General features: G+C 67.7%; 58 protein-coding genes and 1 pseudogene (1 of these 59 only partly in view). 39 read left to right on the plus strand and 20 right to left on the minus strand.

Features of this window, described 5'->3' with window-relative positions; all coding sequences use genetic code 11:
- The coding region (locus VB777_RS09250; RefSeq protein WP_323248537.1) for a transposase at positions 1–349 on the minus strand (349 nt) is incomplete at its 3' end.
- Positions 350–440: 91 nt separating this feature from the next.
- Here VB777_RS09250 and VB777_RS09255 point away from each other — a divergent pair.
- Positions 441–1,040 (plus strand): HdeD family acid-resistance protein, encoded by a 600-nt coding sequence (locus VB777_RS09255; RefSeq protein ID WP_197169631.1) that lies wholly within the window; start codon positions 441–443, stop codon positions 1,038–1,040.
- Positions 1,041–1,048: 8 nt separating this feature from the next.
- On the opposite strand, the gene VB777_RS09260 is transcribed toward VB777_RS09255, so the two are convergent.
- The 4 genes from VB777_RS09260 to VB777_RS09275 all read right to left on the minus strand — a co-directional run bounded on the left by VB777_RS09260 (position 1,049) and on the right by VB777_RS09275 (position 5,045).
- Positions 1,049–1,483 carry an AbrB family transcriptional regulator gene (locus VB777_RS09260; RefSeq protein WP_197159113.1) on the minus strand — a complete coding sequence of 145 codons (435 nt, stop codon included), beginning with the start codon at positions 1,481–1,483 and terminating at the stop codon, positions 1,049–1,051.
- 152 nt (positions 1,484–1,635) lie between these two features.
- Entirely contained in the window at positions 1,636–2,253 is a 618-nt protein-coding gene (locus VB777_RS09265; RefSeq protein WP_197153815.1) for a cytochrome c oxidase subunit 3, read from the minus strand.
- Positions 2,254–2,358: 105 nt separating this feature from the next.
- Positions 2,359–4,023 carry a cytochrome c oxidase subunit I gene (gene ctaD, locus VB777_RS09270; RefSeq protein ID WP_197153816.1) on the minus strand — a complete coding sequence of 555 codons (1,665 nt, stop codon included), beginning with the start codon at positions 4,021–4,023 and terminating at the stop codon, positions 2,359–2,361.
- A 77-nt stretch (positions 4,024–4,100) separates the two neighbouring features.
- Complete coding sequence (locus VB777_RS09275; protein WP_323248540.1) at positions 4,101–5,045, minus strand: cytochrome c oxidase subunit II; 945 nt, start codon at positions 5,043–5,045, stop codon at positions 4,101–4,103.
- A gap of 217 nt (positions 5,046–5,262) precedes the next feature.
- On the opposite strand from VB777_RS09275, the gene VB777_RS09280 reads away from it, so the two are divergent.
- The 5 genes from VB777_RS09280 to VB777_RS09300 all read left to right on the plus strand — a co-directional run bounded on the left by VB777_RS09280 (position 5,263) and on the right by VB777_RS09300 (position 9,949).
- Complete coding sequence (locus VB777_RS09280) at positions 5,263–6,177, plus strand: COX15/CtaA family protein (protein WP_323248542.1); 915 nt, start codon at positions 5,263–5,265, stop codon at positions 6,175–6,177.
- Positions 6,170–7,147, plus strand: a complete 978-nt coding sequence (locus tag VB777_RS09285) for a heme o synthase (RefSeq protein ID WP_323248544.1) — start codon at positions 6,170–6,172, stop codon at positions 7,145–7,147. Before VB777_RS09280 ends, VB777_RS09285 begins: the two co-directional genes overlap by 8 nt.
- Before the next feature lie 67 nt (positions 7,148–7,214).
- Entirely contained in the window at positions 7,215–8,246 is a 1,032-nt protein-coding gene (locus VB777_RS09290) for an ABC transporter ATP-binding protein (protein ID WP_370594740.1), read from the plus strand.
- A gap of 101 nt (positions 8,247–8,347) precedes the next feature.
- Positions 8,348–9,214, plus strand: coding sequence for an ABC transporter permease (locus tag VB777_RS09295; protein WP_322757519.1), 867 nt, complete (start codon positions 8,348–8,350; stop codon positions 9,212–9,214).
- A 3-nt stretch (positions 9,215–9,217) separates the two neighbouring features.
- The gene (locus VB777_RS09300) at positions 9,218–9,949 is read left to right on the plus strand and encodes an N-acetylmannosamine-6-phosphate 2-epimerase (protein ID WP_197169634.1); all 732 of its coding nucleotides are present in this window, start codon (positions 9,218–9,220) and stop codon (positions 9,947–9,949) included.
- Positions 9,950–10,020: 71 nt separating this feature from the next.
- Here VB777_RS09300 and groL read toward each other — a convergent pair whose 3' ends face one another.
- Entirely contained in the window at positions 10,021–11,727 is a 1,707-nt protein-coding gene (gene groL / locus VB777_RS09305; protein WP_323248547.1) for a chaperonin GroEL, read from the minus strand.
- A 165-nt stretch (positions 11,728–11,892) separates the two neighbouring features.
- Here groL and VB777_RS09310 point away from each other — a divergent pair, with 165 nt between their 5' ends.
- On the plus strand, positions 11,893–12,183 hold the full coding sequence (locus VB777_RS09310) for a hypothetical protein (protein WP_370594609.1): 291 nt from the start codon (positions 11,893–11,895) through the stop codon (positions 12,181–12,183).
- Between the two features lie 95 nt (positions 12,184–12,278).
- Here VB777_RS09310 and fabG read toward each other — a convergent pair whose 3' ends face one another.
- Genes fabG through VB777_RS09325 form a run of 3 tightly spaced genes read right to left on the minus strand, consistent with a single transcriptional unit; the run spans position 12,279 to position 15,104 of the window.
- The gene (fabG, locus tag VB777_RS09315; protein ID WP_197169636.1) at positions 12,279–13,040 is read right to left on the minus strand and encodes a 3-oxoacyl-[acyl-carrier-protein] reductase; all 762 of its coding nucleotides are present in this window, start codon (positions 13,038–13,040) and stop codon (positions 12,279–12,281) included.
- Positions 13,041–13,090: 50 nt separating this feature from the next.
- Positions 13,091–14,212 (minus strand): potassium channel family protein, encoded by a 1,122-nt coding sequence (locus VB777_RS09320; protein WP_197153824.1) that lies wholly within the window; start codon positions 14,210–14,212, stop codon positions 13,091–13,093.
- Positions 14,213–14,237: 25 nt separating this feature from the next.
- Positions 14,238–15,104, minus strand: coding sequence for a glycosyltransferase family 9 protein (locus VB777_RS09325; RefSeq protein ID WP_197153825.1), 867 nt, complete (start codon positions 15,102–15,104; stop codon positions 14,238–14,240).
- A gap of 33 nt (positions 15,105–15,137) precedes the next feature.
- Between VB777_RS09325 and ispD the strand changes: the two genes are divergently transcribed.
- Positions 15,138–15,866, plus strand: coding sequence for a 2-C-methyl-D-erythritol 4-phosphate cytidylyltransferase (ispD, locus tag VB777_RS09330; RefSeq protein WP_197153826.1), 729 nt, complete (start codon positions 15,138–15,140; stop codon positions 15,864–15,866).
- A gap of 52 nt (positions 15,867–15,918) precedes the next feature.
- On the opposite strand, the gene VB777_RS09335 is transcribed toward ispD, so the two are convergent.
- Positions 15,919–16,920 (minus strand): LD-carboxypeptidase, encoded by a 1,002-nt coding sequence (locus VB777_RS09335; protein WP_323248551.1) that lies wholly within the window; start codon positions 16,918–16,920, stop codon positions 15,919–15,921.
- Positions 16,917–17,828, minus strand: coding sequence for a 4-hydroxybenzoate polyprenyltransferase (locus VB777_RS09340; protein WP_197169638.1), 912 nt, complete (start codon positions 17,826–17,828; stop codon positions 16,917–16,919). Before VB777_RS09340 ends, VB777_RS09335 begins: the two co-directional genes overlap by 4 nt.
- Positions 17,829–17,908: 80 nt before the next feature.
- Here VB777_RS09340 and VB777_RS09345 point away from each other — a divergent pair, with 80 nt between their 5' ends.
- A complete protein-coding gene (locus tag VB777_RS09345; protein WP_323248556.1) occupies positions 17,909–19,561 on the plus strand; it encodes a Ppx/GppA phosphatase family protein in 1,653 nt (550 codons plus the stop codon).
- Positions 19,562–19,569: 8 nt separating this feature from the next.
- The gene (locus tag VB777_RS09350; protein ID WP_197169640.1) at positions 19,570–19,827 is read left to right on the plus strand and encodes a 2Fe-2S iron-sulfur cluster-binding protein; all 258 of its coding nucleotides are present in this window, start codon (positions 19,570–19,572) and stop codon (positions 19,825–19,827) included.
- 22 nt (positions 19,828–19,849) lie between these two features.
- On the opposite strand, the gene mnmA is transcribed toward VB777_RS09350, so the two are convergent.
- On the minus strand, positions 19,850–21,052 hold the full coding sequence (gene mnmA / locus VB777_RS09355) for a tRNA 2-thiouridine(34) synthase MnmA (RefSeq protein WP_197159116.1): 1,203 nt from the start codon (positions 21,050–21,052) through the stop codon (positions 19,850–19,852).
- A gap of 165 nt (positions 21,053–21,217) precedes the next feature.
- Between mnmA and VB777_RS09360 the strand changes: the two genes are divergently transcribed.
- The gene (locus VB777_RS09360) at positions 21,218–22,900 is read left to right on the plus strand and encodes an NAD(P)H-hydrate dehydratase (protein WP_322757513.1); all 1,683 of its coding nucleotides are present in this window, start codon (positions 21,218–21,220) and stop codon (positions 22,898–22,900) included.
- A gap of 140 nt (positions 22,901–23,040) precedes the next feature.
- Positions 23,041–23,973 (plus strand): RNA polymerase sigma factor, RpoD/SigA family, encoded by a 933-nt coding sequence (locus VB777_RS09365; RefSeq protein ID WP_197153831.1) that lies wholly within the window; start codon positions 23,041–23,043, stop codon positions 23,971–23,973.
- 48 nt (positions 23,974–24,021) lie between these two features.
- Here VB777_RS09365 and pdhA read toward each other — a convergent pair whose 3' ends face one another.
- Positions 24,022–25,116 carry a pyruvate dehydrogenase (acetyl-transferring) E1 component subunit alpha gene (pdhA, locus tag VB777_RS09370; protein WP_197153832.1) on the minus strand — a complete coding sequence of 365 codons (1,095 nt, stop codon included), beginning with the start codon at positions 25,114–25,116 and terminating at the stop codon, positions 24,022–24,024.
- Positions 25,117–25,225: 109 nt separating this feature from the next.
- Between pdhA and VB777_RS09375 the strand changes: the two genes are divergently transcribed.
- The 5 genes from VB777_RS09375 (at position 25,226) to VB777_RS09395 (ending at position 31,356) form a co-directional block, all read left to right on the plus strand.
- Positions 25,226–27,445 (plus strand): IMS domain-containing protein, encoded by a 2,220-nt coding sequence (locus VB777_RS09375; protein ID WP_323248559.1) that lies wholly within the window; start codon positions 25,226–25,228, stop codon positions 27,443–27,445.
- Positions 27,446–27,588: 143 nt separating this feature from the next.
- A complete protein-coding gene (ffh, locus tag VB777_RS09380) occupies positions 27,589–29,085 on the plus strand; it encodes a signal recognition particle protein (protein ID WP_197153834.1) in 1,497 nt (498 codons plus the stop codon).
- 69 nt (positions 29,086–29,154) lie between these two features.
- Positions 29,155–29,541, plus strand: a complete 387-nt coding sequence (rpsP, locus tag VB777_RS09385) for a 30S ribosomal protein S16 (protein ID WP_197153835.1) — start codon at positions 29,155–29,157, stop codon at positions 29,539–29,541.
- Positions 29,542–29,552: 11 nt separating this feature from the next.
- Complete coding sequence (locus tag VB777_RS09390; protein WP_197169645.1) at positions 29,553–30,548, plus strand: PhoH family protein; 996 nt, start codon at positions 29,553–29,555, stop codon at positions 30,546–30,548.
- 76 nt (positions 30,549–30,624) lie between these two features.
- Positions 30,625–31,356 carry a Bax inhibitor-1 family protein gene (locus tag VB777_RS09395; RefSeq protein WP_197153837.1) on the plus strand — a complete coding sequence of 244 codons (732 nt, stop codon included), beginning with the start codon at positions 30,625–30,627 and terminating at the stop codon, positions 31,354–31,356.
- Positions 31,357–31,579: 223 nt separating this feature from the next.
- Here VB777_RS09395 and VB777_RS09400 read toward each other — a convergent pair whose 3' ends face one another.
- Positions 31,580–32,113: a hypothetical protein gene (locus VB777_RS09400; RefSeq protein WP_197169646.1), complete on the minus strand. Its 534-nt coding sequence runs from the start codon at positions 32,111–32,113 to the stop codon at positions 31,580–31,582.
- Positions 32,114–32,147: 34 nt separating this feature from the next.
- Here VB777_RS09400 and era point away from each other — a divergent pair, with 34 nt between their 5' ends.
- From era to larB, 5 genes are read left to right on the plus strand one after another with little or no spacing between them, the layout of a single operon-like run.
- Entirely contained in the window at positions 32,148–33,230 is a 1,083-nt protein-coding gene (era, locus tag VB777_RS09405; RefSeq protein ID WP_323248561.1) for a GTPase Era, read from the plus strand.
- Positions 33,231–33,281: 51 nt separating this feature from the next.
- Positions 33,282–33,851, plus strand: coding sequence for a phycobiliprotein lyase (locus VB777_RS09410; RefSeq protein WP_231597741.1), 570 nt, complete (start codon positions 33,282–33,284; stop codon positions 33,849–33,851).
- A gap of 11 nt (positions 33,852–33,862) precedes the next feature.
- A complete protein-coding gene (trmD, locus tag VB777_RS09415; RefSeq protein WP_416223913.1) occupies positions 33,863–35,083 on the plus strand; it encodes a tRNA (guanosine(37)-N1)-methyltransferase TrmD in 1,221 nt (406 codons plus the stop codon).
- Positions 35,083–35,535, plus strand: coding sequence for a TIGR03792 family protein (locus VB777_RS09420; protein ID WP_197153841.1), 453 nt, complete (start codon positions 35,083–35,085; stop codon positions 35,533–35,535). The genes trmD and VB777_RS09420 overlap by 1 nt, the downstream gene beginning before the upstream one ends.
- On the plus strand, positions 35,532–36,245 hold the full coding sequence (gene larB, locus VB777_RS09425) for a nickel pincer cofactor biosynthesis protein LarB (RefSeq protein ID WP_323248565.1): 714 nt from the start codon (positions 35,532–35,534) through the stop codon (positions 36,243–36,245). The genes VB777_RS09420 and larB overlap by 4 nt, the downstream gene beginning before the upstream one ends.
- Here the strand turns inward: larB and VB777_RS09430 are convergent.
- The 4 genes and pseudogenes from VB777_RS09430 to VB777_RS09445 form a co-directional block, all read right to left on the minus strand.
- Positions 36,214–37,149 (minus strand): DUF1517 domain-containing protein, encoded by a 936-nt coding sequence (locus tag VB777_RS09430; RefSeq protein WP_197159119.1) that lies wholly within the window; start codon positions 37,147–37,149, stop codon positions 36,214–36,216. The two genes, larB and VB777_RS09430, sit on opposite strands and share 32 nt — an antisense overlap.
- Before the next feature lie 86 nt (positions 37,150–37,235).
- Positions 37,236–37,469 (minus strand): sulfur carrier protein ThiS, encoded by a 234-nt coding sequence (gene thiS / locus VB777_RS09435; RefSeq protein WP_197153843.1) that lies wholly within the window; start codon positions 37,467–37,469, stop codon positions 37,236–37,238.
- On the minus strand, positions 37,466–38,623 hold the full coding sequence (locus tag VB777_RS09440; protein WP_322757506.1) for a thiamine phosphate synthase: 1,158 nt from the start codon (positions 38,621–38,623) through the stop codon (positions 37,466–37,468). Before VB777_RS09440 ends, thiS begins: the two co-directional genes overlap by 4 nt.
- Before the next feature lie 206 nt (positions 38,624–38,829).
- Positions 38,830–39,822, minus strand: a pseudogene (locus VB777_RS09445) (bifunctional riboflavin kinase/FAD synthetase); the annotation flags it as partial.
- Positions 39,823–39,922: 100 nt separating this feature from the next.
- Between VB777_RS09445 and VB777_RS09450 the strand changes: the two are divergent.
- A complete protein-coding gene (locus VB777_RS09450) occupies positions 39,923–40,495 on the plus strand; it encodes a DUF3611 family protein (RefSeq protein WP_197153846.1) in 573 nt (190 codons plus the stop codon).
- A 44-nt stretch (positions 40,496–40,539) separates the two neighbouring features.
- On the opposite strand, the gene surE is transcribed toward VB777_RS09450, so the two are convergent.
- Positions 40,540–41,355: a 5'/3'-nucleotidase SurE gene (gene surE / locus VB777_RS09455; RefSeq protein WP_323248569.1), complete on the minus strand. Its 816-nt coding sequence runs from the start codon at positions 41,353–41,355 to the stop codon at positions 40,540–40,542.
- 89 nt (positions 41,356–41,444) lie between these two features.
- Between surE and pheS the strand changes: the two genes are divergently transcribed.
- The 11 genes from pheS (at position 41,445) to VB777_RS09510 (ending at position 48,934) form a co-directional block, all read left to right on the plus strand.
- Entirely contained in the window at positions 41,445–42,452 is a 1,008-nt protein-coding gene (pheS, locus tag VB777_RS09460; protein WP_323248572.1) for a phenylalanine--tRNA ligase subunit alpha, read from the plus strand.
- Positions 42,453–42,593: 141 nt separating this feature from the next.
- Positions 42,594–43,517 carry an NAD(+) kinase gene (locus VB777_RS09465; protein WP_197169654.1) on the plus strand — a complete coding sequence of 308 codons (924 nt, stop codon included), beginning with the start codon at positions 42,594–42,596 and terminating at the stop codon, positions 43,515–43,517.
- Positions 43,514–44,173, plus strand: coding sequence for a response regulator transcription factor (locus VB777_RS09470; RefSeq protein WP_197153850.1), 660 nt, complete (start codon positions 43,514–43,516; stop codon positions 44,171–44,173). Before VB777_RS09465 ends, VB777_RS09470 begins: the two co-directional genes overlap by 4 nt.
- A gap of 44 nt (positions 44,174–44,217) precedes the next feature.
- Positions 44,218–44,724 (plus strand): DUF192 domain-containing protein, encoded by a 507-nt coding sequence (locus VB777_RS09475; RefSeq protein ID WP_197169656.1) that lies wholly within the window; start codon positions 44,218–44,220, stop codon positions 44,722–44,724.
- A 109-nt stretch (positions 44,725–44,833) separates the two neighbouring features.
- Entirely contained in the window at positions 44,834–45,208 is a 375-nt protein-coding gene (locus VB777_RS09480) for a cation:proton antiporter subunit C (protein WP_197169657.1), read from the plus strand.
- On the plus strand, positions 45,205–46,761 hold the full coding sequence (locus VB777_RS09485; protein WP_231597745.1) for a proton-conducting transporter membrane subunit: 1,557 nt from the start codon (positions 45,205–45,207) through the stop codon (positions 46,759–46,761). The genes VB777_RS09480 and VB777_RS09485 overlap by 4 nt, the downstream gene beginning before the upstream one ends.
- The gene (locus tag VB777_RS09490; protein WP_197153852.1) at positions 46,758–47,189 is read left to right on the plus strand and encodes a Na+/H+ antiporter subunit E; all 432 of its coding nucleotides are present in this window, start codon (positions 46,758–46,760) and stop codon (positions 47,187–47,189) included. The genes VB777_RS09485 and VB777_RS09490 overlap by 4 nt, the downstream gene beginning before the upstream one ends.
- Entirely contained in the window at positions 47,186–47,431 is a 246-nt protein-coding gene (locus VB777_RS09495) for a hypothetical protein (protein WP_197153853.1), read from the plus strand. The genes VB777_RS09490 and VB777_RS09495 overlap by 4 nt, the downstream gene beginning before the upstream one ends.
- Entirely contained in the window at positions 47,431–47,757 is a 327-nt protein-coding gene (locus VB777_RS09500) for a monovalent cation/H(+) antiporter subunit G (RefSeq protein WP_197153854.1), read from the plus strand. The genes VB777_RS09495 and VB777_RS09500 overlap by 1 nt, the downstream gene beginning before the upstream one ends.
- Positions 47,754–48,278 carry a hydrogenase subunit MbhD domain-containing protein gene (locus tag VB777_RS09505; RefSeq protein WP_197169658.1) on the plus strand — a complete coding sequence of 175 codons (525 nt, stop codon included), beginning with the start codon at positions 47,754–47,756 and terminating at the stop codon, positions 48,276–48,278. Before VB777_RS09500 ends, VB777_RS09505 begins: the two co-directional genes overlap by 4 nt.
- The gene (locus VB777_RS09510) at positions 48,275–48,934 is read left to right on the plus strand and encodes a Na(+)/H(+) antiporter subunit B (protein WP_197169659.1); all 660 of its coding nucleotides are present in this window, start codon (positions 48,275–48,277) and stop codon (positions 48,932–48,934) included. Before VB777_RS09505 ends, VB777_RS09510 begins: the two co-directional genes overlap by 4 nt.
- Here VB777_RS09510 and cbiE read toward each other — a convergent pair.
- A complete protein-coding gene (gene cbiE / locus VB777_RS09515; protein ID WP_416223912.1) occupies positions 48,916–50,250 on the minus strand; it encodes a precorrin-6y C5,15-methyltransferase (decarboxylating) subunit CbiE in 1,335 nt (444 codons plus the stop codon). The genes VB777_RS09510 and cbiE overlap by 19 nt on opposite strands.
- 118 nt (positions 50,251–50,368) lie before the next feature.
- Between cbiE and VB777_RS09520 the strand changes: the two genes are divergently transcribed.
- The 5 genes from VB777_RS09520 to VB777_RS09540 all read left to right on the plus strand — a co-directional run.
- Entirely contained in the window at positions 50,369–50,620 is a 252-nt protein-coding gene (locus tag VB777_RS09520; RefSeq protein ID WP_323248578.1) for a hypothetical protein, read from the plus strand.
- Between the two features lie 51 nt (positions 50,621–50,671).
- A complete protein-coding gene (locus VB777_RS09525) occupies positions 50,672–53,257 on the plus strand; it encodes a GH116 family glycosyl hydrolase (RefSeq protein ID WP_197169661.1) in 2,586 nt (861 codons plus the stop codon).
- The gene (locus VB777_RS09530) at positions 53,254–53,781 is read left to right on the plus strand and encodes a DUF3122 domain-containing protein (protein WP_370594611.1); all 528 of its coding nucleotides are present in this window, start codon (positions 53,254–53,256) and stop codon (positions 53,779–53,781) included. Before VB777_RS09525 ends, VB777_RS09530 begins: the two co-directional genes overlap by 4 nt.
- Before the next feature lie 77 nt (positions 53,782–53,858).
- Positions 53,859–54,923 carry a bifunctional diaminohydroxyphosphoribosylaminopyrimidine deaminase/5-amino-6-(5-phosphoribosylamino)uracil reductase RibD gene (gene ribD / locus VB777_RS09535; protein ID WP_323248604.1) on the plus strand — a complete coding sequence of 355 codons (1,065 nt, stop codon included), beginning with the start codon at positions 53,859–53,861 and terminating at the stop codon, positions 54,921–54,923.
- Positions 54,920–55,119: the 5' end (the start) of a mechanosensitive ion channel family protein gene (locus VB777_RS09540; RefSeq protein WP_231597747.1), read on the plus strand. Its footprint extends 865 nt past the window's final position; 200 of the gene's 1,065 nt are visible here — the first part of the coding sequence; it begins with the start codon at positions 54,920–54,922; its stop codon lies beyond the right edge, outside the window. The genes ribD and VB777_RS09540 overlap by 4 nt, the downstream gene beginning before the upstream one ends.

A 55,119-nucleotide genomic window follows, 5' to 3' on the forward strand; every position in this document is an offset into this window, starting at 1 on the left:
TGAGGAGCCGATCACGATTCTTGGTGAATGTGGTCGGATGCCAGATCGCATCGTCAGGGCTCAAGCCCACAAACCAGCGGAACAGCAGGTTGTAGTGGAGCTGCTCCAGCAGCAGCCTCTCGGAGCGGATGCCGTAGAACGCCTGCAACAACGAGGCCAGCAGCAGCTGCTCTGGCGGCACCGATGGTCTCCCTTCTGAGGCATACAACCTGCAGAAGGTGGGATTGAGTCGATCGAGGGCCTGATCCGCCAGCTTCCGGATCCGCCGCAGCGGATGACTGGTCGGGATCCGCTCCTCGATCGAGACGTAGGAGAACAAGGAGCCGCTGCGCTCCTGCTGACCTCGCATCAAACCTGGGGCAGCTGGCCCATTTTCGCAGAGGAAGCGGGGTTTTTCAGCAAACTCCTAAGGTCCGGGAATCTCTTCTGACTCTTCGCCGATGGCGGTCGTTGACCCCCTGCTCTCCGTCGACCGCGGCCTGCGCAGCTTTGCGCTGGCCGAAGGCATCCTGATGCTGGTGCTGGGGCTGCTGGCCCTGTTCTTTCCGGTTGTGGCCTCGATCTGGGTGACCGCCATGGTGGCGGTGGCCTTTCTGGTGGGCGGGCTGGTCGGCTGGATCACCAACCTGTTGCGGGCGCGCCAACTGCGCCGCTGGCTCACCTTCTCCCGCCTGCTGGTCTCCACCCTGTTCGTGGTGACGGGCTTCTGGATGCTCCATCAGATGGGAGCAGGCCCCGAGCGTGCGGCTGCCCCTGTGGCGTCCCTGGCCCTGGCGGTGGGTCTGGTGTTCCTGGTGGAGGGGGCCGTGGGCATCGTGGCCTCCCTGGCCCATCAGCGCCTGATGGGCTGGGGCTGGGGGCTGGTGAACGGCGTGGTGACCCTGGTGCTGGGGCTGCTGATCCTCACGATGAAGTTCTGGAACCTGAGCTGGGTGCTTGGGGTGCTCGTGGGCGTGAGTTTCCTGTTCAGCGGCCTCGATCTGATCACCTTCAGCGCCAGCTTCCACGACGGCGAAGCAGGCTCTGACGTCGGCGGCTGAGGACGGGATCAGGACTCGTCCTGGGCCTGATCAGGGTCATGGGTCTGATCGGATTTCTCCTGCGACTGATCAGCCTGGTCCTCACTGCCATCAAGGGCGACGAGCCAGATCGATCCGGTTTCGGCATGGAGCTGGATGCGGAATTCCTGGCCGGGCACCAGGCCGAGGCGTCGGGTGTAAGCCTGGCCGATCAGAAGATTTCCGTTGCCATGCACCCGGGTGCGGAATTCGGCCTGGCGTCCCTTGCTGCCACCGCCAGCACCACCGCCGCCACCTGGCGTTTCCGGCAGGCGATAACCCTTGGCTTCCACCAGGGCGCGATAAAAACTTTTCTTCAGGACCCGGCCACTGGGCCCCACGTAGCCGCAGGCACGGGCGATCTGCTCTTCCGGACGGTTGCTCAACGAGCGAGCTCGCTCCAGCAGTTCCTTTCCCTTGAGCATGTCCTGGCTCTGGGCGGGTCGTGCGTCCGTTGTGCGGGCCGAGGTAGTTCCGTTCCTGTAGGACATCGGGGCGGGCTTGGTACGGACTGGAGGGCTTCGGCCTGCGCCGATTGTGCCCAGACGGGTGACCTACCAGCAAGCGCAGGTGAGGCTCAGAGCACGTAGAGCAGACCGAAGAGCACCAGCCAGATCACATCGACGAAGTGCCAGTAGAGCTCTGCTGCTTCGAGCCCAAAGGGTTCGCTGGTGCTCACCCGACCCCGATCGCGGGTCTGGAACCAGACCACCAGAATGCAGATCACTCCCAGGGTCACGTGCAGGCCATGGAAACCGGTCAGCGCGTAAAAGGTGCTGGCGAAGAGGTTCTCGGTGAGCCCGAAGGGCAGGGAGAAGTACTCCACCATCTGGCCGGCCAGGAAGGCACTGCCGAGGGCTGCCGTGAGCAGCAGCCAGGGGCGGCAGCCGCTGCGGTTTCCGGCCAGCAGCTGCTTGCCACCGCGATGGAACGTGAAACTGCTCACCACCAGCAGAACGGTGTTGAGACTGGGCAGCAGAAGTTCCAGTTCGTAGTTCGATCCCGGTGGGAGCGGATTCACCGCACGGAAGGTGAGGTAAGCAGCGAAAAATCCCGCAAAGGTCATGCCGTCCGCCACCAGGAACAGCAGCAGCCCGAACATGCGGAAATCCCCATGACCATGCTCCACCGCATCAGCAGGAGGAGCCAGGCTCGTGGCACTGACGACGGTGGAGGAGGAGGCGAGGCTGGTCATTGGAGCAGGGGCTGCGGAATGGGGAACGGTGGTGGATCAGATCACCAGTATCATGGGCCAGTTCAGAAGAAGGTGCTGTTCAGCAGAAGCTGACCCGTGGGTCTCTCAGCCCCGCCCGCCGCTCCAGAGATCCTTGCCACTGGTGACGTCGAGATCGATCTGGTCGGCAGGGATGCCATAGGCGTAGGGCTCATGCACCAGCGGAGCCGCTCCTACCCAGTTCTCAACCGGAGGCGGCGAGGAGGTGAGCCATTCGGGAGTCAGGGCGCGCCAGGGGTTGTCTCCCGCCACGGGGCCGCGGAAGGCACTCCAAATCACGTTGTAAAGCAGGGGCAACGTGCTGACCGCCATCAGCAGGGCGCCAACGCTGCTGGCCTGATTGAGCGTGGTGAAGGCGGGGTCGTACTCGGCGACACGGCGGGGCATGCCATTGAGACCAAGCCAGTGCTGGGGAAGGAAGCAGAGATTGAAACCAACGAACGTGAGCAGGAAGTGAAGCCGCCCCAGGTCTTCGTTGAGCATGCGGCCGGTGAACTTGGGGTACCAGTGGTAGATCGCCGCAAAGATCACAAAAACGGTGCCGCCATAGACAATGTAATGAAAATGTCCGACCACGAAATACGTGTCGTGGACGTGAATATCAAACGGAACCTGGGCCAGGGCAACGCCAGTGATGCCGCCAAAGACGAAGTGAAAGATGAAGGCGCAGGAGAACAGCATGGCGCTGTTCAGGGCAATCTTGCCGCCCCACAGGGTCGCCAGCCAGTTGAAGAATTTGATGCCGGTCGGCACGGCGATGAAGGAGGTGGCGATCGTGAAGAACAGGCGCATCCAGGGCGGTGTGCCGCTGGTGAACATGTGGTGGGCCCAGACGATCAACCCGAGAAAGACAATCCCCAGGATCGAATACACCATCGTGGTGTAACCAAACAGCGGCTTGCGCGCATGGATCGGCAGGATCTCACTCACCAGACCGAAGGCCGGCAGCACCATGATGTAAACAGCCGGATGGGAATAGAACCAGAACAGGTGCTGATACACCACTACGTTGCCGCCCAGGGCAGGATTGAAGAAGCCGGTGTGGGCGACGATATCGAAGCTGAGCAGGATCAGAGTGCCTGCGAGAACTGGCGTGGAAAGCACCACCAGAATGCTGGTGCCCAGCATGGCCCAGCAATACATCGGTAGCTGCATCAATTTCAGGCCAGGCTGACGCAGCTTCAGCACAGTGGCGATGAAGTTGATCGCCCCGAAGATCGAACTGCCCCCAAGGAGCAACACACTCAGAATCCAGACCACCTGCCCCGCCGCAGGGGTGGTGATGCTCAGCGGCGGATAGGCGGTCCAGCCGGACTGAGCTGCACCCGAGATGAAATAGCTGCTGATCAGAAGGATTCCAGCTGGAGGGATCATCCAGAAGGCCACGGCATTGAGCCGGGGGAATGCCATATCCCTGGCACCTACATAGAAGGGAATCAGGTAATTGCCGAAGCCGCCATTCACTACCGGCACGATCCAGAGAAAGATCATCACCGTGCCATGCAGGGTGAGCACCTCGTTGTAGGTATCCCGGCTGATGAAATCAGAGATGGGGCTGGCCAGCTCGGTGCGGATCACACCAGCCAGAGCACCCCCGATCAGATAGAAGATGAAACCGGTGACGAGGTACTGAAGGCCGATCACCTTGTGATCCAGGCTGAAGCTGAAATAGCGCAGCCACCCTTGGGGTTGCAGGCTGCCCTGGAAGCTTTCGGGGCTGGCGACGGTCATGGAAACAGGGGTGGCGGAATCGAAAGTCGGGAGCCGAGGCCGGTGGGTCTGAAAAAGCTTGATCAGACTTCGTGATCTCAGCCAGTCGGCGGGGCCGCTGCCAGGGCCACCGTGCTGGGCGCCGCCGGGGCGTTCTGGTGAATCCAGGCCTCGAAGGCCTCCTGTTCATGGACCACCACGTTGGTGCGCATGCCGCCGTGGTATGGGCCGCAGAGCTCGGCGCAGACGATCGGGTAGGTGCCAGGACGGGTGGGGGTGAACGACATCACGGTGGGCTGGCCGGGGATCACGTCCTGCTTCAGACGGAACTGGGGCACCCAGAAGGCATGAATCACATCACGGGCTTCCATGCGCAGCTGCACGGGACGACCAACCGGCACATGCAGCTCCCCGCTGGTGATGGAGCTGTCCGGGTAATGGAAGATGAAAGCGAACTGCATGGCGGTCAGCTCCACGGGCAAGGCATCGCCCGAGGCAGTGCTGATGCCACCCCAGACGCGTTCCGCTTGAGCCTCGTCCGGGTCATCGGCCAGCAGGGTTGTGCTGTTGTCTGCCCCCTCGTGAAGCAGGGCTGGAGCGGCCACGGCATCGCCGCCTTGGTGCTGGTGCTCAGCAAGCATCACGGACGAGACATCGCCATGCATGGCTTCATGCCCGTTCAGGGGCGTCATGCCGCCCATGCGCTCATAGATGTCGTAGCTGTAGATGCCTACGAACAGCACCACCACGGCAGGGATAGCGGTCCAGAGGATCTCAAGGGGCAGATTCCCTTCAATCGCCAGGCCGTCGCCCCGATCGCCGGGAAGACGACGAAACCGCACCAGGCTGAAAATCAGCAAGCCGGTCACCCCCACGAACAGGATCGTGCCGATGCTGAACAGAACCTGAAAGAGCGCGTCGTAGACCGGGGCATTGCTGCTGGCGTCCACGGGCAGCAGATTGACGTTCTGACCCACCCAGAGGCCACCGAGCACCAGCACCATGCCCAGAACCAGCGTGATCAGGGAGGTGGGAATGGTCACCGGGGCAGATCAGATCAGCAGCCAGCCTATGGGGCCTGGATTGCGGCAGTGGATCCAGTCACTGAATGCAGTCAGTTGATCCAGTCGCCGGATCCGGCAGTGAATTCCGATGCAACGGCGAAACGGGGGTCAGGCGACGTCTGGAACGAAGCGATGAGACGTGAGGGAATCGCAACGCTTTTGAACTGGCTACTTTATGGCTCCCCGTAGGGATTCCTTGATCACATCCCTGGCGCTGCTGCTCTCCCACCTTGTTGTGGCATTGGTGGCCCTGGTCGCCATCGGCGGCGCAACACGGGTGATGGAGGCTGGTCTGGCCTGCCCGGATTGGCCGCTTTGTTATGGCGTGCTTCTGCCTGGTCAGCAGATGAACATGCAGGTGTTTCTCGAGTGGTTTCACCGCCTCGATGCCTTCCTGGTCGGGGTGGCCTTGCTGGTGCTCTGCGCCATCAGCCTGCTGCGCAGACGCCTGCTGCCCGCCTGGCTGCCCTGGTTCAGTGCAGCGGCCCTGCTGATGGTGGCCGTTCAGGGGGCACTGGGTGCCCTCACCGTGACCCGTTTGCTGGCCTCGGACATCGTCACCGCCCACCTGGCCACGGCCCTCGCCCTGGTGGCTCTGATGAGCGCCGGCTATCAGAGGTTGGCAGCCCCAGCTGAGTCCCCACCGATCTGGTTCCGGGTTCTGTCCAGTCTGGCGCTGGTTCTGGTCTTCGCACAGTGCGTTCTGGGCGGGAGCATGGCCAGCCAGTGGGCCGCCGATCGCTGTTTCTCAGCGGGCGATGCCTGCCGCTGGCTGCTGGCCCACCGCATCGGCGCCTACCCGGCCGCCGCTGCGGTGTTGGCCATGGCGATCGGCAGCCTCACCCTGCCGCGACGCTGCCGCCATCTCCAGGGTCTGGCCCTGGGGGCGACGGCCCTGGTGGCCGCCCAGGTTGTTCTTGGAATCCTCACCTTGAGCCAGCAGCTTCAGGTCCCCGGCCTAACCGTGGCCCATCAGCTGGTTGCTTCCTTGCTGGTGGCCGTCCTCGCCGCGATTCTCGGTCGCAGTGCGGTACCGAGCTCCGTTGCAGACGCTCCGGCGGCCTGCGGCATTCCCAATCCATCCCTGTCCGCGAAGGTGGCCCATGGTTAGCGTCAACCCTGAGGCTCTGGCGGCCGTTTCCCGTCCCGCCGTGCCGCGGTCGGTCCGTCTGCCCGCCTGGCTGGAGGTGGCCAAGCCCCGCCTGATTCCCCTGCTTCTGGCCACCACACTGGCGGGCATGGCCCTCTCGGTGGGCTGGCCACTCGATCCGCTGCGGATCACCTGCACCCTGGTGGGCGGTGCCCTCGCTTCTGCCGCCGCCGGTGTGCTCAATTGCCTCTGGGAGCAGGAACTCGACGGCCGCATGCAGCGCACCAGCCGACGGGCTCTGCCCTCCGGTCGGCTCGCCCAGCGCCAGGCCTTCCTGCTGGCCATCCTGCTCACCTCCGCCTCGGTGGCGGTGCTGGTTCTGGGGGTCAACCCGCTGGCGGCCGCGCTGGCTCTGCTGGGGTTATGCAGCTATGTGCTGCTCTACACGGCCCTGCTCAAACCCCGCACACCACGCAATATCGTGGTAGGCGGCGTTGCCGGAGCCATTCCCCCCCTGGTGGGGGCTGCGGCCGCCGGTGGCCTGCCCACCTGGTCGAGCTGGTGGCTGTTCAGCCTGGTTATGCTCTGGACTCCCGCCCATTTCTGGGCCCTCGCTCTGCTTCTCAAGGATGACTACCGCTCGGTCGGCATTCCCATGCTGCCGGTGGTCAAGGGCGAAGCCGTCACCGCCCTGGCGATCGGTCGCTATGCCTGGGCCACCGTGCTGGCGAGTGGCATCGGCGTGCTGGCCCTGCCCAGCGGCGGCCTGCTCTATGGCCTGCTGGTGGTGCCCTTCAACGCACGCCTGCTGCAACTCAGCGGTGCCCTCAGCCGTGACCCCAACGATCCCCAGCGTGCTCGCAACCTGTTTCGCTGGTCGATCCTCTATCTGTTCGGCATCTGCCTGTTGCTGGTGATGGCCCGATCCCCTCAGGCGGAGGCCTTCAGCCTGGTGGCATTCACCCCGCTGCTGGGCCTGGGGCTGTCCTGATGCTCCGGCCTGGATCACTGGTGTGTCGGATGGCCCGTCCGGTTCTCCTTAGATTGGCCAACCATGCGTGGTTTCCAGGAGTGGTGAGCGGGTGATCGAGCTCCAGCACCTCAGCAAGCATTACGGCAGCGTTCAGGCCCTCGACGGCCTCTCGCTGCATGTGCCCCAGGGCTGCCTTTACGGCCTTCTGGGGCCCAATGGAGCCGGTAAGACCACCTGCCTGCGCATCCTCTGCACCCTGCTGGCCCCGGATAGCGGCACTGTCTCGGTGGCCGGAGTCGATGCCCTGGCCCAGCCGCGCCAGGTGCGTCGGCTGCTCGGCTACGTCGCCCAGGAAGTGGCGATCGACAAGATCCTCAGCGGCCGCGAGCTGTTGCGGTTACAGGGCGACCTCTACCACTTGCCGACCAGCGAGCGGGATCGCCGCATCGCCGAACTGATCGACCTGCTGGGCATGGAGGAGTGGATCGATCGTCGCTGTGGCTCCTATTCCGGCGGCATGCGTCGCCGCCTGGACCTGGCCACCGGGCTGCTGCATCGCCCCCGCGTTCTGGTGTTGGATGAGCCCACCGTGGGGTTGGATATCGAAAGTCGCTCTGCCATCTGGCAGGTGCTACGTCAGCTGCGGGATGAAGGAACCACGGTGCTGCTCAGCAGCCATTACCTCGAGGAGGTCGATGCCCTGGCCGATCGCCTGGCCATCGTGGAGGCTGGCCGGGTGATCGCCGAAGGCACCCCCAGCGAGCTCAAGGGCGCCCTCGGTGGCGACCGCGTCACCCTGCGGGTGCGGGAGTTCAGCACAGCCGAAGAGGCCGAGCGGGTGCGCGGGCTGCTGGTGGCCTGTGGCGGGGTGCGGCAGGTGGTGGTGAACCGGGCCCAGGGCTACTCGCTCAATCTGGTGGTGGACGACACCGCCGTGCTCGAAACCCTGCGCCATCAGCTGATGCAGGCCGATCTGCCGGTGTTCGCCCTGGCCCAGAGCCGCCCCAGCCTTGACGATGTCTATCTGCAGGCCACGGGCCGCACCCTGATGGATGCCGAGCTGGCCGTGGCCGGGAGCCGCGATCCCAAGGCCGAACGCAAACAGGCGATGCGCTGACCCCTGGCCGCGAAGCGTTTCCTCCTTCCTCCGTCACTGTTCTGCACCCGGTTCCGTTCTGGTCCGGCTGCCCTGCTTTCCGATCCGCCGCCGATCCGCCGATGACCAGCGCCACGCCTTCCTACCTCTCAGCCGGCACCCCAGCGGAGCAAGAGCCCTCCGCCTTTGCCGAAATCCGTCAGGAAACCCTGGCGCTCACCCGCCGCCTCTTCCTGCAGTTGCAGCGTCGCCCCTCCACCCTGGTGGCCGGCGTTCTGCAGCCGCTGATCTGGCTGATCCTCTTCGGTGCCCTGTTCGCCAATGCGCCAACGGGGCTGCTGCCGGGGGGCGAGAGCTATGGCCGCTTCCTGGGGGCGGGGGTGATCGTGTTCACCGCCTTCAGCGCCGCCCTCAACGCCGGGCTGCCGGTGATGTTCGACCGGGAGTTCGGCTTCCTCAACCGTCTGCTGGTGGCGCCGCTGCGCTCACGCAGCTCGATCGTGCTGGCGTCGGTGCTCTACATCACCAGCCTCAGCCTGGTGCAGAGCCTGGCGATCATGGGCACCGCCGCCCTGCTGGGCTACGGCTGGCCGGGGGGTGCGGGGTTGCTGCTGGTGCTGGTCACCCTGCTGCTGCTGGTGTTCGCGGTGACGGCCCTCAGCCTCGGTCTCGCCTTTGCCCTGCCCGGCCACATCGAGCTGATCGCAGTGATCTTCGTGGCCAACCTGCCGCTGCTGTTTGCCAGCACCGCCCTGGCGCCGCTGGCCTTCATGCCGGCCTGGCTGCGCTGGCTGGCCGCGATCAATCCGCTCACCTTCGCGATCGAGCCGATCCGCGCCGCCTATGCCGGCCAGGTCAGTTTGTCGGCGGTGGTGATGGAGGCTCCCTACGGTTCACTCACCACCACCACCTGCCTGCTGATCCTCACCGCCCTGGCGGCCGGCTTGTTTCTGCTGATCCGCCCGCTTCTGGATCGCAAACTCGCCTGAATGATGACCAGCACTTCCGCCGCGGCCTTCGATCCATTGTCCGTCCGCTCTGTGCCCGGGCGATCCGCTCTGGCGGGCGGCCTGATCGTGTCCGTCCAAGCGCCGGAAGGATCACCGATGCGTGAACCGTCCGTGATCGCAGCCATGGCGGAAGCCAGCCTGGCCCAGGGCGCGATCGGGGTGCGGCTGGAGAGCCCCGAACACATCGGTGCCGTGCGTCGTCGCTGCCCACAGGCCCTGATCGTGGGGCTGTGGAAACGCACCCTTCCCGGCAGCGCCGTGTACATCACGCCACGCTGGCAGGACCTGCAGCAGGTGTGGGCGGCAGGAGCCGATGTGGTGGCCATCGATGCCACCGATCGCCCCAGACCGGAGCACGAAACCCTGGTCGAGATCGTTGCGCGGGCCAGGGCGATGGGCATTCCCCTGATGGCCGATGTCGATGGCATCGCCAATGGGCTGAGGGCTGCCGCCCTGGGCTGCCACTGGGTGGGAACCACTCTGTACGGCTACACGGAAGACACCTCCGGACTCAGACCTCCAGCCTGGAATCTGCTGGAGCCCCTGCGCCGCCAGCTTTCTCCGGAGGTGATCCTGGTCTGCGAGGGCGGCATCGCCTCGGCCGAGCAGGCCGCTGAGGCTGTCAGCCGAGGAGCCGATGCCGTGGTGGTGGGCACCGCCATCACCGGAGTGGATCTACAGGTGGCGGCCTACGTGAAGCGCTTGCGCGCCTGAGCGGGAGCTGGTGCACTGACGCTTGGGCCTCAGGAGGGGCGTGGGCCGACTGACCCACACCCACCGGGGCCTCACATCATGCCGGGCATCCCCATGCCGCCCATGCCGGGCATGCCCATACCGCCCATGCCACCCATTCCGCCCATGCCACCCATGCCACCCATTCCGCCCATGCCACCCATGTCGCCACCAGGGGCGGCAGCAGCGGGCTCGGGCTTGTCGGCGATCACCGCTTCAGTGGTGATCAGCAGCGCTGCAATCGACACCGCATCCTGCAGGGCCAGACGAACCACTTTGGCGGCATCGACGATGCCAGCGGCCAGCAGATCCTCATAGCAGCCGCTGGCGGCGTTGTAGCCCTGACCCCGGCTCAGGCACTCGGAGGTCACCACCGAACCATCGGCACCGGCGTTGACCGCAATCTGACGCGCCGGCTCACCCAGGGCGTGCTGCACGATCGCCACACCGGTTCGAGCATCGCCGCTGCTGCTCGCCAGCAGGCCATCGAGCTCCGAGGCCAGCTGAAGAAGGGTGAAGCCGCCCCCGGGAATGATGCCCTCCTCGATCGCCGCACGGGTGGCATTGAGGGCATCCTCGATGCGCAGCTTGCGGTTGCGCAGTTCGGTTTCGGTGGGGGCTCCCACCTTGATCACCGCCACGCCGCCGGCGAGTTTGGCGATCCGCTCGTTGAGCTTTTCACAGTCGTACTCGGAGTCGGTGGCATCGAGTTCGCGCTTGATCGCGGCCACCCGGTCGACCACCGCCTGGCGGTGATCATCGGTCGCCACAAGAGTGGTGCTGTCCTTGGTGATCGTGATCCGGCGGGCCGTTCCCAGGTCCGCGAGGGTCACCGCCTCGAGGCTCATGGCCCTGTCCTCGCTCACCACGGTGGCGCCGGTGAGGATGGCGATGTCTTCCAGCATGGCCTTGCGGCGATCGCCGAAGCCGGGAGCCCGCACGGCCGCCACCTGCAGCACGCCGCGGTTCTTGTTCACCACCAGGGTGGCCAGGGCCTCACCGTCCACCTCCTCGGCCAGGATCACCAGGGGCCGGCCACTGCGGGCCACGGCCTCCAGCACCGGCACCAGATCGGCGACGCTGCTCACCTTGCGGTCGGTGATCAGCAGGAGGGCATTCTCATAGACGCACTCCAGCCGCTCCTGGTCGGTCACGAAGTAGGGGGAGCTGTAGCCCCGATCGAAGGCCATGCCTTCGGTGATCTCCAGTTCGGTGGCCAGGGATTTCGACTCCTCCACGGTGATCACCCCGTCGGCGCTCACCGTGTCCATGGCTTTGGCGATCATGCCGCCCACTTCGTCGTCGTTGCCGGAGCTCACGGTGGCCACCTGGCGGATGGCGTCTCCCGCCACCGACTGGGCACGGGCGGCGATGCCGCTCACGACCAGGGCAACGGCCTGCTCCATGCCGCGGCGCAGCTGCACCGGGCTGGCGCCAGCGGCCACATTCTTCATGCCTTCCCGCACCATCGACTGGGCCAGCACCGTGGCCGTGGTGGTGCCGTCACCGGCCTTGTCCTTGGTCTTGGCGGCCACCTGCTGAATCAGCTTGGCGCCGATGTTCTCGAAGGGATCCTCGAGTTCGATGTCCCGGGCGATGGTGACACCGTCATTGACGATGTCCGGAGCGCCGAACTTCTTCTCCAGCACGACGTTGCGGCCCTTCGGACCGATCGTGACCCTCACGGCGTCGGCCAGGGCATTGACCCCCCGTTCCAGAGATTCGCGCGATTGATCGGCGAACTGGATCAATTTGGCCATCGGGGAGAGCAGAACAACAGATGGTTCAGCGTCCCATAGCGCACTGTCCAGCCGCAGTGCCTAGGTGGTGGTGAATGCCGAATCAGCCTGCCCGTTCCCCTGTCCCAGCGGCCCCATGGCCAGTAGCGTCAACCAAGGGCAGAGGGCCGGGAGCCTACGCGAGCCATGGAGGATCTGCTGCAGAGCGCACTGGACAGTGCCACCGCCGAGAGTGCCCTGGCCGCCAGCTCCAAGGCCGATGCCATGGTCTTCCTGCTGATCGCAGCCCTGGGCCTGCTGATGGCCCTGGTCTACGTGCCGATCCGGCTGTTTCTCACAATCACCGCCCGCCGCCGCCGGCTTCAACTGCTGCAGAGAATCCGTCGGCTGCGGGACGATCTGGGTCAGCCACTCCAGGCAGACTCCTCGACCACCTCTGACCTCCGCCCCCCAACGGTCTCGACCGCCAACGACTGATCGACCCAGGTCAAGGCACTTCTGCGTCGATCAGTTCACCGCAGCGGCCTTCAGCGCAGCGGCCTTCTTTGCAGCAGGATTCAGCCCGGCACCCTTCAGCGCATCACCATGCCGCCATCCACCTGCAGCACCTGGCCGGTCATGTAGGCACCGGCCGGATCGGCCGCCAGGAATCGCACGGCGCTGGCCACCTCGGCCGGCTGGCCCATGCGCGCCAGGGGGATCGCGGCCAGGATCGGTTCCTTGGCCAGGTCCTTGGTCATGTCGCTCTCGATGAAACCGGGAGCCACTGCATTGACGGTCACACCACGGCTGGCGAATTCGGCGGCGCTGCTGCGGGTCAGACCGATCACGCCTGCCTTGGCGGCGCTGTAGTTCGCCTGGCCGGGGTTGCCCATCAGGCCCACCACGGAGGTGATGTTGATGATCCGTCCGGCACGGGCCTTGAGCATCGTGCGGCTCACGGCGCGGGTGCAGAGGAACACGCCGGTGAGATTGAGGTCGATCACGCTCTGCCAGTCGCTGGTCTTCATGCGCATCAACAGCCCATCGCGGGTGATGCCGGCGTTGTTGACCAGCACGTCAAGCCGCCCTTCCCGCTCCAGCACCGCCTTCACCATCGACTCCACCGCCGCTTCTTCGGCCACGTTGGCCTGATAGCTCCAGGCCTTGCCGCCCTGGCCCTCAATCTCCGCCACCACGGCGGCGGCAGCCTCCGGTGAACTGGCGTAGTTCACCACCACGGTGGCGCCGCTGGCCGCCAGCTCCAGGGCGATGGCCCGTCCGATGCCGCGGCTGGCCCCGGTGACCAGGGCGACCTGGCCAGCCAGGGAAGTGGTGGGGAAGCCGCCGGACATCGCCAATCAGGTCAAGGTGGGCCCGATCGTATGTGCCGCCCACGCCCCCCTCACTCCTGCATGGTCTCGACAGCCTCCAGGGCCGGGCCGAGCAGGTCGGCGAGGGCGCGCAGCTGTTCCTTGCTGCCCAGGGCCACCAGCAGCTGGCCCGGGCCCAGGCGCACATCACCATCGGGATTGGCGATCAGGGTGACCGGCGAGGGCAGGACGGGGGCACCGCGGTAGGTGGGTATTGGCTGACTGGGCGGTTCCGGATTGCGGATCGCCAGCACAAGGGCGCCGGTGCGCCGTCGCAGGGTCAGTTCGGCGAGGGTGCGGCCACTGAGATCGCCCAGCAGGCGGGGATCACTGCTGAGCTGGAACTCCTCCACCTCGCAATTGGAGCCGGCCAGCAGGTCCATGAAGCTCACCGCCAGGGGGCGCAGGGCTGTGGCCGCCATGGTGCGTCCACCCGCCACATAGGGACTCACCACCTGATCGGCACCAGCCAGGCGCAGCTTGCGCTCAGCTTCTTCGCTGTCGGAGCGGGCGATCAGGCGGCAGCCGGGCGCCAGGCCACGGGCACTGAGCACCACGTAGAGGTTGGCGGCATTGCTCGGCAGGGCCGCCACCAGGCTGCGGCAGCGGTGGATGCCGGCCTCCACCAGGGTCTCGTCGAGGGTGGCATCGGCGCTGAGCACCGGCAAACCCCTCTCTTCCGCCTCCCGCTTGCGCTCCTCATCCATTTCGACCACCAGCAGTGACACCCCTTCGCTGCTGATCTGTTCGGCAATCTCCCGACCGATCCGCCCGTAGCCGCAGAGAATCACGTGGTTCTGCATCGTCTCGATCCAGCGGAGAAAGCGGCGCTGGCGCATGCGCCGGAAGTAGCCCGATTCTGTGAGACCCAGCACCCCCTGAATGGTGAGCTGCACCACGATCAGGCCACCGATGATCGAGAGGGCCGTCACCAGACGACCACCCGGGGAGAGGGGCTCCACCTCCCCATAGCCGATGGTGCTGATCGTGATCGCCACCATCCAGTAGCAATCGCCCCAGTCCCATCCTTCGGTCAGGCGATAGCCGAGGGCAGACAGATTGACCACGATCGCCAGGGCGACCATCGGGGTGCGCCAGGGGCGTCGCAACCGGGTGGATGGGGGACGGCGCCGGCGCCGCAGAGCAGGGATCATGGCGCCAGCCCCATCCGGTCTCGGCTCATCCGAGGCCCAGGGCCTGAAGCACCGGGTCGATGGAGAGCTCCTGCAGTTGAGCGGCCTCGCCCAGGCCCGTCACCCCCTGGCGCTGGGGCAGGCTGGCCGGATCGCGGCCCAGGGCCACCAGCGGCACACCGCACAGCAGGGCCAGCTCGATCGTGACGGGATCGCTGGCCAGCACCACGTCGGCGGCGGCCACCTGGGCAGCCCGCCGCCGCAGGGAGCCGGAACTCGGGCTGGGCGCAGTGGGCTCCAGGGTGAGGCTGCGCAGATCGCTGAGGCGGGTCTGGATGCGCTCCGGCAGGGCCTGCCAGTGGGGAGCCGGCCAGTCGCCGGCGCCGCCGGTTGGTGCCAGCAGGAGCATCGGCCCGGAGCCTTGTGGCAGGGCAGCGCTGGCCTTGTCCAGATCCGCCCTGGCGATCGGCAGGCGGTAGGCCGCGGCATCCAACCGCACCCCAACGGGGCGCAGGTAGGCCTCCAGGCGCTGATCGATCCAGCCCTGGCTGGAGGGAACAATCCGTTCGGTGGCCGAGAACCCCGCCGCCGCCACCCGGGTGGGGATGTGGCTCATCGACAGCAGCAGATCAATGGCACGGCCACCGGGTCCGCTGGCCACGAGGTTGATACAGAGCTGAAAATCAGGATCCCTCACCAGGCCCAGCAGGTTGGTCCAGTCGGCCAGGGTGGCCTTGCCATAGGCGATCGGCAGGATTTTCTCCACGGCCGGCAACAGACTCCAGACGGTCCCGGCTTCAGGGCTGCAGGCCACCTGCACCTGGAACCCGAGCTGATCCGCCGCTGCCGCCACCGCCGGCAGAACCTGCAACTGGCTGACGCTGTCGCCTGGAATCAGAAAAAGGGCGCGCATCAGGCGTTGGGCGGGGCATCGCGGCCTGATTGTATGGAGCAGTTCCTGATCTGCCCGTCGTTCCGGGAGCTGCTTGTGCATCTGCTGATCGCCGCCGCCGGCAGCGGCCGCCGTATGGGGGCCGAGGGCAACAAGCTCCTGCTGGCGGTGGCCGGTCGTCCCGTGCTGGCCTGGACTCTGGATGCGGCCCTGGCCTGTCCGGTGATCCGCTGGATCGGGGTGGTGGGTCAGCCCGTGGACGAGGAGGCCGTGGCGGCGATTGTGGCGGCAGCCGGGCCCAGGCTGCCGGTGCAGTGGATCGTGGGCGGCGACACCCGGCAGGAATCGGTGAGCCGCGGCCTGGCGGCCCTGCCCACCGAGGCCGAGGGGGTCCTGATCCACGATGGAGCCCGCTGCCTGGTGGAGCCGGAGCTGCTGAGCCGCTGCGCCGAGGCCGTGGCCGCCGGCGCCGCCGTGATCGCCGCCACCCCCGTGACCGACACGATCAAGCAGGTGGACGATGCGGGCACGATCCAAGCCACCCCCGATCGCAGCGACCTCTGGGCAGCCCAGACGCCCCAAGGCTTCCCGGTGGACGATCTGCGCCAGGCCCATGCGATCGCCGCCACCGAGGGCTGGAGCGTCACCGACGACGCGGCCCTGTTCGAAAAGCTCGGAAAACCCGTCAAGGTGCTGCAGGCGCCGCCGTCCAACATCAAGCTCACCACGCCCTTTGATCTCACGATTGCCGAGGCGGTGCTGGCCCAGCGGGCGGCCGGATGAGTGCTGACCACTGCGCCGCTGACCACTCCGCCGCTGACCACCGCACCACGGCTCAGATCCCACCCACCTCCAGGGTGCCGAGCCGGCCATCCAGCCGGGCCGGTGCCCCGATCGGCAGGGCGGCGTTGCCGGGGGCATGGCCCACCGGCAGGCCAGCCACCACGGGGATTTCCAGATCCTGGGTGCGTTCGCGCAGCACCTGCTCCAGGCTGAAGCGCCCGGCGGCTCCGCGGGCCGCGATCAGGCTGTTGTCTTCGGACGCGCCGTCGTGTTGATATGAGCCGTTGGCTTCGACCTCGTCGTCTTGTGGTGGCTCTTCGATGGGCTCATCACAGCCCAGGAAGCTGCCGAAGCCGATGCCGGCCAGGCCCTGCAGAGCACCGCAGAGGCGCCAGTGGGTCAGCATCCGCTCGATCCGGTAGGGCGCCTCGCCCACATCCTCAAGAATCAGGATCGCCCCCCGCAGCTCCGGCAGGTGGGCTGTGCCCAGCAGATGGGTGGCAACAGTCAGATTGGCCACCAACAGCGGCCCCTCGGCCACACCGGCTTGCCAGCCCACGCCAGACAGCGGCGGCAGGGGTTCGCCGAACAGCAGGGCCCGCAACCGTTCCTGGCTCCAGCGGGGTTCCGTCGCCAGGGTGGTGAGCAGCGGTCCATGGATGCCGCCACGGTGGCCCCGCGCCTGCTGGGCCCACAGCAGGGAGGTGACATCGGAGAAGCCCAGCAGCCAGCCGTTCGGAAGTGACAGCGGCCGTTCCAGCAGTCGGGCGGAGCCCCAGCCCCCCCTGACGCAGGCCAACAGGGCGGCGGCGGCGTCAAGGTCCGCGGCCCGCTCCGCATCGCGGCCGGCCAGGTAGCCCCAGCGGCGCCCCAGCAGACGCTCCGGCTGGGAGGGCTCCAGCTGCAGCCCCCACCGCTGCAGCAACGCTGCACCTGCCGTGAGCCGGTCTGGGGCATCAGGGCCGATCAGAGCGGAGCTGGCCGCCACCAGCTGCACCCGATCCCCCCGGCGCAGCGGACGGGGCCAGTCCTGCGGCCAGCGCAGCTGGCTCATGCCGGTCCCCGGCTCAGCACGAGGGCCAGCAGCAGCAGGCCGCCCAGCTGGACCTGCCGCAGAAAATGGCGGCCATAGCGGGAGCGGGGCAGGGAGGGGCTGCGCAGGGCCCAGGCCTCACGCTGCATCCCCGCAGCGGCCGCCAGCCAGAGCGGCCAGAACGCCAGGCTGATCGACTGCAACACCGCCGCGATCGCCAGGGTCAGGGCGGTGACCCCGTAGCAGCCGGCCACCACCGCGGGCGCCCGGGCCCCGAGGCTCAGGGCACTGCTGCGGACCCCCAGCACGGCGTCGTCATCGCGATCGGCCATGGCATAAACCGTGTCGAAGCCGAAGGTCCAGCTCACGGCCGCCAGCCACACCAGCAGCAGTGGCGCTCCGCCGGCCAGGCTGCCCGTAGCGGCCGCCCAGGGGATCAGGGTGGCGAAGCCCCAGCACAGGGCCAGCACCAACTGCGGAAAGGCGAACCAGCGCTTGGCGGAGGGGTAGAGCAGCACCGGCGGCAGGGTGGCCACCGCCAGCAGCAGGCAGAGCGAGCGACCATCTGAAGGCAGGGCCAGCACCACCAGCAAGGCCAGCAGCAGGCAGATCAGCAGCAGGAGCACCGCCTCCGGCACCCCGGCACGGCCATCGGCCAGGGGGCGATGGCGGGTGCGTTCCACCAGCGGATCGATGCGCCGATCCCAGAGATCGTTGGCGACGCAACCGGCACCACTCACCGCCAGACCACCCAACACGATCAACCCCACCAACCCGGGCTCCGGGGGGGCCTGGGGGGTGAGCCAGAGAGCCCAGCCGGCGGGGATCAGCAGGATCAGCCGACCGCTCGGCTTGTGCCACCGCAGCAGCTCGATCCAGGCCCGCAGTCGGTCGGCGATGCCGTGGAAAGCCAGGCGACTGGGAGCCATGCAGCGGTTGTGCTCGCCAGCACCCTAGGTCTGGTGCGGGGTGGCAAAGTGACGCCGCCCCTGTCCCGGCGGCCTTGCCGATGGCCCAGATCCCTCCTGTCGCCTCGGCCGGCCTGCGTCGGGTGGCGGCGATCGACATCGGCACCAACTCGATCCACCTGTTGATCGCCGAGGTGGATCCGGAGCTGCAGAGCTTCAGCGTGGTGCTGGCTGAGAAATCGACCACGCGACTGGGGGAACGGGATCCCGAAACCGGAGATCTCAGTGCGGCGGCGATCGAGCGGGGCTTCCGAACCCTGCGCCACTGCCGCGATCTGGCCGCCAGCCATGGGGCCGAACAGATCGTCACGGCAGCCACCAGTGCCGTGCGCGAAGCCCCCAACGGCAAGGACTTCCTGCAGGCCGTCCAGGAGCAGCTGGGGCTGGAGGTGGATCTGGTCAGCGGCCCCGAAGAAGCGCGTCTGATCTACCTCGGCGTGCTCTCGGGGATGAGCTTCGGCGAGCAGCCCCACATGATCATCGACATCGGTGGCGGCTCCACCGAGCTGATCCTGGCGGACAGCCGCGATTCCCGCGCCCTGACCAGCACCCGCATCGGCGCCGTGCGGCTGCAGCGCGACTTCATCCGCGAGGAGCCACTGCCAGACGAGCGAAGGAAGTTCCTGCAGGCCTATATCCAGGGATCCCTGGAACCCGCCGTGGCCCAGGTGAGGGCGGCGTTGCCGGCCGGCAGCAAGCCCGTGCTGGTGGGCACCAGCGGCACCGCCATGGCCCTGGCGGCCCTGGCGGCCGCCGAGGAGGCCAAGCCACCGCTGAAGTTCCAGGGCTACCGGCTCGATCGCCAGAAGGTCGATCAGATCGTGGCCAAGCTGCTCGCCATGACACCGGAGCAGCGGCGCGCTCTGTCGGTGATCAACGAGCGGCGGGCCGAAATCATCGTGCCCGGCGTGCTGATCATGCAGACCGCCATGACCATGCTCCAGGCCGATGCCCTGGTGGTCTGCGACCGCGCCCTGCGGGAGGGCCTGATCGTGGACTGGATGCTGCGGCAGGGTCTGCTGGGCGACCGGTTCTCATTCCAGAGCTCGATCCGCCAGCGCACGGTCCGTCATCTCGCCCAGTCGTACGGCGTCGACCGGGCCCAGGCCGATCGGGTGGCCGAACTGGCCGTGAGCCTCTACGACCAGACCCGTGGCCTGCTGCACCACGACCACGAATACGGCGGCTATGGCCGCCAGCTGCTCTGGGCGGCGGCGCAGCTGCACACCTGCGGCAAACACATCAACATCGCTGCTTACCACAAACACACCTGGTATCTGATCCGCCACGGCGAGCTGCTGGGGTATTCCCAGGCCGAACATCTGATGGTGGCGGCGATCGCCCGGTATCACCGCCGCGGGCTGCCCAAGAAGCGGCATGAGTCGTGGCAGCTGATCGAGGGGCGCGACCAGCGCCGCACCGTGGCATCGATGGCCCTGTTGCTGCGGCTGGCGGCCGCCCTGGATCGGCGGCCCGTTCCCGTGATCGCCGGGCTCGAGGTGGTGCCCCTGCGGGATGACGATGGGGTGAACGGGCTGCTGATCAGCCTCAGATCCTTGCCGCCAGCGCCCGGTGAGCCACCGATCGATCTTGGTCTCGAGCGCTGGAGCCTGCGCTCCTGCGCCGAGGTGGTGCTGGAAGCCAGCGGCTTCCGGCTTCGGGTGGCCGGGCCCGATGGCGAGATGGTGCCCTGAGGGCAGCGATGGCGGACCCCGCGACACGCCGAACGATCACGATCCGCTGGCCCGATGGTCGCGTCAGTCAGGCGGCCGTGGGTTGCGACTGGCTGCTGGCGGCTGCTGAGGCGGGCCAGTCGATTCCCACCGGCTGCCTCGGCGGCAGTTGCGGCGCCTGCGAGATCGAGGTGAACGGCCAGGTGGTGCGTGCCTGCATCGCCACGGTGCCGGCCAGTGCCGGCGGCAGCCTGGAGGTGGAGCTGGCCGCTGATCCCTACTGGTGAGCTCCCGGTTGGAGCACCTGGATCAAACCTGGTGAGCCTGGATCAGGCCTCCCCCCAGCACCACCTCGCCGGCGTAGAACACGGCCGCCTGGCCGGGGGTGATCGAGAACTGCTCCTCGGCGAACTCCACCTGGCAGCGATGGGGCCGGCCATGGGCCCCGTCGTCTGGCTGGGCGGCCAGGGGGGTGAGCCGGGCTGCCACGGGGGCGCTGCGGTAGCGCAGTTGCACGTCCACCTCCAGCGCCGCCGCCGGCGGAGCCATGGAGATCCAGTTGATCGCCCCCACGATGCAACGGTCCCGCGCCGCCTCCCGCCGCGGAGCCACCACCACCCGGTTCATGGCGCCATCGAGCCGCACCACATGCAGCGGCTCACTCCAGGCCACCCCCAGACCCTTGCGCTGACCGATGGTGAAATGCTCGATGCCGTCGTGGCTGCCCACCACGGTGCCGTCGGCCAGCACGATCTCGCCCGGGCGGGGCGGCAGGTAGGCGTCCAGAAACGCCCGCATCGAGCCATGGTGGTCGGCGAGGCAGAGGTCCTGACTTTCGGGCTTGCTGGCGGTGCGCAGGCCGTAGCGCGCCGCTTCCAGCCGGGTGTCCGGCTTGGTCAGCTCCCCCAGGGGGAACACCAGCCGCCCCAGCACCTCCTGGGGCAAGTCGTAGAGGAAATAGCTCTGATCCTTGTGGCGATCCAGGCCGCGCAGCAGTTGATGGCGCCCGGCCACGGTCGCGCCCTCTGCAGCGGCGCTGGTGGGAACCGGCAGTGGATCGCCGGCATCGGCATGGCGCACCCGGGCGTAATGACCGGTGGCGATGCGCTCGATGCGGCGGTGCTGCTGCGCCCACTCCAGCATCGGGCCGAATTTCACCTCCCGGTTGCAACGCGAGCAGGGCAGCGGCGTGATCCCGGAGGCATAGCCCTGCACCAGCACATCGACGATCTGTTCGCGGAAGCGCTCCCGGGCATCCACCACGTGGTGGGGAATGCCGAGCTGCTCGCAGATGCCGGCCGCATCGACCAGGCCCTCGGCGCAGCAGGCCCCCTTGCCGCTCATCAACCAGAGGGTGAGCCCTTCCACCTGCCAGCCGGCCTCGACCAGCAGGGCCGCCGTGAGGGAGCTGTCGACACCACCGGAGAGGCCCACGGCCACCCGATGCTCTCCCGGCCAGCGGCGCAGGCGCTCAAGCGCCTCAGCTCCGGCAGGGGTGACCGGGGCGGCCACGGCGCGGAGGGCGGTATCGGCTGACGCAGTCACCCCTTCAGCAGACAGCGGCGCAGGCAACGGCGAAGACAGTGGAGCGGGATGGACGGTCAAGACCTGGAGGCAGTACGCGGCTGTCGGCGGGCCGCAGGCTTTCCATCATGAAACCGTGCCGCCATCACCGCCTTGTCGCCCCTCCCCCCTGCGCCCTGCTGGCCCCGGCGCGATGCGGATCACCTGCTGGTCAGCGGTGCCCAGATGGCTGCGCTGGAGCAGCAACTGTTCGCCTCCGGCCTGCCGGTCGAGGCCCTGATGGAGAAGGCTGCCCTGGCGGTGGCTGAGCGAGTGCGCACCGGTTCTGCCTGGCGCGGGCGGGCCCGCAGGGCCGGCGTGCTGGTGCTGGTGGGGCCGGGCCACAACGGAGGCGATGGACTGGTGGTGGCAAGGGAACTGCATCTGGCCGGCTGGCCGGTGCGGATCTGGTGCCCCTGGCCGCGGCTCAAACCGCTCACCGAAGCCCATCGCCGCCACGCCGCCTGGCTGGGCATAGCCGCCCTGGAAGGAGAGCCCGACCCGGCCGATGGGGCCCTCTGGATCGATGCGTTGTTCGGGGTGGGCCAGACCCGCCGGCTGGATCCAGCCCTGGAGCAGCTGCTGGCGCATCGCCAGCAGCAACAACCGGCGCAGTTGCTGGCGATCGATGTGCCCAGCGGACTCTGCAGCGACTCCGGACGCTGCCTGGGGGACGGGGCTGCCGTGGCCCACACCACCTTCTGCATCGGCCTGCGGAAGCAGGGCCTGGTGCAGGATGCGGCCCTGCCCTATGTGGGGCGTTTGCGGCGGATCGACCTGGGTCTGGCTGCGACTCTGCTTGGCTCCCTGCCGCCGAGCCAACTCCTCGGTATCGGTGGCGCCATGGCTGCTTCCGATCTGGGTGCCCTCCCCTGGCCCCAGATCGATCCCACCGCCGCCAAGTACGGCCGTGGTCGCCTGCTGGTGGTGGCTGGAAGCCAGACCTTCCGCGGTGCTGCAATCCTGGCCTTGAGCGGCGCCAGTGCCAGCGGTGTCGGCAGCCTGCGGGCGGCGCTGCCCGAGGCGGTGGCGGAGCGGCTCTGGCTGGTGCAGCCCCACACCGTGTTGCAGGCCAGCCTGGGCAGCACTGCCCAAGGTGGACTGGCGCTGGGGGGGCTGGGCGCCGGGGCGCTGGATCGTCTCGATGCGGTGCTGCTGGGACCGGGGCTGGGAGCGGCCGCGGCAACCGCAGAAGCCAGGCTGTGGCAGGCGGAACAGAGTTTCTGGGATCAGCTGCAGGCCTTCCCCGGGCTGCTGGTGCTTGATGCCGACGGCCTCAACCGGCTCGCCGCATCCAGCGGTGAGCCGGGCGAGGCGCCTGGGATTCTCTGGTTACGAGGACGCGGCGGACCCACCTGGATCACGCCCCATCGCGGTGAATTCAACCGGCTGTTTCCCGATCTGGGCGACCTGCAGCCACTGGAAGCCGCCCGGCAGGCGGCGGCTCTGGCGTGCTGTTCCGTGCTGCTCAAGGGTGCCCGCAGCGTGGTGGCTGCGGCTGATGGCCGCTGCTGGCAGCTGCTGAAAGCCTGGCCTGGCGCAGCCAGGGCTGGGCTGGGCGATGTGCTGGCCGGCTTCGCCGCTGGGGTGGGGGGCAGAGCGCTGGCGGCCGGAGCAGACCTGGAAGCGCTGCCGGTCCTGCTGGCCGGCGCGGCCCTGGCCCATGCCGAGGCCGGTGGCCTGGTGGTGCGTCAGCAGGGGGAGGGGGCCGCCACACCGGAAGCGGTGGCGGCAGCGTTACCGACAGTGAGGAAAGTCAAGAAATCCGCACACTTGCGAGCCGCACAACAGCATTAACCACGGCAAGATTGATTTGAGACTGGACTAACGATTCGACTGTGTGGTTTTGCTGTCACAACCTGAAGGGTTGTTGAAAGTACAGCCCCTTTTCATCCTTTTCGTGGATAGTCGACATTCCAGCCTCCGACCCTTCCCCAATGGCGACCTCATCCCTGAAGACGGGGGACTCCAGTCGCCGGCGTGGCGGTGATTCGATCAGCTGGTATCTCGCCACGATCGGTCGCGAGCCTCTTCTCACCGCAGCCGAGGAGATTGAACTGGGCAACCAGGTGCAGGCGATGATGCATCTGCTGGAGCGGGGCGAACGCGACTGTGAGCCAGAGCCCGACGCGGAAACGGAGAAGCAGCGTCGGATTCTGCGTCTGGGGCGTCGTTCCAAGCAGCGCATGATGAAAGCGAATCTGAGGCTCGTGGTGAGCGTCGCCAAGAAATATCAAGGCAGGGGCCTGGAGTTGCTCGATCTGATTCAGGAAGGTTCCCTCGGGCTCGAGCGCGCTGTGGAGAAGTTCGATCCCACTCGGGGGTACAAGTTCTCCACCTATGCCTTCTGGTGGATCCGCCAAAGCATGACCCGGGCAATCGCCTGCCAGTCGCGCACTATCCGTCTGCCGGTTCATCTCAGCGAAAGGCTCACCACCGTGCGCCGTGTGAGCCTGGAGCTGGCCCATAAGTTAGGCGCCATGCCCAGTCGCCGCGAAATCGCTGAGGCGATCAATATGCCACTCGAGGAGCTCGACTCCTTGCTGCGTCAGGCGCTCACTACCTCAAGCCTGGATGCGCCTGTCAGCGGTGACGAAGGTCGCAGTTTCCTCGGCGACTTGATCGCCGACATCAGCAGTGAGGAACCGCTGGATCGGGTCGAACGGGGGATGCACCAGGAACAGCTGGGGCGTTGGCTCAGTCAGCTCACCGAGCAGGAGCAGGAGGTGTTGCAGCTGCGCTTCGGCCTTGAAGGCGAAGAGCGCCACACCCTGGCCGAGATCGGGCGCCGGCTCGATGTCTCCCGCGAGCGGGTACGGCAGGTGGAGCTCAAGGCGCTGCGCAAACTGCGGAATCTCACCCGCCGATAGCCCCCAGATTATTGACCTGCGAGCACTCAGTGTCGGCAGTGCGGCTTTTCAGTCTTCCGCCCAGATGTAGCGGGTCAGTTCGCTTGGATCGGGCTCGGGCGCATCCAGTGCAAAGGAAACGCAATCGCTCACTTCGGCATCGATCTCTTTTTCAATCGCCTTGAGATCGTCCCCGCTGGCTAATCCCTGGCTGGTGAGGTGAGCAGCCAGCTGCTTGATAGGATCGCGCTGAGCCCAGAACTGCTTTTCAGCTTCGGCACGCAGCTCGTCTGGATCGGCGAGGGAGTGGCCACGGAAGCGATAGGTGAGGCACTCCAGCAAGGTCGGGCCTTCGCCGGCCCGGGCACGCTCCACGGCGCGTTGAGCGGCAGCCCGAACGGCCAGCACATCCATGCCATCAACTTCCTCACCGGCCATGCCGAAGGAGGCTGCTTTGCGCCAGATCTGAGGATCACTGGTGGCACGGTCATGGTCCATGCCGATGGCCCAGCGGTTGTTCTCCACCACAAACAGGATGGGCAACTTCCAGAGTGCCGCCATGTTCAGGCACTCGAAGAACTGGCCGTTGTTGCAGGTTCCGTCGCCGAAAAAGGCTGCTGTGACCGAGTCACTGTCGGTATCGCCGAGGGCATCACGCTTGTAGCGGCTGGTGAACGCGGCACCGAGCGCGACGGGAATGCCCTCGCCGATGAAGGCATAGCCCCCCAGCAGATGATGCTCCTTGGAGAAGAGGTGCATCGAACCGCCACGGCCCTTGCTGCAGCCTGTGGCCTTGCCGAACAGCTCGCTCATCACCTCACGGGCAGGAACACCGGCGCTGAGGGCATGCACGTGGTCGCGATAGGTGCTGCAGAACCAGTCGTGCTGGGCTTTCATCGCCTTGATCACGCCCGTGCTCACAGCCTCCTGGCCGTTGTAGAGGTGCACGAACCCAAACATCTTGCCCCGGTAATACATCTCGGCGCACTTGTCTTCAAAGCGCCGCCCCAGGGTCATGTCGCGGTAGAGCATCAGACCCTCCTCGCGGCTGATGCTGAGATTGCCTGAGGGGTAAAGGGAGGACAGGCGCTCGGCATGGCTGCCGGCTCCGGAGGGGATGGCACTGCCCATAGCGGTGGTCTCTGCGGCCATCTCCTGCGTCATGACGGGCCCGGATGCTGAAGCGTGTTGCTGACTGTACGGGGTCCGACATCGAACGGCTGTCCAGATTGCTTCTCCTGCTTACAGTCGGCTCCCAGGAGCGGATGCCTGGTTGGAACTGCCGATCGATCACTTCCGTCTGCTCGGTGTCACCCCCACCACAGACGCCCAGTCTGTGCTCCGTACCCTGCAGCAGAGGCTCGATCGGGCTCCCGACCAGGGTTTCACCCATGATACGCTGGAAGCAAGGAGTGAGCTGCTGCGCGCCAGTGCCGATCTGCTCACCGATGAAGACAGACGGCGCACTTACGAATCCCATCTCACGTCCCTTGTGGGCGACGACGCCCAGGCCATGGCAGCCTTGGAGGTGTCCAGTTCCCACGAGGTGGGCGGGCTTCTCCTGCTGTTTGAAGCCGGTCAACCTCTGGAGACTTTCGAGCAGGCTGAGCGGTGCCTGCAGCCCCCTCGGGCACCCTCTCTTGGCAGCGGCCGCGAGGCGGATCTCACGCTGCTGGCTGGGCTGAGCAGCCAGGCAGCCGCAACCGAATATCGCCGTCAACGCCGCTATGAAGCCGCTTCCCAGACCTTGACTCGTGGCCTGCAACTGCTGCAACGCATGGGCCAGTGTGCAGCCCTTCGGGACCAGATGGCCACGGAGCGCGATCAGCTCCTGCCGTACCGGATCCTCGACCTGCTCAGCCGTGACCTGGCCGCCGTGGCTCAGCGGAATGAAGGTATGGCTCTGCTGGAGCAGTTGGTGCAGCAGCGCGGTGGTATGGACAGTGAAGCCAGCACGATGCTCAGCCCCCAGGAATTCCTGGCGTTTCTGGCCCAGATCCGTTCCTTCCTCACCCTGCAGGAGCAACTCGATCTGTTCGAGCGCTGGTCACGGGCGGGGTCGGCCCGCGCCGAACTTCTGGCCTGCAAGGCTCTCACTGCCAGCGGCTTCGCCCAGCGCAAACCCGAACGGATCGCCGCGGCCCTGGAGCGGCTGGCTATCCGAGGTGCGCCACCCCAGCAGACCGATCAAGCCTGTCTGCTGCTCTTGCTTGGAGACGTGGATCAGGCGGAGGCGCTGTTCTCCAGCACAGCGCCTCAGAACCCACACCACGCCATTGATGGGGAGGATCCACTCCTGGTTCGGCTCTGCGCCGTGTGCCGCGACTGGCTGGCCCGGGAGGTGCTCACCGGCTACCGCGACCTGGACTCCGAACCTGACCTGGACGCCTATTTCAATGATCGTGACGTGCAGAGCTTCGTGGAACGCCAGGACCGTCGACGTCGCCGGGCCGAAGCCGAGCATCCCAGGCCTGCGACCGAGTCAGTGACGGCCACGACATCTGCGGCATTGTCCCCGCCAGCCACCGCGACCGGCGGAAGTCTGGCCTCGACGCCTGTGAATTCCCCTGGCTCTTCCATGTCCCCAGCCACTCCTGCCGCTTTGTCCGCCGCCGGAAGCCTGTTCACCGGTGCTGCACCCCTTCCTCCACTGGCTGAGTCGATGGCGCCAGGCTGGGACCTCACCCGCGATCCTCACCACCCCTTTCCAGAAGAGCTGTCCCGGGCATCAATGACCCCCCAGTTCGAACAGAACATGGAGGCGGAGGATCCAGACCTGCAGGAAGTGCCGCTCCTGCGCTGGTCCGATCTCCATCCCGCCCAGCTGCGGTCCAACCTGTGGGAGCCAGCGGTCTCCAGGATCTCGACTGAGCTGGCCGCCTTGCCCCGGCCCCTGCTGTGGGGTGGGGCCTTGGTGGTGGGGGGGGGGCTGCTGGCGACCGGCTGGTGGCTCTGGAGTCCCCACGTGGCTGATCAGGGTCGACAGGATTCTCAAGTTGCAGCTCCTCAGAAGACTCCGTCCCCAAGCTCCACTGCAGCGCCAACACAACCCCAGGCACAGCCCTCCGCAACCATGCCGACGCCAGCCCAGGCTCTTCCCCTGGAGGCGGCTGAGCCCAGCGAAGCTCAGATGCGTGCCTTGCTCGAGGGGTGGCTGGCTGCAAAAGCGGCGGTACTCGCCGGTGACAAGCCGGCAGTTGCCCTCGAAGCGGTGGCTCGCTCCAACCAGGCCGCTGCCGTTGAGGGCGAAAGGCGACGGGACCAGGCTCGTGATCGGCGCCAGGTGATCGACACCAAGGTGCTGGATCTGCGGATTACCGAGCAGTCGCCCCGGCGGGTCGTGCTGGTGGCTGAGCTGCGCTACTCCGATCAGACCCTGGCTGCCGATGGCGCCGTGATCGAGACCACCCCTCCCTTCACACTGACCAACACCTATGTGTTTGGCCGTGAAGACGGTCCCTGGCAGCTGGTGAGCTTCCACCGAGGGGGCTGATCTTCCCATCCGCGGCAGAGGGGAACGCTCCACCGGGAGATCACCACCGACGCTGAGTTTTTACGATCGCAGGCACTGGAGGCCCCGACTCCGGCCGCGTCTTCCGTCAGCCTGCTTCCGTCAGCCCCTTCCGCCAGCCCTTCATGTTCGACGAGCTTTCCCAGCGTTTTGAAGACGCCGTCAAGAGCCTGAGGGGTCAGGACAAAATCACCGAAACCAACGTCGAGGGGGCCCTCCAGCAGGTGCGACGTGCTCTGCTCGACGCCGATGTGAGCCTGCCGGTGGTGCGCTCCTTCGTGGACGAGGTGCGCAGCCGGGCCGTGGGGTCGGAGGTGGTGCGTGGCATCAGCCCCGATCAGAAGTTCATCCAGCTGGTGCATGAACAGCTGGTGGAGACCATGGGGGGCGAGAACGCTCCCCTGGCGGCAGGCGGCACGGAGGGGGCTCCCACGGTGATCCTGATGGCCGGCCTTCAGGGCGCCGGCAAGACCACCGCCACCGCCAAGCTCGGCCTGCACCTCAAGGACCAGGGCCGCAAGGCGCTGCTCGTGGGAGCGGACGTCTACCGCCCGGCTGCCATCGAACAGCTCAGGACCCTGGGCGGCCAGATCGGCGTGGAGGTGTTCAGCCTGGGCACCGAGGCCAGGCCTGAGGCCATCGCCGCAGCCGGTATCGCCAAAGCGCGGCAGGAGGGCTTCGACACGGTGCTGGTCGACACGGCCGGCCGCCTTCAGATCGACACGTCGATGATGGAGGAGATGGTGCGGATCCGCGAAGCCGTGCAGCCCGATGAGGTGCTGCTGGTGGTGGATTCGATGATCGGTCAGGAGGCGGCCGAACTGACCCGCGCCTTCCACGAGCAGGTGGGCATCACCGGCGCCGTGCTCACCAAGCTCGACGGCGACTCCCGAGGCGGGGCAGCGCTTTCGATCCGCAAGGTGAGTGGTGCCCCGATCAAGTTCATCGGTACCGGCGAGAAGGTGGAGGCGCTGCAGCCCTTCCACCCGGAACGGATGGCCAGCCGCATCCTCGGCATGGGTGATGTGCTCACCCTGGTGGAGAAGGCCACCAAGGAGGTGGAGCTGGCCGATGTGGCCCGCATTCAGCAGAAGCTGCAGGAGGCCACCTTCGACTTCTCCGATTTCGTGCAGCAGATGCGCCTGATCAAGCGCATGGGCTCCCTGGGCGGCCTGATGAAAATGATCCCGGGCATGAACAAGATCGACGACGGCATGCTCAAGCAGGGCGAGCAGCAGCTCAGGAAGATCGAGGCGATGATCGGCTCGATGACCCAGCAGGAACGGGAGCAACCCGATCTGCTGGCCTCCCAGCCCTCGCGCAGGCGGCGCATCGCCTCCGGCAGCGGCCACAGCCCCGCCGAGGTGGACAAGGTGCTCACCGATTTCCAGAAGATGCGCGGCTTCATGCAGCAGATGAGCCGGGGTGGCATGCCGGGCATGGGAGGGATGCCTGGGGGATTCCCTGGCATGGGGGGCTTTCCCGGCATGGGCGGCATGCCGGGGATGGGAGGGATGCCTGGCATGGGCGGAATGCCCGGGATGGGGGCGCCTGCTGGCCGTGGCGGCGCGCCGAAACCGGCCCGGCCGGCCAAGAAGCGCAAGGGCTTCGGGCAACTCTGAGGGCCTCTTGCGGGGGGTGAAGGTCTGAGAGGTAGATTCGACCTTTGGACACCTAGCGGCACAGCCTCGATGATCAAGCTCCGCCTGAAGCGGTTCGGTAAGAAGCGGGAAGCGAGCTTCCGCCTCGTGGCCACCAACAGCACCTCACGCCGGGATGGCCATCCCCTCGAGGAACTCGGTTTTTACAACCCCCGCACCAAAGAGACGCGCCTCGACACCGAGGCGATCCGCAAGCGCCTCAGCCAGGGCGCCCAGCCCACGGACACCGTGCGCTACCTACTCGAGAAGGGTGGTCTGATCGAGAAGACGATCCGCTCCGCCGAGGTGGTGGGCAAGGCCAAGCAGGCCACCGCCCGTGAGGCCGCTGCCAAGCAGGCCGCCGCTGAAGCCGCTGCCAAGGCCGCTGAGGCGGCAGCAGCGACCGCTGAACCCGAACCCGCCGCCGTAGAAGCCTGATCGGCAGCCCCATGGCCGAAGCGGCGGGGCTCCAGACCTTCTCCATTCCGCTCCCCTCCCCCGAGGCAGCCCTTGCCTTGGCTGGGGAAGCCGAGTCGAGCCTGCGGCACCTTGAGTCCCTCACCGGGACGCTTCTTGTGTTGCGCGGGCTCGACCTCGTGCTGCAGGGGCGGGCCTCCCAGCTGGAGCGCACCTCTGCCCTGGTGGAGTTGCTTCGCCCGCTGTGGCAGGAGGGACAGGCGATCACCCGGGTGGACGTGCAGACCGCGCTCAAGGCTCTGGATACGGGCCGGGAGCAGGAACATGCGCGCCTCAGTGATCAGGTGCTGGCCCGCAGCCAGAGCGGCAAACTGCTGCGCCCCCGCACCCTCAAGCAGAAGGCCTACGTGGACGCCATGGAGTGCCACGACCTCACCCTGGCCCTCGGCCCTGCCGGCACCGGCAAGACCTTCCTCGCCACGGTTCTGGCGGTGAGGATGCTGCACGAGCGCAAGGTGGAACGGCTGATCCTGACCCGGCCCGCTGTGGAGGCCGGAGAACGGCTCGGCTTCCTGCCCGGTGATCTGCAGCAGAAAGTGGATCCCTATCTGCGGCCTCTGTACGACGCCCTCCATACCCTGCTCGGCAGCGAGCGCACCGCCACGCTGCTCGAAAAGGGTGTGATCGAGGTGGCACCGCTGGCCTACATGCGAGGCCGGACCCTGGCCGATGCCTTTGTGATCCTCGATGAGGCGCAGAACACCACGGCGGGTCAGATGCGGATGGTGCTCACCCGGCTCGGTGAGAATTCGCGCATGGTGGTGACCGGCGACCCCACCCAGGTGGATCTGCCCCCTGGGGTCACCAGTGGCCTGGCGGAAGCCGCCCAGGTGCTGCAGGGGGTCGAGGGGGTGGCGATCTGCACCCTCACCGCTGCCGATGTGGTGCGGCATCCACTGGTGCAGCGGTTGGTGCAGGCCTATGCCCGCAGGGATGGGGCGCCCTCCGGCTCCAGCAGCCGACGATAGGGAGATCCGCACCAACGCATCAACCGGCCCCCGTCACTGGCTGGCAGGATGAGTCAGTACGCAGAACTGGTGAGCCATGCCGGCCAGCAGCAATTTCCAGGAAGCGATCCGCGAGGCCAATTCCAGCGCCCTCGTTGGGCCCAATGTCGTCAGCAAGGCGCTGCCCTACGTAGGTGGTGGCATGGTGCTCACCGCTGGCGGGGTGCTGGGTGGGCTTTCGATGATGTCGAGCCCGTTGTACATGCCCCTGTTCTGGGTGGCCCTGATCGGGAACTTCATCCTGTTCTTCGTGGCCCAGAATGTGGCCTCCAAGGGCAATAACAGCACTGCCCTGCCGCTGCTGGCCGCCTACAGCCTGATCACGGGCTTCACTCTGAGTGGCATCGTCGGCTACGCCGTTGCCTCTGCAGGTATCGGTGCCGTAGGCACAGCCGCCCTGGCCACTGGCATCACCTTTGTGGTGGCGTCGGTGCTGGGACGCCGCATGAGCGACAGCATCGGTCAGGCCCTTGGAGCCGTGGTGGGTCTGGGTCTGCTCGGCCTGATCATCGCCATGGTGGTTCAGGTTGTGGGCAGCATCTTTGCCCCAGGCATGTTCAGCACGGGTGGTTTTGAACTGATGATCGCCGGTTTCGGCACCGTGCTGTTTGTCGGTGCCGCATTCCTGGACTTCTATACGATGCCCAGGTCCTACACCGACGACCAGTATCTAGCCGGTGCTCTGGGGATGTACCTCACCTACATCAACCTCTTCATCTTCATTCTGCGCCTGATCATCGCCCTGCAGGGTGGTGGCCGTCGCGACTGAATCCCAGCACGATTGATCCCAAGGCCTGAAAAACAGCCATTGCTGATCTATCTTCGAACCTCCTTTGCGCCCCTAAAGGGGCGCTTTTTCATGGGACGTGCCCGAACTGGGGGCACTGATTGATTCAGCAGTGTCAATTGTGTGCCTTTCTGTGCAATAACGTGCTTGCCTGGCTGCTGGCTGGCCAATTAACTGTCTTTCTGTCTGTCTGTCTGGCTCGCGATCAGTCCTCGGCTACCGCCTCGATCGCCTCGGCAATGGCCGCGCGCTGCTCGGTGTCGTAGCCCCAGCGATCCAGAAAATCCACATCGGTGCCGGAGCCGTTCCGAGCGGCCGCCAGCAGAATCTCCAACCGGGTCTTCACCGCCAGGGGTTCCAGCAGGCGGATGAGCTCGGTGCAGCGGGCCGCCACCCGGGCGGAGGCCGCCTGCTGCTGGTCATCGCCGGCGCGCCCGTGGTGCAGGGTCATGGCGGTGCTCATGGCCAGGTTGCGGGCGGTGAGATCCACCACTCCATCGCCGGCGGCCCGCAGCTGCAGCACCAGCGGCTCGGGCAGGCGGTCCATCAACGGGCAATCCCCCGCCAGCGCCACCACGAAGAAGCCACGGGCTCCGTCGCGGCTGGCCACCAGCTCCCCCACCCGATCGGCCAGCACCTCGTCGCTGAGCTCGCCGCTCTCCCACAGCCCCAGCCATTGGGCCGTGATCTCCATCGCCTGCGGGAAGGTGGGCTGGGCAAGGGGGGTGGACGTATCCATGGGGTCGGCACCGTCTGCTGGCAGTGTTGAGGTTATGGAGCCAAGTCACCCCGGCGATCCGTCGTCGCCCCAACCCAGCCCCGAGGGCACCGCAGCAGCAGGTGGGCGTCTGCTGCCGATTCCCGAGCCCCCGGCCGCCGGGGGAAGCAGCTTCGGCCTGGCCCCCGAGGGCTTCCGCTCCGGCTTTGTGGCCCTGATCGGTCGCCCCAACGTGGGCAAATCCACCCTGCTCAACCAGCTGGTGGGGGAGAAGGTGGCGATCACCTCGCCGGTGGCTCAGACCACCCGCAACCGCCTGCGGGCCATCCTCACCACCCCCAGCGCTCAGCTGGTGTTGCTCGACACGCCCGGCATCCACAAGCCCCACCATCTGCTCGGCGAGCGGCTGGTCCAGAGCGCCCGGGGCGCGATCGGGGAGGTGGACCTGGTGCTGCTGCTGGTGGACGGCAGCCAGCCCGCGGGGCGAGGCGACGGCTTCATCGTCGAATTGCTGCGCCACGCCCGGGTGCCGGTGCACGTGGCCCTCAACAAGAGCGATCTGGTGCCGCCCGAGCGGGCCCGGGAGCTGGCGGAGACCTACCGGCAGCTCCTGGCCGGCGACAACACGCTTGGCGCCAGCCCTGGGGACGACGTCGGGCCAACCGCTGCGCCACGGCTGGACTGGCCCCTCCATCCGGTCAGTGCCCTCACGGGAGTCGGCACGGCGGAGCTGGTCGAGGCTCTGGCCGCCGATCTGCCGATCGGCCCCCACCTCTATCCCCCCGATGCCACCAGCGATCAACCGGAGCAACTGCTGCTGGCCGAGCTGATCCGCGAGCAGGTGCTCTGCCACACCCGCGAGGAGGTGCCGCATTCGGTGGCGGTGCAGATCGATCGCATCGTCGATGACGGCCCCCGCACGGCCGTACTGGCCACGGTGCTGGTGGAACGGGCCAGCCAGAAGGGCATCCTGATCGGCAAGGGGGGCAGCATGCTGCGCCAGATCGGCCAGGGGGCTCGGCTGCAGATGCAGAAGGTGTTCGACGGACCGGTCTATCTCGAGCTGTTCGTCAAGGTGGTGCCCAACTGGCGGCGCAGCGCGGCACGGTTGGCGGAACTGGGCTATCGCGGCGACTGAGGCGATCGGGAGGGCGGCTGAGAGGATGGGACGATCGTGCACCGATCCGCCTTGGTCGACGCCAGCCCCGGCGCCAGCGCTGCCGCCTCCACGCCTCCTGTCCCGGCGGCGTCAACGGATGCTCCCTTTCCGCCCAGTGATCTGACGGCTTTCCTGCAGCTCTGTGCGGGCGAATGGATGAGCCTGCGCAGTCTGTTTGGCCTGGGGCAGCTGGAAGAGGGCGCCAATGGTGATGAGTGGCACAGCTCCGAGCGCGGCGAGCTGGTGGTGACCTACCTCAGGGCCGAGCACCCTGCGGAACCCGGTGGGCTGCTGATCGCCCCGAAGGGGCACCCCGAACGCAGCCTGGTCTTCGATCGGCAAGGTGGATTCCGGGCTTCAGCGGCAGCCTCCGGCACCAGCCCAGCGGGACATTGGCAGCTGTGGCCGGACGGGAGCCTGGAGCTGCGGCTGGAGAGCGGCGGCACGGAGGTGCGCGAGCGCATCTGGTTCACCAAGCCCAACCTGCGGCTGCGCAGCACCGTGGAACACCGCTCCGATGGCAGCCCCGGCCGCGCCAGCTTCAGCTCCGAGATCCGGCGGGTCAGCCGTGCGGCCGCGCCTGGCGCCACGGCGGTCTGAAGCCGATGGCCATGCGCCTCGATGTGGTCAGCCTGGCCCCGGAGGCCTTTGCGCCGCTGTTGGGGCTGGGGGTGATCGGGCGAGCCTTCGCGGCCGGCATCGCCGAGCTGCACGTTCACAACCCGAGGGATTTCGCCACCGATAAGTACCGCAAGGTCGATGACATCCCCTACGGAGGCGGGGCTGGCATGGTGCTCAAGCCGGAGCCGGTGTTTGCGGCCGTCGAGGCGATTCCGGTTGTGCCGCGGCGCCGGGTGCTGCTGATGAGCCCCCAGGGCAAGCCGCTGACCCAGGCCGATCTGCGCCGCTGGGCCAGCGACTACGAGCAGCTCCTGTTCCTCTGCGGCCACTACGAAGGCTTCGACGAGCGCATTCGCAGCCTGGCCGATGAAGAGGTGTCGATCGGCGACTTCGTGCTCACCGGCGGCGAACTGCCGGCGGCGACGATCATCAACGGGGTGGTGCGGTTGCTGCCCGGCACCGTGGGCACCGAGGCCTGCCTGGAGGAGGAAAGCCACAGCACCCTCCTGCTGGAGCATCCGCACTACACCAGGCCGGCCGACTTCCGCGGCATGGCCGTGCCGGCCGTGCTGCGCAGCGGCGACCATGGCGCCATCGCCCGCTGGCGGGCTGAGCAACAGCTGCAGCGCACCGCCGCGCGGCGGCCGGATCTGCATGCCCGCTGGCTCGTGCAGGAGGCTCCGGCAGGACAGACTGGCGGCCACCATGGGCGCTCCATGCAGCTGCGGATCGGCAACGGCTACGACATCCATCGCCTCGTGCCAGGACGCCCCCTGATCCTGGGGGGGCAGACCCTGGAGCATCCAGCCGGCCTGGGCCTCGACGGCCACAGCGACGCTGACGTGCTGGTCCATGCCCTGATGGATGCCCTGCTCGGTGCCCTGTCCCTGGGGGACATCGGTCTTTATTTCCCGCCGGACGACCCGCAGTGGAAGGGCGCCGACAGCCTGCAGCTGCTCCAGCAGGTGGTGGCTCTGGTGGCGGAGCGGGGCTGGCGTGTGGGCAACGTCGATGCGGTGGTGGTGGCTGAGCGCCCGAAGCTCAAACCCCACATCACGGCGATGCGTGCCGCGATCGCCACCTGCATGGGCCTGGATCCCGACCAGGTGGGCATCAAGGCCACCACCAACGAACAGCTCGGCCCCACCGGCCGTGAAGAGGGCATCGCCTGCCATGCGGTGGCTCTGCTGCAGCGCCCCAGCGCCGGCTGATGGGCTCTCGCCGACCCCGTGTCTGGCTCCTTAGGGTCCTCAGCACCATTGGGCTCCTCATCGTGCTGCTGGGCTCCCATCCGCAGGTCAGCATTGCCGCCTTCGCCGATCCCGAGGGTGGCTATGACGTGGCGATCGTGGAGCAGCTGCGCGTCAAGGTTCCGGCTGATGGCCAGCAGGCCTGGCTGGAGGCGGAGCGCGGCAGCTGGGAGCCCTGGTTGCGTCAACAGGATGGGTTCCTGGGCCGTGATCTGTTCTGGGATCAGGAGCGGGAGGAGGGTCTGCTGTTGATTCGCTGGGCCAGCCGCGAGCAGTGGAAGGCGATCGCCCCCCAGGAGGTGGAGGCGGTACAGGAGCAGTTCGAGCAACTGGCCCGCTCGGCCACCGGACAGGCCGCGGGTAATCCCTTCCCACTGGTTCAGGAGGGCGAACTGCAGATCCTGCGCCCATGAGCGGGCTCAGCAGCGAGATCTGGGCCCGCCTCGACTTCGAGCGGCGCGGACGCCTCGGCATGGTGGAGGCGATCTGGGGGGAACACAAAAGCGCCGAGCAGATTGTGACCCTGCTGCGCCGATTCCACGACCAGGGCGAGCTGGCCCTGGTGACACGCGTGGCCCCCGACAAAGCCGAGGCCATTCTGGAGAGCTTCGTTGGCCAAGGCCAGGAGACAGACCGGCCGCTGCACCACCCAGAGGCCCGCTGCCTCACCCTGCCGGCACCGCCGCCGCCCGATCCGGAGCTCGGCCGCGTGATCGTTCTCACCGGTGGCAGCAGCGACCTGGGTGTCGCGGCCGAGGCTCACCTTGCCCTGGCCTGCCATGGCGTGCCCGTGGAGCTGGTGCTGGATGTCGGGGTAGCCGGGCTGCACCGTCTGCAGAGCCAGCTGGAACGGCTCCAACAGGCGACCGTGCTGATCGCCTGTGCCGGCATGGAAGGAGCCCTGCCCACGGTGCTGGCCGGGTTGCTGCCGCAGCCGGTGATCGGTGTGCCGGTCTCGGTGGGCTACGGCGTCAGCGCCGGAGGGATGGCAGCCCTGCACGGCATGCTGGCCAGCTGCGCCCCAGGAATGAGCGTCGTCAACATCGACAACGGCTACGGCGCCGCTATGGCGGCGCTGCGCATCCTGCGGATCACAGGTGCTGCAGATCTGGATAGGCGGTGAGCAGCTCCTCGGTGCTGAGCACGTCGCCAGCACCATCAGGCTGCCAGATCACTTCCAGGGCCAGAAGATCTTCAATGCCCACGGCACCCAGCTTCTGAAAGGTCTGGCGCAGGTCTTCGGCGGTATCGGAACCCTTCAGCGCCAGCTTGGTGCGGGTTGCCACCAACAGGGTGATGGCGATGAAATCACTGGTGGCGTCGCTGTCGCCAGCTGTCATGCTGCTGTCGCTGAGGCGCTGACCGCCGACATTGCTGGTCACCTCGCGTGACAACTTGCTGCGCTCGGCCATGGAAAGGCGGTTGAACGTGGATTCGGCGCTGGCAAAGGGCACCTGACCCACATCGCTGTGGGCATAGACCCAGAGATCCGGATGGCGCAGCAGGGCCAGGGTGGTCTCCTGCAGGGCCCGTTGCAAGCCAGCATTGGTCCCCGTATCCACACTGGCGGCCAGCCTGCGGAGATCCTGCTGCAGTTGCCGAGCCGTGGCCAGAAGACCGACCTGAACCTGGGCGATCGTGACGGGACCATCCGGGCGGGACGGGTAGGCAACGCCGTTGCCACTGCCGAGGCTCGGGCCATTCCCCATGCCACGGACGGCGTTGAGCAGAACGCCGACCACCGCCATCAGGATCAGGAAACCAAACAGGCCCCCTCCGCCGAAGCCGAAGATCGGAATCAGGAAGGGAAAGCCGATGCCGCCGCCGAAACCTCTGCCGTAACTCCCACCGCGATAACCGCCACCGCCGAGATTGCCGCCGCCATAGCTGCGAGGCACCGAGGGGGCAGAGCGGAAGCTGCCGCCGCCGATGCGGCCGCCTCTAGCGGCCCAGCTGGGATCCGGATGGGCCAGCAACAGCCCCGCCACGAGCAGGGGAATCGCCAGCCAGCTGAACAATCGCCGCAGGGGGCGTTGGCCGGGTCTGTTGCTCCGAAGGGGCTGGTTTGGTCGCGGGGAGAACACCAGGGACGCCGTTTGCGGGTGAAACGAATCTAGGAACCGCCTCCCACGATGGTGACGACCTCCAGCCCATCGGTTTCCACGACCCGGTGCTCCGGCCACTGCCGGCGCGGCAGGATCTCACCATTGAGCTCCACCACCACGAGCTGGGGCCGGTAGCCGAGGGCGACGAGGGCCTGCTCGAGATTGAGGCCGGCCGGGCAGCGTCGCTCCTCGCCATTCACCTGCAGCCGGATGAGCTCCTGGGGCTCCGGCGGCGTGGTCACGAGGGGATCTCCTGGTGCTTCAGGACCCGATGAGTATGGGTGTCGGCTGGCCCGCCCACGTCCAGCTGATCGAGCAGATGCCGGGCGGCGGCAGCCGGATCCTCCGCTTCGATCACGGCCCGCACCACCGCCACCCGACGGGCACCGGCGGCCAGGACGGCGGGCAGATGCTCTGCCGTGAGCCCCCCGATTGCGAAGAAGGGAATCGAACTCTGGGCTGCCGCCTGACGCACGTAGGCCAGCCCGACGGGCTCGCGGCCGGGCTTGGTGGGCGTCGCCATCACCGGACCGACCCCCACGTAGTCGCAGCCGTCAGCGACGGCCTGCTCCAACTGCTCAAGGGCATGGGTGCTGCGCCCGATCAACCGCTCCGGACCCAGCAGCCGCCGAGCCAGGGGGACCGGCAGATCGCCCTGGCCGAGATGGACGCCATCGGCCTCCACCGCAAGGGCCAGATCGATCCGGTCATTCACCAGGAACAAGGCACCGTGCTGACGGCAAAGGTCACACAGAACCTGGGCCTCCTGGAGGCGCCGCTGGTCATCCAGCCCCGGTGTGCCCTCCTTGGCGCGGTACTGCACCAGGCGCACACCACCCCGCAGGGCGGCCTCCACCACACCGGCGAGATCGGGCACCGGTGCGGTGACCAGATAGAGGTTGCAAGCGGCGAGGCGCTGGCGCCGCGAAGCGGCTGCGTCTGGAGTTGGGGCTGTGGCTGAAGCTGGGTCGGCTGTGGGCTCTGAGGCCTGGAGCAGTTCCACTTCCAGGTCGTAGAGGAGATAGCGGATCGCCGCAGCGTCCTGGGCCAGCTCAGGATCGCCGGCGCGAGCGAATTCCTCGATCACCCGCAGGGCCTCCTGCACCCGTGCCGCATTGGCACCGATCACCTGATCCGGGGTACGGCGCTGCTCCTGGGCGGGATGGCCCAGCCCCGTGGACGGATCGGTCGCGGTGCGGCGGGCCAGCTTGTAGTGATCGGCATGGCGCTGGCCCAGCCGATGGCGCAGGTCCTTGGTGCGGACCACCAGATCCCCGCGTTCCAGGGCAAAACGGCACCAGTCCTCGAGCACCCGCAGGCCTTCGCGCGCCCGGTCGAGGTTGGCGTCGATCAGGCGATGAATTGCCACCTGATCCGGCGCGGGAGAACCCGCCATGGGTGCGACCTGGGTAGGGTGGGGAGAGCCTAGGAACCAGTCGAGATGGAGCAGGGCGGCAGCGACAACCCGATGCTGGTGCTGGTGTCTGGAGTGCTGCTCCTGGGGGGCATCGCCGCCTTCATCGGCTGGGGGCTCACCCACGCCTATCCGGCCGGCTGAGAGCTTCAGCCATCAGCATTCCAGGGGTCTGGGTCGGGCACGATCGCCGCGCAGATCTGACGTGCCTGGTCAGCGTCCCTGCCGATCTGCGCCACCAGTTCCTCCAGACCACTGAATCGGCATTGGCTGCGCAGCAGGCGCAACGGCTCCACCGTCAGAGCGAGGCCGTTGAGGTTGAGCTGGCGATCCAGCAGGTGCACCTCCACGGCGGAAGGGGCCTGGGGATCCACCGTGGGCTGGGGACCCAGGTTCATCACCGCCGCCATCGCCTCCCTGGGGGCCTCTGTCCCGGCTCTGGCAGCTCGCTCCGCCAATGCCCCTGTGTTGCCGTCTGCCTGATCGCTGCCAGGCTGATGCGCCCAGGCCCAGGCGGCATAGACCCCTTCGGCGGGCAGGAACTTGCGCCCGTCCACCTGCAGATTGGCCGTGGGCCAGCCCAGGGTCCGCCCCAGACCGCGGCCGCTGCCCACCTGGCCGCAGAAGCGGTAGGGACGATCCAGCAGACGTCGGGCTTCGTCGAGCTCTCCGGCCGCCAGAGCCCGGCGGATGCGGCTGCTGCTCACGCGCTCGCTGCCATCCCAGAGCATCGGCAGCACCGCCACCGCCACACCATGCCCGGCGGCGATCCGGGCCAGGTCCTGGGCGTCGCCGCGGCGGCCCGCCCCGAAGCGGAAGTTGTCCCCCACCGCGATCCGGCGCGCCTGCAGCTGATCGACCAGCACCTGCTCGACAAAAGCTTCAGGACTGAGGCTGGCCAGAGCGCGATCAAACGGAATCAACACCAGCTGCCTGACCGCCAGGGGCTGGAGCAGGGCGATCTTCTCGGCGGGCAGGTCCAGCCTCAGGCGGGTGTCGCCATGGAGCACCTCCCGAGGATGGGGCCAGAAGCTCACCACCGTGGGGGTGCAGCCACTGGGGCAGTTCTGGCCTGTGATCGCCGCGATCACCCGTCGGTGGCCCTGATGCAGGCCGTCAAAGCTGCCCAGGGCGATGCTGGAAGGACGAAAGGCGTCCTGGGGGGATCGCAGAGGGATCAATGCGTCAGGCGTCCGGAACGTGGGGGCAGGGCGACAGGGCCGATTCCAGGACAGGGGCTGATCTTCCCATGGCAAGTTTGGGGAGCTTCGGTGCCGCTCCATGGCCGACCCTCTTGATCTCCAGCGCATCTCCGCGGCCCTGCGGCGGGTGGGCTGGGTGCGCTTCTGGACCCAGCTGGTGCTGGGGGTCGTGGTGGTGGGGGTGCTGCTGTTCAACAACATCGGCGGTCAGATCGCGGCCCGCGCCGACAAGGCCCTGGGCCTGGGGCCCGGCCTCTCCCTGACCACGCTGTCGTTCTTTGCATTGCTGTTCAGCCTCTGGCAAGGCTGGTTGATCGTGCGCTGCGGCCGCGCCCTGGCCAGTCCGGTGCGGCCCAGCCGCGGCGAAACCGCCCGTCTGATCAAACGCGGGCTGCTGGCCGATCTGGTCGGACTCACCCTGGCGGCGGTGGGCTATCAGGCCCTGGCGGGCAGTCTGTTCGTGCAGGCCTCGATGCAGGCGGGTTTCGCCTTCGGCGGGGTGATGAGCACCCCGAATGGGCGGATCACGAACTATCCGATCACCTCCCTGGAAATGCTCTCGGTGCTGAGCAACACCCAGGTGCTGTTCGCCCATCTGATCGGCCTGATCTTCACCCTCTGGATGCTGCAGCGCATCTCCCGCACGGCCTGAACGGCAGGTGACCCCGCACGGCGGCACGGTCTCACCAGGAGGGTTCAGTCGAGCTTGCGGCTGGGCCGCAGGCTCTCGCAGGGCGGCAGGGCTATGGCATCACCACGCCAGAACAGCTCGGGTTGCAGGGGCGTCAGTGACGCGCCCCCCTCGGCCACATGGGCCACGTCCGTCGGCCACTCGCCCGGCCCCGCCGCCGTGGCCTCCAGATCGTTGGCCACCTCACCTGCCAGCCAGTAATAGGTGCGGCCGCGGGGATCGATGCGCTTGTCGAACTGATCGGTGTAGCGGCGCACGGCGGTGCGGCACCAGCGCAGCGCTCCGATCCGCTCCGGCGGCAGCGCCGGCACATTGAGGTTGAGCAGGGATCCCTGGGGCCAGCCGTCTGCCAGCATTGCCTCGACCACTTCCAGGGCCAGTTCGGCGGCGGGTTCGAACTGGCGCCACTGGAAATCAGCGCTGCTCACCGCCAGGGCGGGCAGGCCCTCGATCGTGCCCTCCATGGCCGCACTGACGGTGCCCGAGTACAGCACATCGGTGCCGAGGTTGGGGCCGTGGTTGATGCCCGACAGCACCAGATCGGGCCACTGATCCAGCAGGCTGAACAGGGCGAGCTTGACGCAGTCGCTGGGGGTGCCGCTGCAGGCCCAGGCGGTGATCCCCTCGGCGAAGAGTTCATCGGCCCGTTCCGCCCGGATGGGGGTCTGAAGGGTGAGGCCATGGCCGGTGGCGGAGCGCTCCTGGTCCGGGCACACCACCGTGACCTGGTGCCCCCGTTGCGCCGCTGCCGCGGCGAGGGTACGGATGCCGCCGGCGAAGACCCCGTCGTCGTTGCTGATCAGGATCCGGAGCGGTGCCATCGGTGTGCTCTGGCTGCTGTGGCTGCTGGCAACCTAAACAGGGCGCCTCCTTACAGTCGGCCATCCCCATCACCCGTGCCGTGACTGCCGTGAGCGCCCCCGTCAGCCTGCAGGAGCTCGTAGGCCAGCTCGATCGGCTCGAGGCGGAGGCGGCCGACGCCATTGCCTCGGCCGCCAGCCCCGAGGCTCTCGAGGAGCTGCGGGTCGGTCTGCTGGGGAAAAAAGGACGCCTGTCAGGGGTGCTGGGGGCCATGGGCAAGCTGCCCGCTCCGGAGCGTCCGCTGGTGGGTCAGCGCGCCAACCGGCTCAAGGAGCAGGTGCAGGGCCTGATGGCCGAGCGGCTGCAGGCGGTGAAGGGGGCCGCCCTGGCCGAACGGATCGCCCAGGAGACGCTGGATGTCACCGCCCCGTGCAGCTTTGTGCCGCCGGGCCATCGCCATCCCCTGATCGCCACCGTGGAGGAGATCGTCGACCTGTTCGCCGGGCTGGGCTACCGGGTGTCGGAAGGCCCCGAAATCGAGACCGACTATTACAACTTCACCGCCCTGAACATTCCGGAGCACCACCCGGCCCGGGACATGCAGGACACCTTCTATCTGCCCGGCGACCGTCTGCTGCGCACCCACACCTCACCGGTGCAGATCCGTCACCTTGAGAACAACCCACCGCCGGTGCGGATCGTGGCCCCCGGCCGCGTCTATCGCCGCGATGCCGTGGATGCCACCCACTCGCCGGTCTTCCACCAGGTGGAGGTGCTGGCGATCGACGAGGGGCTGGATTTCAGCCACCTGCGCGGCACCGTGACCACCTTCCTGCAGCAGTTCTTCGGCGATCTGCCGGTGCGCTTCCGGGCCAGCTACTTCCCCTTCACCGAGCCCTCCGCCGAGGTGGATGTGCAATGGCGGGGCCGCTGGCTGGAAGTGATGGGGTGTGGCATGGTCGACCCTGCGGTGCTGCAGGGTCTGGGTCTCGACCCGGAGCGTTGGAGCGGTTTCGCCGCCGGCCTGGGGGTCGAGCGCTTCTGCATGGTGCGCCACGGCATCGACGACATCCGCCGACTGTTCACCAGCGACCTCCGCTTCCTTGAGCAGTTCTGAGCCGTTGCCTTGATCCGGTGCTCTGCCCTTTCTGAGGCAACAGTGGCTCGGCCGGCTGAGGGGGCGGCTGCGCCTTGTGAACGGGGCCCGTCAGCGGCCGGACGGCGCCCATAAACTCAGCTTGCCACTTGCCTGCGATCGGTGCCCCGGGTCGGACTGATCGTCAACGACGGCAAGGACCTGGCCATCACCACGGCCAACGCCATCGAAGAGCGCCTCCAGAACGGTGGCTTCGAGGTGGTGCGGGTGAGCAGTTCCGGCGGCATGGTGGGCTTCGCCAACCCCGACCAGCACCTGCGCAGCCTCGGCTATGCGGCCTGCGTTCCGCCCCTCTTCAACGCGGACATGGAGCTGGCCGTGGTGCTCGGGGGCGATGGCACCGTGCTCTCGGCGGCGCGCCAGACCGCGCCGATCGGCGTGCCGATCCTGACGATCAACACGGGACACCTCGGCTTCCTGGCCGAGGCCTACCTCAAGGACCTCGATGCCGTGATCGAGCAGGTGATCGAACGCCGCTGGACGGTGGAGGAGCGCACTCTGCTGGTGGTGAGTGTGATGCGCGGTGAGCAGCGGCGCTGGGAGGTGCTCTGCCTCAACGAGATGGCCCTGCACCGCGAACCGCTCACCAGCATGTGCCACTTCGAGATCGCGATCGGCCGCCATGCGCCGGTGGACATCGCCGCCGATGGCGTGATCCTCTCCTCACCCACCGGCTCCACGGCCTATGCGCTCAGCGCCGGTGGCCCCGTGATCACGCCGGACTGCCCGGTGCTGCAGCTGACGCCGATCGCACCCCATTCCCTGGCCTCCCGCGCCCTGGTGTTCAACGATCGGGAGCCGGTGACCGTGTTTCCAGCCACACCAGAGCGCTTGATGATGGTGGTGGACGGCAGCGCCGGCTGCTATGTGTGGCCGGAAGATCGCGTGCTGATCCGTCGCAGCGACCATCCGGTGCGCTTTGTGCGGTTGGCCGACCACGAGTTCTTCCAGGTGTTGCGCAACAAGCTGGGCTGGGGTTTACCCCACGTGGCCAAGCCGGGGTCGGCACCGGAGCAGGGACGATGAGCTCCGCCGTTCTGCTGCTGGGTCCTGAAGCGGTGGCCCTGGCGGAGCGGCTGGCGGCCTCGGGCTATCAGCCCCTCACCGCCCTGGATCACGATTCCAACGTGGACGCGGCCCTGCTCTCATCCGATCAGGCCCCCCAGATCCAGGAGCTGCGGCGCCGCTGGGGTCCGATCCCGGTGTTGCTGGATATCGCAACGGATTCGGTGGAAGGCCGTTCCCGCTGCCTCACCGCCGGCGCCGACGACTACTGGCTCTCCAGCAGTCCACCCAGTGATCTGCTCACCCGCCTGCGGCTCCATCTGCAGCTGGCCACCCGCAGCACGACGCCCTTGCCGGTGCTGCAGGTGGCCGACCTGCGGGTCAACCCCAGCGGCCGTAAGGTTAAGCGCGGCAACCGGTCCGTTGCTCTGACGGCGCGGGAATACCAGCTGCTGCTGCTGCTGCTGCGCCATGCCGGGGAGGTGGTGAGCCGCGAGCAGATCCTGCGGGAGGTCTGGGACGACCAGCAGGCCACGGCCAGCAACGTGATTGAGGTGTATGTGCGCTATCTGCGCCAGAAACTGGAAGAGGGTGGCGAGCGGCGCCTGATCCACACCGTGCGGGGCCGTGGCTACTGTCTCGCCGAGCGCCTGCCGACGCTGGAGGGCCGTGGATGAGCATCCACCGAGAACACTCCCTGCGTGGACTTCGCCTGATCGGAATGACGGTGTTGGTGCTGGCCGCTGGGTGTGCCCGGGCTGGCACTGATCCCCCAGCCACCACCCGCCCCCCTGCAACGGATTCCGCCCCCAAGGCTGCGCCGCAGTTTCTGCCGATCGAGGCTCGCTGGTGCCTGGAGGCCGATCGCTGCATCGACCTGGAGGTGGCTGATGCTCCCCGCGAGCAGGCCCTCGGCCTGCAGCTGCGTCCCCCCTTGCCGCCCCTGCGGGGCATGTGGTTCCCCTACGACCCCCCGGCCCTGGCCCGCTTCTGGATGCACCGCACGCCCGAACCGCTGGACATGCTCTTCGTGCGTGATGGCCAGGTGATCGCGATCGAGACCAACACGCAACCCTGCCCCCATCTTCCCTGCCGGAGCTACGGCCCCGACCAGGCGGTGGACGGGGTGATCGAGCTGGCGGCGGGCCAGGCGGAAGCCCAGGCCATTGTGATCGGGACCCGCGTCCAGCTGGAGCCCCTTCCCTCTGGACCTTCCTTGTCTCCCTAGTCGCCCTCCGTGGCAGCAATCAGGTGTCACCGGCTGCCCCAGTCCGTTTTCAGCCGGGATCGCTACTGTTCCGCTTCCGTCCCGGCTGTCCCCCGGGCCACCTGATCGCATGGAAGCCTTCCGGCTTCTGGAACTTCTGATTCTCCTGGCCGTGCTGGCCGGACTGGTTGGCTTGCTGCTGCGGCGCAACCTCTTCCTCAAGGTTCTCGCCATGGATGTGATGGGCAGTGCCGTTGTGGCGCTGTTTGTGCTGTTGGCAGCCCGCTCGGGCCTGCGCAGCCCCATCCTCGGACGAACGCCGGATGGGGCCATCCAGGCGCTGGGGGTGTCGGCCTGGGCCGATCCGATCCCGCAGGCGGTGATCCTCACGGCCATCGTGATCGGCCTGTCGATCCAGGCCCTGCTGCTGGTGGTGATCTCGCGTCTCTCCCTGCGCGATCCCTGCCTCGATCTGGCCAGCTTCGACATCAAGGAGACGCAGTGATCGCTGCCCTCTCCCCAGAAACGATCCTGACCGCATGGCTGCTGCTGCCGTTCCTGGCGGCTTTCCTGGCCGCCCTGCTGCCGGCACTGGCTCGCTGGCTGGCCCTGGGCTGTGTGCTGGCCACTGCTGCCATCGCCGCGGCGATTGGGCTTCAGGCCATGCCGGCCACGCTCCTGCTTCTTGGCCCTGAAGGGGTCGCGCTGGCGCCCGATGCCCTGGCTGTTCCCTTCCTGTTGCTCAATGCCCTGGTCTGCGGCGCGGTGCTGCTGGATGGCTGGCAACGGCCGAGCACAGGGCCGTTTCTGCTGCTGATGATGGTGCTGCAGGGCGGCCTCAATTCAGCGTTCGTCAGCGTTGATCTGATCAGCCTGTATGTCTGCCTGGAGGTGGTGGGGGTCAGTGCCTTCCTGCTCGTGCTCACGAGCCGATCGGATCGTTGCCTCTGGGTGGGGCTTCGCTATCTGCTGATCGGCAACACGGTGATGACCCTGTATCTGATCGGTGCCGCGGTGATCTATCTCCAGCAGGGCAGCTTCCGCTTCGAAGCGGTGGCCCTCACCAGCGGTGGTGGTGCCCTGGCCCTGCTGCTGGTGGGCCTGTTCACCAAATCCGGTCTGTTCCTCTCGGGCCTGTGGCTACCGCGCACCCATGCCGAGTCGCCGGCTGAGGTGTCTGCCCTGCTCTCCGGCGTAGTCGTCGCCGGCGGACTTTGCCCCCTGGTGCGTCTGATGGATGTCGTGCCATCGCTTTCGGCCGTGATGGTCCCGATCGGCCTGGCCAGTGCGGCCCTCGGCATCCTGTTCGCGCTGGTGGAGACCGATGCGAAGCGCCTGCTGGCCTGGAGCACCCTCTCCCAGGTGGGCTTTGTGGTTCTGGTGCCGGCCGCAGCTGGTCTGTATGCCCTGGCCCATGGGTTGGCCAAGGCCACTCTCTTCCTGTTGGCACGGCGTTTCCCCAGCCGCCAGCTGCTGGGTTGGGTCAGTCGGCCCCTGCCGGCTGCAGTCGCCTGGCCCCTGTGGATCGCGTCCCTCTCGATCGTGGGGGCGCCGCCCTTGCTCGGATACCTCGCCAAGCAACAGCTGGACGAGGCGATTGCCGGGCCAACGGCCCTGGTCACCACGGTGCTGATGGTGGGCACAGCAGCGGTCTATGTCCGCCTCTGGGGCACCCCCTTGTCAGCGGCTCTTCCCCATGATCCAGCCGCACCGGACGCCGCGCTGGAGCAAGCCCGATCGGGGGCCTCCTGGTCTGCCGGGGTCGTTCTGTTGCTGGCGGCCTTGCTGCTGTTGACTGTGCTTCTGCCCATCGCCGGGTGGGGTGGGTCGGCCTCCTTGGTTGGTTCGACAGCCTCGATGGCTGATCTGTCCAGCTCGATCCTCAAGGGTGCCGCCAAGACCGCCCTGGTTCTGCTGGCGGCCCTGATCGTCCACCGCACCCTGGAGCCGCTGCGCCGACTGGGCCAGCTGAGGCTGCCAGACCTGGAACGTTTCCAGGATCTTGTCGGCAGCGTCGGGATTGTCGGGGCCTCCCTGATGGTGGCGCTGCAGCCATGAGAAGACTCCTCCCCCTGTTCTTGAGCACCGGCTTCCGGCTGCTGCTCTGGTGCCTGCTCACGGCCGATCTCGGTCGTCTCAATCTGCTGATCGGTGTGGCCGTGGCCCTGGCTCTGCCGAGAGCCCGATCGAGGCCGCTGCCCCTGCGAGAGCTGGTGCGCGCCCTCTGGCTCAGTCTGGCGGCCGTCCCCCAGGCCTACGGCGAGGCCCTGAGGCTGATGGTGGCCGTCGATCTGGAGGAGCGTCTGATCCAGGAACCGGTGACGAATCGAAGCATTCCGCTGCTGATTTTCCTGGACGTGTTCCGCATCACCCTCACGCCGTTCACGATCGCCCTGGGGCTGGAGCCCGATGGCCAGCATTACCGCGTCCATGCCTTGCTTCCCCGGCGGCAGACGCTCAGGCCATCAGCCGAGGAGACGCCATGACCGTGCTGCTCTGGGGCATGGTCCTGGCCCTGCTGATTCCGATTGCCGTTGCCTGCCGCCAGCAGGACGTCTGGCACCGGCTGGCCGCCTTCGCGAGCATCGCCTCGAAGGTGGCCCTGATCATCCTCGTTGTCTCGGTGGTGAGGAGCGACTGGATGCTCGGCCTGGTGGGGGTGATCGTGCTGAGCGCCGGCAATGCGGGCATGCTGCTGCTCGCCAATCTGCTGCGGGAGGAGCGGTGATGGGCCTGGCTGCCATCAGCGAAACCGCCAGCCTGCTGCTGCTCGGCACCGGCCTGGTGTTCTGGTTCTGGGGAACCTGGCCCCTGCTGGAGACCTCCAGCTATGCCCGTAAGCTGCATGCCCTTTCGGTGGCCGACACCCTCGGCTCGGCCCTGATGCTTCTGGGTCTGCTGCTGCGCATTCCGCGGCAGTGGCCGCTGCTCACCCTGGGGCTGCTGGCACTGATGCTGTGGAACACGATTTTCGGCTATGTGCTGGCGACCTGTTCCCAATCGCGCAGAAGGCCCACGGGCTTCTCCCGCAACCCGCAGGGGGAGCCGCGATGAACCAGGTCTTCACCCTGGCCAGCGATCTCGATCTGTTGCTGCCGATCACGGCCCTGCTGCCACTCACTGCCATCCTGCTGGTGAGCCAGTCCAACCCCTACCAGACCCTTGTGCTGCGCGGAATCCTGGGATCGGTGGCCACCCTGCTCTATGCCTTGCTCGGCGCTCCCGATGTCGCCCTGACTGAGGCACTGGTGGGCACCTTGCTCTCGACAACGCTCTACGCCGTGGCCCTGCGTTCCTCGATGGCGCTGCTGCTGTCCGTGCCCGAGGGCGAGCCCCTGCAGGAGGAGCGGATCCAGCTGTTGCGCACCTGGCTGGAGCCTCTGCACCTTCGTCTTCGCCTGCTCTCCAGGTCTGAGGCCAGCGCCAGCGGACCCATGCCCTGCCACGGCCGCATCGAGCAGGGGCAACGGCTGGTACTCGGCAACCCCCAGCTGGCGGCGAAGTTGCGGGCTCTCGAGGGCTTCCAGCGCTGGCAGGACGACGGCGGTGAGCTGGTGCTGGAGCCGCGGCCATGACCTGGCTCTACCTGCTGGCGGCGATCGCGCTCTGCCTGGCGCCCCTGAGCTCGCCCCTGCCCGTGGCCGAGCCGCTGACTTCCCTGCTGGCTGGCATCACCTCCCAGACCGGCGTTCCCAACCTTGTGTCGGGCGTGATTCTCCACACCCGGCTCTACGACACGGTCGCCGAAGTGGTGGTGTTCACCCTGGCCTCGCTCGGCGTTCGCTTTGTTCTTGCCGGCGAAGTCGCCGCAGCACGGGTCCGCTCCCTCGACGACCCCCCATCGGTGACGCTCTGCCGCCTGGGAGCGACGATCTCAGCCCTGATCGGGGTGGAACTCGCCCTGCGGGGCCATCTTTCCCCAGGAGGAGGCTTCGCCGCCGGGGTCGCCGGTGGCACCGCGATCGGATTGCTGCTGATCAGTGGATCCGCCGCCGCCTTCGACCGTCTTTACAAGCGCTACCGGGCCGATCTCTGGGAAAAGGCCGCCGTGATCGCCTTCGTGCTGTTGGCGTTCCTCGCCCTGGATGGCCTGGCGCCGCCGCAGGGGGCTTTCGGCAGCCTCGCCAGCGGTGGCTGGATTCCCCTGCTCAATATTCTGGTCGCCCTCAAGGTGACGCTGGGCTCCTGGGCGATGGTGCAGCTCTTCGTTCGTTACCGCGGTTTGCTCTGAAGGGCGGGCTTGACTCCGGTCAGCACCAGCACTGGATTGAGCGGCGCCAGGCGGGTGCCCTCGGCCAGGGGAGCGCCGCGCCAGGCCTGATGCTGGCTGACGCTGAGGCAGAAACCGGCCTGCTCCAGCCGGGGCCGCAGGTCCGCCAGGGCTTCCAGGGTCGCCAGGGGAAGCACCACTCTGCCGCCGGGCCGCAGGCGCCCCATCACAGCCTCGAGGATCGGACCGCGATCTCGGCCGCCGCCGCCGATCAGCACCCGATCGGGATCGGGCAGCTGTTCCAGCACCGCCGGCGCTCGGCCTTCGAGGATGGCGGCCGGTCGGACGCCCAGCCGTGCCGCGTTGGCTTCGATCAAGGCGCTGGATCCACTGCGGCTCTCCACGGCCCAGAGCTGCAGAGCCGGCCGCAGCCGCAGCGCCTCCAGTCCGATCGTGCCCACCCCCGCCCCCAGGTCCCAGAGCACACCGCTGGGCGGCAACTCCAGATCGGCCAGCAGCTGGATGCGCACCTCCCGTTTGGTCATCAGACCCGGCCGGTCGTCGTGCTGCAGCCAGAGCCCATCGGCCAGCCCGAACAGGGGCAACGCCAGCGGATCCGGCGGCGGCGGCGCCTCCGCGAGCAGCACCACCAGGTGCAGCGGATCGAGATCCTCCGGCAGGGCCGCGGCAGGCGCCAGCCGCTGCACCCGCTCGGCTGGATGCCCGAGCCGCTCGCAGACCCACAGGCCGTAGGCCGCCTCCAGGCCCGAGGCCCGCAGCAGGCTGCGCACCTCAGCAGCTCCACCGCGGCCCGGATCGGTCAGCACCGCCAGGGCGGCAGGACGCTTCTGCAGCGCCGCCGCCAGCGGCGCCGGATCACGGCCATGCAGGCTGATCCAGCTGGCGTCCTGCCAGGGGCGGCCGAGGCGGGCGAAGGCCAGCTGCAGGGAGCTGGGGGCGGGATGGAAGCGCAACTGCTCCGGGCTGAAGTGCTGCAGCAGGATCCGGCCGATGCCGAACCAGAGCGGATCGCCGCTGGCCAGGAGCACCACGCGGCAGTTCTTGGCCAAGGCCTCTTGCAGCCGGGGGATCAGTTCGGCGGGTCTGTCGCTGGCGATCAGGAGAGGCCCAGAACCTGGTCCGGATGCGTCCGAAGCGCCTGAACCCGTGATGGCTGACTTGGCGGAGAACAGTCCTGCAGCCTCCGTCAGGGTCTCAGTGGTCTGCGGGCCCTGGATCTTCGACCAGAGCTCCAGCTCGTCGAGCAGGCGAGCCGGGGCGGCCACCAGCGCAGCCTTGCGCACCAACTGCTGTGCCGCCGCCGGCAGGCTGGCCATGCCGCCGGCACCGGTGCCCACCACATCCAGCCAGGATTGTTCGCTCAGGGCTTGCCACGGCCAGTGCTGGCCATGATGCTCAACTCCGTTCCCTCGGGAGTCCGTCGGCCACTCCGCCATGCATGACCGCCGCCAGCGCATCCACGATCTGGTGCTCGCCCTGCTGGCCCAGCAGGGCGACCTGGAGCTGCTTTCCGGCGACGGTGCCGGCCTGCCCGATGGCGATGCCGGCACCTGGATCGAGCGCAACCGCCGGGTGGTGCTGCGTTATCAGGCCCTGGTGCGCTCCGCCGTCACCCTCGATGCCCTGGTGGATCAGGAGGTGAATGGGGGCTTCCCGGCGCCGAATCCCCAGGAGTGGCAGCCGTGATCGAACGGGACAACCCAGCTCTGACAAGCTGGGGGCATCCATAGAACCTGCATGGCGCGTTTTGGCCTGTCCGCCCTGACATCGCTGCTGCGGGACGCCGGATCCCGTCCGGTTGAAGGGTCCCGCCGCAGCGCCGGCACGGCCTGGAAGCCTCCGGTGGCCAGCTGGTCGCGACCCTTTGGTCTGGGTTGGGACGCGCCCTACACCGTGCGCTACGCCAGCAACCTCGACGACGGCCCCAACCACGGCATGCCCCTGGGGGGCTTCGGCGCCGGCTGCATCGGCCGAGGCCCCGATGGCAGCGTCAACCTCTGGCACCTGGACGGCGGCGAGCACTGGTTCGGCACCCTGCCGGACTGCCAGTTCGCCCTGTTCGAGAGCGATGGCAGCAGCAGCCGCGCCCATGCCCTGGCCGTGAAGCCGCCGCTGGACGCCTCCCGGCCCGAGGCGGGCGAGCCCCTGACCAGCTGGAGCTGGTACCCCGCCAGCACCGCCGAGACCACCACCGGCACCTACGCCGCCCGCTATCCCCTCAGCGCCACCCACTACAGCGGTGTGTTCGCCGCCGAGCTCAGCTGCGAGGCCTTCAGTCCGATCCTGCCGGGCGACTACCAGCGCAGCAGCTATCCGGTGGCGGTGTTCGTGTGGACGCTGCACAACCCCAGCGACCGCCCCCTGGACCTGTCGTTGCTGCTGAGCTGGCGCAACACCGTGGGCTGGTTCCGCAATACCGATCCCTCCGCCTCGGTGCACTTCCGCGACGACGGCAGCCCAGAGCACAACTACGTGCCCGCCATCGGCCACAGCCGCGGCCAGCGCAACCGCTGGATCGATCAGCCGGGCCTGCAGGGGATCCTGCTGGAGGGCGAGCGTAGCGAGCCGATCGCCGAAGGGGAAGGGCAGTGGTGCCTGGCGGTGCCCGATGCCGCAGCCCTGGAGGCAGCCGGCGTGCCGGGGGCCCGCATTCAGCGCTGCAGCCGCTGGAACCCGGCTGGCAGTGGCGCCGAACTCTGGGAACCCTTCGCCCGCGACGGCTCCATCCCCGATGGCGACAACGATCGCCGCAGTGCGGAGAACGATCCCGCCAGTGCCGCCCTGGCGGTGCAGCTGCGCCTGGAGCCCGGCGCCACGGTCGAGATCCCAGTGGTGATCAGCTGGGACCTGCCGGTCACGGCCTTCGCCAGCGGCACGACCGCCCTGCGTCGCTACACCGATGTCTTCGGTGCGGTGGGAGACAATGCCGCCGCCATCGCCGCCGAAGCCCTGCGGGACTGGCGCGGCTGGCTGGAGCGGATCGACGCCTGGCAGCAGCCCGTGCTGGAGCGCACCGACCTGCCGGAGCCGCTGCGCATGGCCCTGTTCAACGAGCTCTATGACCTGGCCAGCGGCGGCAGCCTCTGGACCGCTGCCAGTCCCGCCGATCCGGTGGGCCGCTTCGGGGTGCTGGAGTGCCTCGACTACGCCTGGTACGAGAGCCTTGATGTGCGGCTCTACGGCTCCTTCGCTCTGCTGCAGCTCTGGCCGGAGCTGGACAAGAGCGTGCTGCGCAGCTTCGCCCGCGCCATCCCCGCCGCCGACCCCACACCGCGGCCGATCGGCTGGTATTTCACCCAGGGGCGGGGCCGCGTCGAGGCCGCCCGCAAGGTGGCTGGTGCCACACCCCACGACCTCGGGGCCCCCAACGAGCGGCCCTGGGATGCCACCAACTACACCGCTTATCAAGACTGCAATCTCTGGAAGGATCTGGCCAGCGACTTCGTGCTGCAGGTCTGGCGCACGTTCCGGCTCGCCCCGACCGGAGAAGACCTGCGCTTCCTGGCGGAGTGCTGGCCGGCCGCCGTGGACGCGCTGCGCTACCTCAAGACCTTTGACGCCAACGACGACGGCCTGCCCGACAACGGCGGCGCCCCGGACCAGACCTTCGACGACTGGCCGCTGCAGGGCGTGAGCGCCTATTGCGGTGCGCTCTGGATCGCGGCCCTGGAGGCGGCCCTGGCGATGGGCCAGCGCCTCCAGCTGGAGCTGGGCCTCGACACCTCAGAGGAGCAACGGCAGTTCAGCGGCTGGCTGGAGCAGTCACGCGCCAATTTCGACCGGTTGCTCTGGAACGGCGAGTACTACGCCATAGATGCCTGTAGCGGCACCCCCGTGGTGATGGCCGACCAGCTCTGCGGCGATTTCTACGCCCGCCTGCTCGGTCTGCCCGCCGTGGTGGCCGACGATCGTGCCCATTCCGCCCTCAACGCCGTCAAGGAAGCCTGTTTCGAGGGGTTCAGGGGTGGCAGCCTCGGTGTGGCCAATGGCCTGCGTCGCGACGGCACGCCCCTCGATCCCAACGGCACCCACCCGCTGGAGGTGTGGACCGGCATCAACTTCGGCCTGGCCGCCTACTACCGGCTGATGGGCGACAGCAGCACCGCCTTCGCGATCACCGGCGCCGTGGTGCAGCAGGTCTATGGGGGCGGCCTGCAGTTCCGCACCCCCGAGGCGATCACGGCGGTGAACACCTTCCGCGCCTGCCACTACCTGCGGGCCATGGCGATCTGGGCCCTGTGGGCCACCCATACGGACTGGCAGGCGATTCCCGGCGCGGAACAGCCGGCCCCCTGGCCGTTGCACAGGGAGCAGCCAGCTTGAACGTGCCTCCCCTGAAGCGGCGCTGGGCCCACCCACTCCAGCCTGGCCTGGCCCTGATCCTGGGTCTGCTCTGCTGGCTGGGCTGGCCAGCGCTGGCGATGGCCCAGCTGCATGCCCATCCGGATCAGAACAGCATCCCGGTAGTCCGCAGCCTCGAGAGCCTGCGGGACCTCGACGGTCAGAGCTGGCAGGTGGTGGCCTACCGCCAGGGTCCGGTCGGCGGCCCCTTGATCCTGCGCCTGGTGGGCTACCCCGGCAAGGTGAGGCTCGACCACCCCACCAACCTGCAGGTGGTCAGCGGCCGCCTCAGCTGGCAACTGGCCGATGTGACCCTGGCCAGCACCGCCCTGGCCGGCGATGGTCGGGCCGCGGCCGCTGAGTTTGATCTGGCGCCCTTGCTGGCCGATCTGCAGCAGAACCGGCCGCTGCGGCTGCAGCTGAGGGGAGTGTTCACCGACCTGCCGGTGCCCCCTTACGTGGTGGCGGAGTGGCGCAGCCTCAACGACGCCGCGGAGCCAGTGTGAGCCTGCCGACCTCGCCTCTGCCGAGCCCACGGGCGGGCATCGGTTACTGCTCGTCCTCCAGCCAGTGGCACGGCTGGATGGAACGGGCCCTGCAGCTCGCCGCCCTCGGAGCCGGCCGGACCAGTCCCAATCCGATGGTGGGGGCCCTGGTGCTGGATCGAAGCGGCCAGCTCGTGGGCGAAGGCTTCCATGCCGCGGCCGGCGAACTCCATGCCGAAGTGGGCGCGCTGGTGCAGGCCGGTGAGCGGGCCCGCGGCGGCACCCTGATCGTGACCCTGGAGCCGTGCTGCCATCAGGGCCGCACGCCCCCCTGCAGCCAGGCGGTGATCCGCGCCGGCCTGGCGCGAGTGGTGGTGGCCATGGCCGATCCCGATCCCCGGGTGGCCGGCCGTGGCATTGCCCAGCTGCGCTCGGCGGGCCTGGAGGTGATCGTGGGCGTGGCGGAAGCGGCAGCCCTACGCCTCAACCGCGCCTTTCTGCATCGGGTCCAGACCGGTTGCCCCCTGGCCATCCTCAAGTGGGCCATGGGCGTGGATGGCCGCACGGCGCTCCCGAATGGCGCCAGCCAGTGGATCAGCGGCAGTGCGTCACGGGACTGGGTGCACCACTTACGGGCCAGCTGCGATGCGGTGATCGTCGGCGGCGGCACGGTCCGAGCCGATGACCCGCTGCTCACCAGCCGGGGGCGACGCTCGCCGGAGCCGCTGCGGGTGGTGCTGAGCCGCAGCCTGGCCCTGCCGGAGCAGGCCCGTCTCTGGGACCAGGCTGACGCCGCAACCCTGGTGGCCCACGGGTACGAAGCCCAGCCGCGGCGGCGCTTCCAGCTGGATCGACGCGGTGTGGAACGGCTGGTGCTGAGCCGTTGCGAACCCACGGAGCTGCTCGAGGCCCTGGCCCGGCGCGGCTGCAACCAGGTGCTGTGGGAATGCGGCCCTGCTCTGGCGGCGGCGGCCCTGCGGGTCGGGGCCGTGCAGGAGATCGTGGCCGTGATCGCACCAAAACCAATGGGTGGTCTGGCCGCCTTCACACCCCTGGATGATCTCGGCTTCACGGCCATGGACCAGGTGGCCGCATGGACTGCAAGACCGCCATCCGTGTTGGATGGCGACCTGCTCTGGCGCCTGGAGGCCCCTGCCTCGTGATCATCCTGCCCTTTGACCTTGGTCTTCTGTTGAGCGGCCTGCTGCTGGCCGTGGTCGTCTGGATCGGGATGGACCAACTGGCCCGGCTGGCACGGCCGAGCGGTCTGGCGCGGCGCCTGCTGCTGCGGGCGCGCCTCAGTGTCAGCCTCACGATTGGGCTGGGCACCCTGATCTGGTGGGGGTTCGAGCGCCTGGG

It is taken from the genome of Synechococcus sp. CCY9202, assembly GCF_034931685.1.
Classification (GTDB): domain Bacteria; phylum Cyanobacteriota; class Cyanobacteriia; order PCC-6307; family Cyanobiaceae; genus CBW1002.

Bases quoted from the DNA above. Each gene is read 5' to 3' on its own strand.
- VB777_RS09255 (WP_197169631.1), top strand. From the start codon at position 441: ATGGCGGTCGTTGACCCCCTGCTCTCCGTCGACCGCGGCCTGCGCAGC.
- VB777_RS09260 (WP_197159113.1), bottom strand. From the start codon at position 1,483: ATGCTCAAGGGAAAGGAACTGCTGGAGCGAGCTCGCTCGTTGAGCAAC.
- VB777_RS09265 (WP_197153815.1), bottom strand. From the start codon at position 2,253: ATGACCAGCCTCGCCTCCTCCTCCACCGTCGTCAGTGCCACGAGCCTG.
- ctaD (WP_197153816.1), bottom strand. From the start codon at position 4,023: ATGACCGTCGCCAGCCCCGAAAGCTTCCAGGGCAGCCTGCAACCCCAA.
- VB777_RS09285 (WP_323248544.1), top strand. From the start codon at position 6,170: ATGGTTAGCGTCAACCCTGAGGCTCTGGCGGCCGTTTCCCGTCCCGCC.
- VB777_RS09295 (WP_322757519.1), top strand. From the start codon at position 8,348: ATGACCAGCGCCACGCCTTCCTACCTCTCAGCCGGCACCCCAGCGGAG.
- VB777_RS09300 (WP_197169634.1), top strand. From the start codon at position 9,218: ATGACCAGCACTTCCGCCGCGGCCTTCGATCCATTGTCCGTCCGCTCT.
- groL (WP_323248547.1), bottom strand. From the start codon at position 11,727: ATGGCCAAATTGATCCAGTTCGCCGATCAATCGCGCGAATCTCTGGAA.
- VB777_RS09310 (WP_370594609.1), top strand. From the start codon at position 11,893: ATGGAGGATCTGCTGCAGAGCGCACTGGACAGTGCCACCGCCGAGAGT.
- fabG (WP_197169636.1), bottom strand. From the start codon at position 13,040: ATGTCCGGCGGCTTCCCCACCACTTCCCTGGCTGGCCAGGTCGCCCTG.
- VB777_RS09320 (WP_197153824.1), bottom strand. From the start codon at position 14,212: ATGATCCCTGCTCTGCGGCGCCGGCGCCGTCCCCCATCCACCCGGTTG.
- VB777_RS09325 (WP_197153825.1), bottom strand. From the start codon at position 15,104: ATGCGCGCCCTTTTTCTGATTCCAGGCGACAGCGTCAGCCAGTTGCAG.
- ispD (WP_197153826.1), top strand. From the start codon at position 15,138: ATGGAGCAGTTCCTGATCTGCCCGTCGTTCCGGGAGCTGCTTGTGCAT.
- VB777_RS09335 (WP_323248551.1), bottom strand. From the start codon at position 16,920: ATGAGCCAGCTGCGCTGGCCGCAGGACTGGCCCCGTCCGCTGCGCCGG.
- VB777_RS09340 (WP_197169638.1), bottom strand. From the start codon at position 17,828: ATGGCTCCCAGTCGCCTGGCTTTCCACGGCATCGCCGACCGACTGCGG.
- VB777_RS09345 (WP_323248556.1), top strand. From the start codon at position 17,909: ATGGCCCAGATCCCTCCTGTCGCCTCGGCCGGCCTGCGTCGGGTGGCG.
- VB777_RS09350 (WP_197169640.1), top strand. From the start codon at position 19,570: ATGGCGGACCCCGCGACACGCCGAACGATCACGATCCGCTGGCCCGAT.
- VB777_RS09365 (WP_197153831.1), top strand. From the start codon at position 23,041: ATGGCGACCTCATCCCTGAAGACGGGGGACTCCAGTCGCCGGCGTGGC.
- pdhA (WP_197153832.1), bottom strand. From the start codon at position 25,116: ATGACGCAGGAGATGGCCGCAGAGACCACCGCTATGGGCAGTGCCATC.
- ffh (WP_197153834.1), top strand. From the start codon at position 27,589: ATGTTCGACGAGCTTTCCCAGCGTTTTGAAGACGCCGTCAAGAGCCTG.
- rpsP (WP_197153835.1), top strand. From the start codon at position 29,155: ATGATCAAGCTCCGCCTGAAGCGGTTCGGTAAGAAGCGGGAAGCGAGC.
- VB777_RS09390 (WP_197169645.1), top strand. From the start codon at position 29,553: ATGGCCGAAGCGGCGGGGCTCCAGACCTTCTCCATTCCGCTCCCCTCC.
- VB777_RS09395 (WP_197153837.1), top strand. From the start codon at position 30,625: ATGCCGGCCAGCAGCAATTTCCAGGAAGCGATCCGCGAGGCCAATTCC.
- VB777_RS09400 (WP_197169646.1), bottom strand. From the start codon at position 32,113: ATGGATACGTCCACCCCCCTTGCCCAGCCCACCTTCCCGCAGGCGATG.
- era (WP_323248561.1), top strand. From the start codon at position 32,148: ATGGAGCCAAGTCACCCCGGCGATCCGTCGTCGCCCCAACCCAGCCCC.
- trmD (WP_416223913.1), top strand. From the start codon at position 33,863: ATGCGCCTCGATGTGGTCAGCCTGGCCCCGGAGGCCTTTGCGCCGCTG.
- VB777_RS09420 (WP_197153841.1), top strand. From the start codon at position 35,083: ATGGGCTCTCGCCGACCCCGTGTCTGGCTCCTTAGGGTCCTCAGCACC.
- larB (WP_323248565.1), top strand. From the start codon at position 35,532: ATGAGCGGGCTCAGCAGCGAGATCTGGGCCCGCCTCGACTTCGAGCGG.
- VB777_RS09440 (WP_322757506.1), bottom strand. From the start codon at position 38,623: ATGGCGGGTTCTCCCGCGCCGGATCAGGTGGCAATTCATCGCCTGATC.
- VB777_RS09450 (WP_197153846.1), top strand. From the start codon at position 39,923: ATGGCCGACCCTCTTGATCTCCAGCGCATCTCCGCGGCCCTGCGGCGG.
- surE (WP_323248569.1), bottom strand. From the start codon at position 41,355: ATGGCACCGCTCCGGATCCTGATCAGCAACGACGACGGGGTCTTCGCC.
- VB777_RS09470 (WP_197153850.1), top strand. From the start codon at position 43,514: ATGAGCTCCGCCGTTCTGCTGCTGGGTCCTGAAGCGGTGGCCCTGGCG.
- VB777_RS09475 (WP_197169656.1), top strand. From the start codon at position 44,218: ATGACGGTGTTGGTGCTGGCCGCTGGGTGTGCCCGGGCTGGCACTGAT.
- VB777_RS09480 (WP_197169657.1), top strand. From the start codon at position 44,834: ATGGAAGCCTTCCGGCTTCTGGAACTTCTGATTCTCCTGGCCGTGCTG.
- VB777_RS09490 (WP_197153852.1), top strand. From the start codon at position 46,758: ATGAGAAGACTCCTCCCCCTGTTCTTGAGCACCGGCTTCCGGCTGCTG.
- VB777_RS09495 (WP_197153853.1), top strand. From the start codon at position 47,186: ATGACCGTGCTGCTCTGGGGCATGGTCCTGGCCCTGCTGATTCCGATT.
- VB777_RS09500 (WP_197153854.1), top strand. From the start codon at position 47,431: ATGGGCCTGGCTGCCATCAGCGAAACCGCCAGCCTGCTGCTGCTCGGC.
- VB777_RS09505 (WP_197169658.1), top strand. From the start codon at position 47,754: ATGAACCAGGTCTTCACCCTGGCCAGCGATCTCGATCTGTTGCTGCCG.
- VB777_RS09510 (WP_197169659.1), top strand. From the start codon at position 48,275: ATGACCTGGCTCTACCTGCTGGCGGCGATCGCGCTCTGCCTGGCGCCC.
- cbiE (WP_416223912.1), bottom strand. From the start codon at position 50,250: ATGGCCAGCCTGCCGGCGGCGGCACAGCAGTTGGTGCGCAAGGCTGCG.
- VB777_RS09520 (WP_323248578.1), top strand. From the start codon at position 50,369: ATGCATGACCGCCGCCAGCGCATCCACGATCTGGTGCTCGCCCTGCTG.
- VB777_RS09525 (WP_197169661.1), top strand. From the start codon at position 50,672: ATGGCGCGTTTTGGCCTGTCCGCCCTGACATCGCTGCTGCGGGACGCC.
- ribD (WP_323248604.1), top strand. From the start codon at position 53,859: ATGGAACGGGCCCTGCAGCTCGCCGCCCTCGGAGCCGGCCGGACCAGT.